The organism is Kitasatospora sp. NPDC002522, from assembly GCF_053595195.1.
The window spans coordinates 57,672-113,413 of record NZ_JBSFXE010000008.1 but is presented as its reverse complement, the minus strand read 5'-3'; the positions used below and the strand labels follow the sequence as shown (position 1 = coordinate 113,413).

General features: G+C 73.1%; 51 protein-coding genes and 1 pseudogene (1 of these 52 only partly in view). 27 read left to right on the top strand and 25 right to left on the bottom strand.

Going from position 1 to position 55,742, the window contains the following annotated elements:
- The 3 genes from ACWD4U_RS09090 to ACWD4U_RS09080 all read left to right on the top strand — a co-directional run.
- A protein-coding gene (locus ACWD4U_RS09090) for an NAD(P)H-dependent oxidoreductase (RefSeq protein WP_363460518.1) crosses the window boundary here: on the top strand, window positions 1-139 show its final stretch. 560 nt of this gene lie to the left of the window's left edge; only the last 139 of its 699 coding nucleotides appear in the window; its start codon lies off the left edge, out of view; it ends in the stop codon at window positions 137-139.
- 357 nt (window positions 140-496) lie between these two features.
- Entirely contained in the window at window positions 497-4,189 is a 3,693-nt protein-coding gene (locus ACWD4U_RS09085) for an ACP S-malonyltransferase (RefSeq protein ID WP_363458496.1), read from the top strand.
- Window positions 4,190-4,238: 49 nt separating this feature from the next.
- The gene (locus tag ACWD4U_RS09080; RefSeq protein WP_363458494.1) at window positions 4,239-5,708 is read left to right on the top strand and encodes a hypothetical protein; all 1,470 of its coding nucleotides are present in this window, start codon (window positions 4,239-4,241) and stop codon (window positions 5,706-5,708) included.
- Window positions 5,709-5,813: 105 nt separating this feature from the next.
- Here ACWD4U_RS09080 and ACWD4U_RS09075 read toward each other — a convergent pair whose 3' ends face one another.
- Window positions 5,814-7,256 carry an MFS transporter gene (locus tag ACWD4U_RS09075; protein WP_363458492.1) on the bottom strand — a complete coding sequence of 481 codons (1,443 nt, stop codon included), beginning with the start codon at window positions 7,254-7,256 and terminating at the stop codon, window positions 5,814-5,816.
- A gap of 239 nt (window positions 7,257-7,495) precedes the next feature.
- On the opposite strand from ACWD4U_RS09075, the gene ACWD4U_RS09070 reads away from it, so the two are divergent.
- Complete coding sequence (locus ACWD4U_RS09070) at window positions 7,496-8,404, top strand: helix-turn-helix domain-containing protein (protein WP_363458490.1); 909 nt, start codon at window positions 7,496-7,498, stop codon at window positions 8,402-8,404.
- A 61-nt stretch (window positions 8,405-8,465) separates the two neighbouring features.
- Here ACWD4U_RS09070 and ACWD4U_RS09065 read toward each other — a convergent pair whose 3' ends face one another.
- Window positions 8,466-9,245 carry an NAD(P)H-dependent oxidoreductase gene (locus ACWD4U_RS09065; RefSeq protein WP_363458488.1) on the bottom strand — a complete coding sequence of 260 codons (780 nt, stop codon included), beginning with the start codon at window positions 9,243-9,245 and terminating at the stop codon, window positions 8,466-8,468.
- A 140-nt stretch (window positions 9,246-9,385) separates the two neighbouring features.
- On the opposite strand from ACWD4U_RS09065, the pseudogene ACWD4U_RS09060 reads away from it, so the two are divergent.
- A pseudogene (locus tag ACWD4U_RS09060) lies at window positions 9,386-10,228 on the top strand (MmyB family transcriptional regulator); the annotation flags it as partial.
- A 62-nt stretch (window positions 10,229-10,290) separates the two neighbouring features.
- Here the strand turns inward: ACWD4U_RS09060 and ACWD4U_RS09055 are convergent.
- Entirely contained in the window at window positions 10,291-11,418 is a 1,128-nt protein-coding gene (locus tag ACWD4U_RS09055; RefSeq protein ID WP_363458486.1) for an NADH:flavin oxidoreductase, read from the bottom strand.
- Window positions 11,419-11,541: 123 nt separating this feature from the next.
- Here ACWD4U_RS09055 and ACWD4U_RS09050 point away from each other — a divergent pair, with 123 nt between their 5' ends.
- Entirely contained in the window at window positions 11,542-11,976 is a 435-nt protein-coding gene (locus ACWD4U_RS09050; protein ID WP_363458485.1) for a MarR family winged helix-turn-helix transcriptional regulator, read from the top strand.
- A gap of 57 nt (window positions 11,977-12,033) precedes the next feature.
- On the opposite strand, the gene ACWD4U_RS09045 is transcribed toward ACWD4U_RS09050, so the two are convergent.
- Entirely contained in the window at window positions 12,034-13,386 is a 1,353-nt protein-coding gene (locus ACWD4U_RS09045) for an acyltransferase (protein WP_363458483.1), read from the bottom strand.
- A gap of 339 nt (window positions 13,387-13,725) precedes the next feature.
- On the opposite strand from ACWD4U_RS09045, the gene ACWD4U_RS09040 reads away from it, so the two are divergent.
- Window positions 13,726-15,291, top strand: coding sequence for an APC family permease (locus ACWD4U_RS09040; RefSeq protein WP_363458482.1), 1,566 nt, complete (start codon window positions 13,726-13,728; stop codon window positions 15,289-15,291).
- 63 nt (window positions 15,292-15,354) lie between these two features.
- Here the strand turns inward: ACWD4U_RS09040 and ACWD4U_RS09035 are convergent, their stop codons facing one another.
- The gene (locus ACWD4U_RS09035; protein ID WP_363458481.1) at window positions 15,355-16,371 is read right to left on the bottom strand and encodes a terpene synthase family protein; all 1,017 of its coding nucleotides are present in this window, start codon (window positions 16,369-16,371) and stop codon (window positions 15,355-15,357) included.
- A 178-nt stretch (window positions 16,372-16,549) separates the two neighbouring features.
- Here ACWD4U_RS09035 and ACWD4U_RS09030 point away from each other — a divergent pair, with 178 nt between their 5' ends.
- Window positions 16,550-17,884 carry a cytochrome P450 gene (locus ACWD4U_RS09030; protein WP_363458479.1) on the top strand — a complete coding sequence of 445 codons (1,335 nt, stop codon included), beginning with the start codon at window positions 16,550-16,552 and terminating at the stop codon, window positions 17,882-17,884.
- A gap of 82 nt (window positions 17,885-17,966) precedes the next feature.
- Here the strand turns inward: ACWD4U_RS09030 and ACWD4U_RS09025 are convergent, their stop codons facing one another.
- A complete protein-coding gene (locus ACWD4U_RS09025; RefSeq protein ID WP_363458478.1) occupies window positions 17,967-18,617 on the bottom strand; it encodes an NAD(P)-dependent oxidoreductase in 651 nt (216 codons plus the stop codon).
- 288 nt (window positions 18,618-18,905) lie between these two features.
- Between ACWD4U_RS09025 and gcl the strand changes: the two genes are divergently transcribed.
- Window positions 18,906-20,687 carry a glyoxylate carboligase gene (gene gcl / locus ACWD4U_RS09020; RefSeq protein WP_363458476.1) on the top strand — a complete coding sequence of 594 codons (1,782 nt, stop codon included), beginning with the start codon at window positions 18,906-18,908 and terminating at the stop codon, window positions 20,685-20,687.
- 194 nt (window positions 20,688-20,881) lie between these two features.
- On the opposite strand, the gene ACWD4U_RS09015 is transcribed toward gcl, so the two are convergent.
- Entirely contained in the window at window positions 20,882-21,139 is a 258-nt protein-coding gene (locus ACWD4U_RS09015) for a DUF4190 domain-containing protein (RefSeq protein WP_363458474.1), read from the bottom strand.
- Window positions 21,140-21,154: 15 nt separating this feature from the next.
- Complete coding sequence (locus ACWD4U_RS09010; RefSeq protein WP_363458473.1) at window positions 21,155-21,307, bottom strand: hypothetical protein; 153 nt, start codon at window positions 21,305-21,307, stop codon at window positions 21,155-21,157.
- A gap of 103 nt (window positions 21,308-21,410) precedes the next feature.
- Here ACWD4U_RS09010 and ACWD4U_RS09005 point away from each other — a divergent pair, with 103 nt between their 5' ends.
- The 5 genes from ACWD4U_RS09005 (at window position 21,411) to ACWD4U_RS08985 (ending at window position 26,010) form a co-directional block, all read left to right on the top strand.
- Window positions 21,411-22,031 (top strand): TetR family transcriptional regulator, encoded by a 621-nt coding sequence (locus tag ACWD4U_RS09005; RefSeq protein WP_363458471.1) that lies wholly within the window; start codon window positions 21,411-21,413, stop codon window positions 22,029-22,031.
- A 119-nt stretch (window positions 22,032-22,150) separates the two neighbouring features.
- On the top strand, window positions 22,151-22,969 hold the full coding sequence (locus ACWD4U_RS09000) for a S1 family peptidase (RefSeq protein ID WP_363458470.1): 819 nt from the start codon (window positions 22,151-22,153) through the stop codon (window positions 22,967-22,969).
- Window positions 22,970-23,095: 126 nt separating this feature from the next.
- On the top strand, window positions 23,096-23,692 hold the full coding sequence (locus ACWD4U_RS08995; RefSeq protein WP_363458468.1) for a TetR/AcrR family transcriptional regulator: 597 nt from the start codon (window positions 23,096-23,098) through the stop codon (window positions 23,690-23,692).
- Window positions 23,692-25,311, top strand: a complete 1,620-nt coding sequence (locus ACWD4U_RS08990; protein ID WP_363458466.1) for an isovaleryl-CoA dehydrogenase — start codon at window positions 23,692-23,694, stop codon at window positions 25,309-25,311. The genes ACWD4U_RS08995 and ACWD4U_RS08990 overlap by 1 nt, the downstream gene beginning before the upstream one ends.
- Before the next feature lie 213 nt (window positions 25,312-25,524).
- On the top strand, window positions 25,525-26,010 hold the full coding sequence (locus tag ACWD4U_RS08985; protein ID WP_363458464.1) for a DUF2269 family protein: 486 nt from the start codon (window positions 25,525-25,527) through the stop codon (window positions 26,008-26,010).
- On the opposite strand, the gene ACWD4U_RS08980 is transcribed toward ACWD4U_RS08985, so the two are convergent.
- The gene (locus ACWD4U_RS08980; protein WP_363458462.1) at window positions 25,979-26,215 is read right to left on the bottom strand and encodes a DUF2277 domain-containing protein; all 237 of its coding nucleotides are present in this window, start codon (window positions 26,213-26,215) and stop codon (window positions 25,979-25,981) included. The two genes, ACWD4U_RS08985 and ACWD4U_RS08980, sit on opposite strands and share 32 nt — an antisense overlap.
- A 20-nt stretch (window positions 26,216-26,235) precedes the next feature.
- Entirely contained in the window at window positions 26,236-27,222 is a 987-nt protein-coding gene (locus ACWD4U_RS08975; RefSeq protein ID WP_363458461.1) for an Lrp/AsnC family transcriptional regulator, read from the bottom strand.
- A gap of 101 nt (window positions 27,223-27,323) precedes the next feature.
- Between ACWD4U_RS08975 and ACWD4U_RS08970 the strand changes: the two genes are divergently transcribed.
- Together ACWD4U_RS08970 and ACWD4U_RS08965 are read left to right on the top strand one after the other, a co-directional pair.
- Complete coding sequence (locus ACWD4U_RS08970; RefSeq protein WP_363458460.1) at window positions 27,324-28,109, top strand: inositol monophosphatase family protein; 786 nt, start codon at window positions 27,324-27,326, stop codon at window positions 28,107-28,109.
- A gap of 85 nt (window positions 28,110-28,194) precedes the next feature.
- A complete protein-coding gene (locus tag ACWD4U_RS08965) occupies window positions 28,195-29,112 on the top strand; it encodes an SDR family oxidoreductase (protein ID WP_363458458.1) in 918 nt (305 codons plus the stop codon).
- Between the two features lie 56 nt (window positions 29,113-29,168).
- Here the strand turns inward: ACWD4U_RS08965 and ACWD4U_RS08960 are convergent, their stop codons facing one another.
- Complete coding sequence (locus ACWD4U_RS08960; RefSeq protein WP_363458456.1) at window positions 29,169-29,825, bottom strand: 4'-phosphopantetheinyl transferase family protein; 657 nt, start codon at window positions 29,823-29,825, stop codon at window positions 29,169-29,171.
- 164 nt (window positions 29,826-29,989) lie between these two features.
- Here ACWD4U_RS08960 and ACWD4U_RS08955 point away from each other — a divergent pair, with 164 nt between their 5' ends.
- Complete coding sequence (locus ACWD4U_RS08955) at window positions 29,990-31,393, top strand: choice-of-anchor A family protein (protein WP_363458454.1); 1,404 nt, start codon at window positions 29,990-29,992, stop codon at window positions 31,391-31,393.
- Between the two features lie 67 nt (window positions 31,394-31,460).
- Here the strand turns inward: ACWD4U_RS08955 and kynU are convergent, their stop codons facing one another.
- Together kynU and ACWD4U_RS08945 are read right to left on the bottom strand one after the other, a co-directional pair.
- Window positions 31,461-32,690 carry a kynureninase gene (gene kynU / locus ACWD4U_RS08950; protein ID WP_363458452.1) on the bottom strand — a complete coding sequence of 410 codons (1,230 nt, stop codon included), beginning with the start codon at window positions 32,688-32,690 and terminating at the stop codon, window positions 31,461-31,463.
- Window positions 32,687-33,514: a tryptophan 2,3-dioxygenase gene (locus tag ACWD4U_RS08945; protein ID WP_363458450.1), complete on the bottom strand. Its 828-nt coding sequence runs from the start codon at window positions 33,512-33,514 to the stop codon at window positions 32,687-32,689. Before ACWD4U_RS08945 ends, kynU begins: the two co-directional genes overlap by 4 nt.
- Window positions 33,515-33,675: 161 nt before the next feature.
- Here ACWD4U_RS08945 and ACWD4U_RS08940 point away from each other — a divergent pair, with 161 nt between their 5' ends.
- A complete protein-coding gene (locus tag ACWD4U_RS08940) occupies window positions 33,676-34,110 on the top strand; it encodes an Lrp/AsnC family transcriptional regulator (protein WP_363458448.1) in 435 nt (144 codons plus the stop codon).
- Window positions 34,111-34,116: 6 nt separating this feature from the next.
- Here the strand turns inward: ACWD4U_RS08940 and ACWD4U_RS08935 are convergent, their stop codons facing one another.
- Both ACWD4U_RS08935 and ACWD4U_RS08930 read right to left on the bottom strand, forming a co-directional pair.
- On the bottom strand, window positions 34,117-34,743 hold the full coding sequence (locus ACWD4U_RS08935) for a MarC family protein (protein WP_363458446.1): 627 nt from the start codon (window positions 34,741-34,743) through the stop codon (window positions 34,117-34,119).
- A gap of 17 nt (window positions 34,744-34,760) precedes the next feature.
- A complete protein-coding gene (locus tag ACWD4U_RS08930) occupies window positions 34,761-35,078 on the bottom strand; it encodes a barstar family protein (protein WP_363458444.1) in 318 nt (105 codons plus the stop codon).
- 112 nt (window positions 35,079-35,190) lie between these two features.
- Between ACWD4U_RS08930 and ACWD4U_RS08925 the strand changes: the two genes are divergently transcribed.
- From ACWD4U_RS08925 to ACWD4U_RS08915, 3 genes are all read left to right on the top strand, one after another.
- A complete protein-coding gene (locus tag ACWD4U_RS08925) occupies window positions 35,191-35,754 on the top strand; it encodes a DoxX family protein (protein ID WP_363458442.1) in 564 nt (187 codons plus the stop codon).
- 34 nt (window positions 35,755-35,788) lie between these two features.
- Window positions 35,789-36,319: a hypothetical protein gene (locus ACWD4U_RS08920; protein ID WP_363458440.1), complete on the top strand. Its 531-nt coding sequence runs from the start codon at window positions 35,789-35,791 to the stop codon at window positions 36,317-36,319.
- Between the two features lie 268 nt (window positions 36,320-36,587).
- Window positions 36,588-38,402, top strand: a complete 1,815-nt coding sequence (locus ACWD4U_RS08915) for a glycosyl hydrolase family 18 protein (protein WP_363458438.1) — start codon at window positions 36,588-36,590, stop codon at window positions 38,400-38,402.
- 91 nt (window positions 38,403-38,493) lie between these two features.
- On the opposite strand, the gene ACWD4U_RS08910 is transcribed toward ACWD4U_RS08915, so the two are convergent.
- Window positions 38,494-39,054, bottom strand: a complete 561-nt coding sequence (locus ACWD4U_RS08910; RefSeq protein WP_363458436.1) for a MarR family winged helix-turn-helix transcriptional regulator — start codon at window positions 39,052-39,054, stop codon at window positions 38,494-38,496.
- A gap of 142 nt (window positions 39,055-39,196) precedes the next feature.
- Between ACWD4U_RS08910 and ACWD4U_RS08905 the strand changes: the two genes are divergently transcribed.
- The gene (locus ACWD4U_RS08905) at window positions 39,197-40,471 is read left to right on the top strand and encodes an MFS transporter (RefSeq protein WP_363458434.1); all 1,275 of its coding nucleotides are present in this window, start codon (window positions 39,197-39,199) and stop codon (window positions 40,469-40,471) included.
- A gap of 58 nt (window positions 40,472-40,529) precedes the next feature.
- Here ACWD4U_RS08905 and ACWD4U_RS08900 read toward each other — a convergent pair whose 3' ends face one another.
- On the bottom strand, window positions 40,530-41,585 hold the full coding sequence (locus ACWD4U_RS08900; protein WP_363458432.1) for a DNA polymerase III subunit beta family protein: 1,056 nt from the start codon (window positions 41,583-41,585) through the stop codon (window positions 40,530-40,532).
- A 132-nt stretch (window positions 41,586-41,717) separates the two neighbouring features.
- On the opposite strand from ACWD4U_RS08900, the gene ACWD4U_RS08895 reads away from it, so the two are divergent.
- The 3 genes from ACWD4U_RS08895 (at window position 41,718) to ACWD4U_RS08885 (ending at window position 44,937) form a co-directional block, all read left to right on the top strand.
- Window positions 41,718-43,322 (top strand): dolichyl-phosphate-mannose--protein mannosyltransferase, encoded by a 1,605-nt coding sequence (locus tag ACWD4U_RS08895; protein WP_449787146.1) that lies wholly within the window; start codon window positions 41,718-41,720, stop codon window positions 43,320-43,322.
- Between the two features lie 21 nt (window positions 43,323-43,343).
- Window positions 43,344-44,108, top strand: a complete 765-nt coding sequence (locus ACWD4U_RS08890; RefSeq protein WP_363458431.1) for an ABC transporter permease — start codon at window positions 43,344-43,346, stop codon at window positions 44,106-44,108.
- A gap of 241 nt (window positions 44,109-44,349) precedes the next feature.
- Window positions 44,350-44,937 carry a TMEM165/GDT1 family protein gene (locus ACWD4U_RS08885; protein WP_363458429.1) on the top strand — a complete coding sequence of 196 codons (588 nt, stop codon included), beginning with the start codon at window positions 44,350-44,352 and terminating at the stop codon, window positions 44,935-44,937.
- A 73-nt stretch (window positions 44,938-45,010) separates the two neighbouring features.
- Here the strand turns inward: ACWD4U_RS08885 and ACWD4U_RS08880 are convergent, their stop codons facing one another.
- Window positions 45,011-46,375: a peptidoglycan-binding domain-containing protein gene (locus ACWD4U_RS08880; protein ID WP_363458427.1), complete on the bottom strand. Its 1,365-nt coding sequence runs from the start codon at window positions 46,373-46,375 to the stop codon at window positions 45,011-45,013.
- A gap of 349 nt (window positions 46,376-46,724) precedes the next feature.
- Window positions 46,725-47,666, bottom strand: a complete 942-nt coding sequence (locus ACWD4U_RS08875; protein ID WP_363458425.1) for an AraC family transcriptional regulator — start codon at window positions 47,664-47,666, stop codon at window positions 46,725-46,727.
- Between the two features lie 138 nt (window positions 47,667-47,804).
- Here ACWD4U_RS08875 and ACWD4U_RS08870 point away from each other — a divergent pair, with 138 nt between their 5' ends.
- Both ACWD4U_RS08870 and ACWD4U_RS08865 read left to right on the top strand, forming a co-directional pair.
- Window positions 47,805-48,335 (top strand): anthrone oxygenase family protein, encoded by a 531-nt coding sequence (locus ACWD4U_RS08870; protein ID WP_363458423.1) that lies wholly within the window; start codon window positions 47,805-47,807, stop codon window positions 48,333-48,335.
- Between the two features lie 98 nt (window positions 48,336-48,433).
- Window positions 48,434-48,766, top strand: coding sequence for an antibiotic biosynthesis monooxygenase family protein (locus ACWD4U_RS08865; protein ID WP_363458422.1), 333 nt, complete (start codon window positions 48,434-48,436; stop codon window positions 48,764-48,766).
- 40 nt (window positions 48,767-48,806) lie between these two features.
- On the opposite strand, the gene ACWD4U_RS08860 is transcribed toward ACWD4U_RS08865, so the two are convergent.
- The 6 genes from ACWD4U_RS08860 to ACWD4U_RS08835 all read right to left on the bottom strand — a co-directional run bounded on the left by ACWD4U_RS08860 (window position 48,807) and on the right by ACWD4U_RS08835 (window position 55,703).
- Complete coding sequence (locus ACWD4U_RS08860; protein ID WP_363458420.1) at window positions 48,807-49,658, bottom strand: ECF transporter S component; 852 nt, start codon at window positions 49,656-49,658, stop codon at window positions 48,807-48,809.
- Window positions 49,655-51,451, bottom strand: coding sequence for an ABC transporter ATP-binding protein (locus tag ACWD4U_RS08855; RefSeq protein WP_363458418.1), 1,797 nt, complete (start codon window positions 51,449-51,451; stop codon window positions 49,655-49,657). Before ACWD4U_RS08855 ends, ACWD4U_RS08860 begins: the two co-directional genes overlap by 4 nt.
- A complete protein-coding gene (locus tag ACWD4U_RS08850) occupies window positions 51,448-52,533 on the bottom strand; it encodes a CbiQ family ECF transporter T component (protein ID WP_363458500.1) in 1,086 nt (361 codons plus the stop codon). Before ACWD4U_RS08850 ends, ACWD4U_RS08855 begins: the two co-directional genes overlap by 4 nt.
- A gap of 50 nt (window positions 52,534-52,583) precedes the next feature.
- Window positions 52,584-53,357, bottom strand: a complete 774-nt coding sequence (locus tag ACWD4U_RS08845; protein ID WP_363458416.1) for an SCO2322 family protein — start codon at window positions 53,355-53,357, stop codon at window positions 52,584-52,586.
- A gap of 31 nt (window positions 53,358-53,388) precedes the next feature.
- Window positions 53,389-54,810 carry a hypothetical protein gene (locus tag ACWD4U_RS08840; RefSeq protein WP_363458414.1) on the bottom strand — a complete coding sequence of 474 codons (1,422 nt, stop codon included), beginning with the start codon at window positions 54,808-54,810 and terminating at the stop codon, window positions 53,389-53,391.
- Window positions 54,811-55,046: 236 nt separating this feature from the next.
- Window positions 55,047-55,703 (bottom strand): TetR family transcriptional regulator, encoded by a 657-nt coding sequence (locus ACWD4U_RS08835; RefSeq protein ID WP_363458412.1) that lies wholly within the window; start codon window positions 55,701-55,703, stop codon window positions 55,047-55,049.
- Between the last annotated feature and the right edge of the window lie 39 nt (window positions 55,704-55,742).

The following is a 55,742-nucleotide window of genomic DNA, read 5'->3' as shown; positions in this document are numbered from 1 at the left end:
CGAACCGGTGATCACCTTCGGGCCGGCCCACCTGGGCGACGAGGAGCGGGCGGCCGCGCTGAAGGTCGTCGCGGAGACGGTCAGGTTCCGGGCGGAGAGCCTCCTCGGGCAGAACCAGCCCGCGTCGGCGGTGAGTTGAGGTCGAGACCGGGAATTCACACGGCGCGGGATTCGCGTAGCACGGAATTCACACGGCGCAGCATTCGCACGGCATTCGCGCGGGTGGCGTGGAGCACACGGCGGGCGGCCCAGTCCTCGGGACTGGGCCGCCCGCTCTGCGTTCACCCCTCTGACGTGGCACTTTGACGTTCCCCTTGACGTTCCCTGACGTTCCTCTGCAGAAGCTGACGGAGGCTTGAGGATTCCTGTACCGAAATGCATTGAAGCCGGTTCGTGATTGCGGCGAGAATTCATTTCGTACTCGCAATGGGGGATTCCCGCGCCCAAAGGTGAGCGTGCGATGTTTCCGCCGAGAAAACCCTGAGAGGCGACGTCCGTGTCCCGATCGCTGTCCCGAGTTTCCTCGCTCGTAGAAGACGCCCTCGATACCGGCAACCGCATACGCGCGGCCGGGTTCTTTCCCGGTCTCGGGAGCCGTGCCCACTACCGGGGGCTGGGCCACGAGCTCCTCGACTCCGGCCTCGTCGAAGTCACCGGAATCTACCGGGGCGCCGCCCGCGCCTTGGGCTTCCCCGGCCGGCCCGAACGGCTGCTGCCGGTGCCCGAGAACCTGCCGGCGGGCCGCATGGAGCGGCAGGGGTTCATCGGTGCGTCCCTGCTGGTGCACAGCCTGGCCCTGGACGCCTTCCTCCGCGCCCGGATCGCAGCGAGCGGGGCGCCCGTCGACTTCGTCGCCTACACCGGCGAGAGCTTCGGCATCCTGACGGCCGCGGTGGCGAGCGGCTCGCTGTCCGTCATCGACGGCGTCAAGATCGCCCAGGTGTTCACGCCGCTGATGCTCCAGGCCGCCGGCCCGCAGGACCAGGACGAGGAGTTCGCCCGGCGGGTGGCCGGGTACCTGGACGCGACCGCCCGGCGCACCCCGCTGGTCGGCGAGCCCTTCCACGTGGTCGCCGTGAAGGCGCCGAGCCCGGACGCGCTCGCGGAGGTCCTGGACGGGATGCGTGCGGCCTTCCCGCTCGCCGACGTCGAACTGCACAAGAGCTACGCGCCGACCCAGGCGAACCTCTACGTCCGCCCCGGTGCCAAGGCCGGGTTCGACGCCTTCGCGGCCTCCTTCCCGGGCGTGACCACCTGGGAGCTGAAGGAACCGACCGTCTTCCTGGCCCACTCCGCCCGGATGCGGCCCGCCCGGGAGGCGCTGGACCGGTTCATCGACGCGCAGCGGATCCAGTTCCGCACCCCCCGCGTCCCCGTGGTGTCGAACCACGACAACTCGCTGCTGACCACCGCCTCCGCCGTCCGCCAGGGGGTCCTGGCGATGACGGACCGGGTGATGGCCTCCCGCGAGACCTGCGAGGGCCTCGACCGCCTCGACGCGGACCTGGTGCTGGAGCTCGGCCTGGGGGAGAAGTCCGTCCGGCTGCTGAAGGACAACACGGTCGCCGCGCCCGTCGCCGCCTACACCGGCAGCCCCGCGGACACCGCGGCGTTCCTGCGGGGCGTCACGCTGGCCGGCTCCCTGACGGCCCGTCTGGAGGAGCTCGCCCGGTCGGTGGACGAGCTGACCGACGACGACCACCGCCTGCTGAGCGAGCTGTTCCGCCTCGCCGAGGAGAGCGAGTTCTGGGACGACCACCTCTCGCGCACCCTCGGCCGGGTCATCACCGACCGGATGCTGCGCCCCGACCAGGGCCGTTCCCCCGCGCTCCACCGCTTCCTGGAGGTCTTCCAGCACACGCACAGTCACCGCGAGCACGTCTCCCTCGACCGGGACGAACTCGTCGTCCGGGCCCGGCTGAAGAAGCGGGTCACCGCGGCGGAGCCCGAGCTGCTGGGCAAGGCGTACGCGGAACTGACGGTGCGGGACGCGGGCGGCGGCACCCGGGTGCGGACCTTCCACACCACCCGGCCGGAGGTCGTCGTCTTCCACTTCGGCGGCGGCTCCGAGCTCGAGGACGCGGTGCTGGAGCGCAGGACCCGGACGCTGCTGGACACCCAGCTCACCGCGTACGAGATGCACGACCGCACGCTCGGCGGCCTGCCGGTCGACGCCGAGCTCTCCCCGGTCGGGCGGCGCATCGTCCACCAGTACCTGATGTTCAACGCGCTGGCCCGGCACCGCCCCGCGCTCTTCGCGCAGAGCGACCACTACCTGGAGGGCGCCGACGTGCCCGGCTGGCTGGCCGCGCTGGCGGTCTCCGGGGCCCTCTCGCTGGCCGACGCGGTCACGCTCGGCACCGAACCGGCGGGCGGGGAGGCGGGCGAGCGGATCCTGCGCGGCCTCACCGTGGCCGGCCTTCCGCTGGTCTCCCCCGAGGGGGTGCCGATCCAGTCCAGGAAGGACCTGGAGGACGCCACGCGCGGGGTGCTCCGGGACGGCGCCCTGGACGGCCCGGTGCGGCTGATCCGGCTGGGCGGCAACTGCCAGGTCGTCGCCCTGGGTTCGGAGCCGGCCGCCGCCGACCTCGACGCCGGGCCGTTCGCCGTGCATGTCCTCGCCGTCACCGAGCCGGGCGAGGTGTGGAAGCGGCGGGTCCACCCCGCGCTCGACGCGTTCGAGCACGCCCGGGTCCTCGGCCTGACGGAGGAGAACGAACGGGTGCTGGCCAACGCCCGCAGCCGCCGCATCCTCTCCAGCACGGTCTGCGCCTACATCGAGGCCGACGAGACGATCGTCGGCTTCGGCCAGGGCGGCAGCGAGTCCATGACCATCTTCGTCCGCAAGGAGGGCGAGGAGCGCATCACCGTCCGGAAGGTGCTCAGCGAGGCCCTGACCACCGCGCGATGGAACCCCGACGGGCGCGGCGTGATGCTGCCGCCGTTCACCAAGGCCCGCAAGCAGGCCGAGTTCCTGGCGGCCCTGCCCGAGCAGGTGCGCGGCTACTTCCCCGAGGTGTACTCCGTCCTGGAGCGCGAGGCCCCCGTCCCCTTCCACCTGCGCACCGGCGATCGCACGGTCGACCGGGAGGTCATCTACGAGATGAGCTACGTCGCGGGCGAGGAGGTCAGCCGGTACGTCGAGAAGCACACCCCGCCGCCCGCCGTGGTCGCCCGGCTCTACGAGCAGATCATCCGGGTGCTCAACGACGAGGTGCACAGCATCGGCCGTGTGCCGGCGCCGGGCGAGACGCTCGACACCTCCTACTTCAGGAAGATCGAGGACCGCCTGGAGCTGTGCCGCCGCACCGCGCCGCGCACCTTCAGCCCGCACCTGCTGGACACCGAGCACATCGTCATCGACGGCGTCTCCTACCTGAACCACACGGCCCTGCTGCGGCGCTTCCGGGAGAGCCCGGAGTTCGCCGCGATCCTCGAACCGGCCTTCCACTCGCTGGTCATGGGCGACACGAACACCGAGAACATCAAGATCACCAACAGTGCCCCGCTGCGCCACGCCCAGCGGCTGATCGAGTCCGGGGCGCCGCAGGAGGACGTCGACGCGGCGCTGGCGGCCATCACCCACGAGACGCTGGGGATCAGGTTCCTCGATCCGCGGGCCATCGGCTTCAAGAGCGACGGCCGGCACACCCGCGACGACGCGATGTACGACAACAAGCCGTGGCACAACTCGATCGGCCACTACGACGAGATCCACTTCGAGCAGTTCACCATGGCCGTCGACGCGGGCGAGGGCCGCACCCCCAGCGTCGACATCACCTTCCAGAACGGCAACCCCTACCAGAAGGCGTACCGGGTACGGGACGTGACGGCGAGTGGGGGCCGCGTCGACCCCGCGGCGCCCCAGGGCATGGAGGACTACTTCGCTCCCGTCATGACGGCGGCGCTGGGGCTCGACGACCCCGAGTCGCCGTTCCTGCGCCAGGACCCGTTCTGGCTGATCCGGTTCGTCTTCATGATGGGCCAGCACTTCACCGCCATGCCGCCGTTCCACTTCCAGAAGGAGCTGGACGGCACCCTGGTCGACGGCTACCAGACCCAGCGCCGCCCGGTCGCCATCTACTGCGAGGGCGTCAAGTGGCTGAACTGGGCGCTCCAGATGCTCGAAGGCGGCAGGACCGAGTTCCTGGGCCTGCCGGTGACCCGACCGCCCTACCTGAACGGCTGAGCCCGACCCGCAAGCAGCACGTACGAAACACCCGACGGAGGTTTGACCCATGAACGCTGTTCCGCGCTCCCTGCCCATCTCCGGCCTGCACGACATGTCCAACGAGTCGCGGATGATCGCGACCCCGTGGAGCCGCATGCTGCGCGGCATCGGCCTCGGCCAGTACCCGATCGGCTACGACGCGGCCGTCGCCGGGCACATCCGCGACGCCTTCGACCGGCTGGCGGCCAAGGTCTCGCCGTCCGACGGCTACACGCTGTTCTCCCGCGCCATGGCGGAGTTCATCCTGAAGGTCAACGCCGGCGGCGAGGACCGCGACTGGCTGGCCCCGGCGGTGCCGCCGCTGCTGGACGCCGTGCGGGCGGTGCCCAACCCGTACTACCGGGCCACCGCCGGAAGCATCCTGATGGACGCCTTCGCCAAGCTCGGCCTCGACGTCTCGCTGCTGGTCAACGACGAGCTGGACTTCCCGGCCGAGGTGCTCGGCATGCTCGACCAGATCGCGCCGGACGCCATCCCGGACGAGAACCAGGGCCGGCACGGCGAGTACGAGCGGGTGTCCGCCTGCTGCACGGTCTTCCTCGCGATAGGCCAGCTCGGCCTGCGCGAGCGCCTGGTCACCGCGGAGCGCAACCACGTCGTCGAGGCGCTGGACCTGCTGGACCGCATCCCGATCCCGTACTTCTGCGGCCGCGTGGGCGGCATGCTGATGTCCGTGATCGCGCTGCTCGGCTACACCGAGCACATCTTCGACGGCGAGCGCGACTACATGCAGGAAGTCCTCGACTACCTGACCCGCGCCGACGAGGTGGGCAACTGGCCGGCCTTCCCGAACCCGATGCCGCTGCCGTGGAAGAAGGTCTACCCGCTGCTGACGATGCTCAACGCCGTCGCCATGTGCGGCCGCTCCGAGTACCTGACCCGGCCGATCGACGCCCTGGCCGAGGCCAGGAGCCTGATGGACCAGATCCCCTGGACCACCAAGGTCCACATGTCGCAGTACTACGTCATCGCGCTGCACAACCTGGGCCGGCTGGCGGACCAACTGCCGGACCTGGACGGCTTCCTGACCGACGTCGCGGCGGTCCTGGACGTGGTCGACCCCGGTGAGAACTTCTCCCCCCGGGGCAACGCCTACCCGTACATCATCGAGCTGTCGATGATGAACGGCCGGATGGACCTGATCCCGGACGCGGCGCTGGTGCGGATGGCCGACTCGTTCCCCGACCTGGACAGCACCGAGGACAACCGGGCCAACCGGTCGTTCCCGGTCAGCTACGTCCTCAACATCCTCGGCGAGATCGGCGCCTGGGAGCTGATGTTCGCCCCGCGGGCCCGCTACGGCGGCGAGTCGGCGATCAGCTGGGTCATCGACAACCTCTCCGAGGGCGCCAAGGAGGAGGGCGACCGGATCTCGATGCTCGACCACGCGCTGGTCAGCTGCGCGCTGCGGCTGCGCGGCGCCGACGCGCCGGAGACCGAGCTGTTCGGGTCCTTCACCTTCCCCTTCGCGGGGTAGCCGTGCGCAAGCCCGCCGTCAGGACGCGGGGGTCGTCCTGACGGCGGGCGGTCGTGGGGCGGCGGGCGGTACCGGGGAACGGCCGGTGCCGCCCGCCGCTTTCTGCTACTGGGCGGGAGCCCGGTCGCTGCGCAGGAAGATCGCGCTGGTGAGCAGGCCCAGGACGACGATCGCGGCGTTCACTCCGATCGCCACCCGCAGACCGCCGAGCATGGACGCGGCCCCGGCGCCGGCGGCGGCGGTGACCACCGCGCTCATGATCGGGGTGCCCATCGTGATGCCGACCTGCTGGGTCATGGTGGCGAGGCCGGTGGCCAGGCCCTGCTCGTGGTCGGCCAGACCCGAGGTGGCGGTGACCATGAAGCCGACGATGACGAGCATGTTGCCGACGCCGCCCACGAAGCTGGCGCCCAGCATCAGCCACAGCCACGCGCGGTCGTCGCCGATGGCCATCATCGCGAAGGTGAAGACGGCCTGCAGGACACCACCCACGATCAGCGTCTGCTTGGTGCCGAGCTTCCCGATCACCTTCGGCGCGGTGACGCCGCCGGTGACCGTGCCCAGGCCGAGCACGCCGAAGGACAGGCCGGCCGCCAGCGGGGAGAAGCCGAGCACGTCCTGCAAGTAGAGGGTCAGCGGGAAGACCAGCGAGCACTCGGTGAGGAAGGCGATCAGGCCGGCGACGTTGCCCCAGGCCACCGACCGCTTGCCGAGCACGCTGAGCGGCACCAGCGGCGCGGAGACCTTGCGCTCGATCGCCCAGAACAGCACCAGCAGCAGCACGCCCGCGGCCAGCGGCAGCAGGGTGCCCGCGGAACCCCAGCCCTTCTCACCGGCCTGGGTCAGCCCGAAGATGATGGCCAGCAGGCCGAGCGTGACGGCGAGGGCGCCGGGCAGGTCCAGCTTCGGGCGGTCGTCGACCCGGGACTCCTTGATCACCGTCGGGGCGATCACCAGCACCGCGAGGGCGACCGGCACGTTGATGAAGAACGCCCACCGCCAGGACAGCAGGTCGGTCAGCACACCGCCGAGGATGGCGCCGGTGGTGAAACCGCTCGACATCAGCGCACCGTTGAGGCCGAGCGCCTTCTGGCGCAGCGGGCCCTCCGGGAACGAGGTGGTCATCAGCGACAGCGCGGCCGGGGTCACCGCCGCGGTGGCCAGACCCTGCAGCACGCGGGCGGTGATCAGCATCTCCGGGTTCTGCGCCAGGCCGCCCAGCAGCGAGGCGCCGCCCAGGACCACCAGGCCGCCGAGGAACAGCCGGCGACGGCCGAACAGGTCCGCGACCCGGCCGAACAGCAGGGTGAAGCCCGCCGCGCACAGCGCGAACGCGGTACCGATCCACTGCAGGTGGGCCAGTGAGAAGCCGAGGCCCTTGCCGATCACCGGCAGCGCCACGTTCAGAATCGCGAAGTCCACGGCCAGCATGAACTGCGTGGCGAGTAGCAGGACGAGCACCAGCCGGAGCCGCCCGGTCAGCGCCGCCGGCGCCTCGGCGACCGCTGCACCGGACGCACCGGTCGCCTCCGTTTCAGTGACAGACATGACGTCGAGTACCTCTTCCCTCAAGGCTCTTGACGCGCGGCGCGGTCGCGTCGCACGGTCGGGAACAGCCTCTTCGACGCCAACGGGCCCAGCCAGCACCCTGCTTTGCCCAGCCGGCGGGAGGGTAGTCACCGCAGGACCACCCTCAGCGCTTCCGGTCGCCGGAAGCGGCGGGGCATCATGGGTAGTCGGTGATCGCCGTAGCCAGACTGACGCACTCCATCGACCTGGAGGCCTGAATGGACGCCCCGTCCGAGCTTGGAGACTTCCTCAAGTCGCGCCGCGCCGCGCTGCGCCCGGAGGACTTCGGCATCACTCCGCACCCGACTCGACGGCGCGTCAGCGGGCTGCGCCGCGAGGAGCTGGCCACGCTCGCCAACGTCAGCATCACGCACTACACCAGACTCGAGCAGGGCCGTGCCACCAACGCCTCCGACGGCCTGCTGGAGGCGATCGCCCGCACGCTGCGCCTGAACGAGGACGAGACGGTCTACCTGAAGGACCTCGCCCGTCCGGCCGTCGCGCCCACCCGACCCGCCCCGGCCCGGGTGGTGCACGCCAGCGCCTCGGCCCGGCAACTGCTCGGCGCGATGACCGATGTCCCGGCCCTGGTCCTGGACCGGCGCAACGACGTGCTCGCCTGGAACCCGCTGGGCCACGCGCTGCTCGCCGGACACCTGGCGGCGGACAGCCCCGACACGCCCGCCGCGCGGCCCAACATGACCCGGATGCTGTTCCTGGACGAGCAGTACCGCTGGCTCTACACCGACTGGCACGACCAGGCGCAGCTCGCCGTGGCCTCGCTGCGGCTGGTCGCCGGCCGGCACCCCGACGACCGCTCGCTGGCCGAGCTGGTCGGCCAACTCACCATGAACTGCGACGAGTTCGCCGCACTGTGGGCCCGGCACCCGGTGCGCACCTGTACCTCGGGGGTGAAGCAGTTGCGGCACCCGCTGGTCGGCGCGATGGAGCTCAGCTTCGAGAACCTGATGATCCCCGGCGCCGCGGGCCAGCACCTGATCGCCTACACCGCCGAGCCCGGCTCGCCGTCGGAGGCCGCGCTGCGGCTGCTCGGCAGCGCGGCGGCCTCCGGCGCGCGGGACGCGGTGGCGGTGCCGCAGCGCCACGCCGCCCAGGCCGGACGCTGAGCGCGGGCGCGGACCGGCGTGCGGCCAGGGCACGCCGGTCCGCGCCGGTCGGCGGCGGACGTCAGCCGCGCACGTGCAGCCCGAAGCCGGTGCGGCCGGTGGGCTCCAGACCCTCCTTCAGGTGCAGCGAGGGGATCGCGTAGTCACCGAAGTTCTGCGGCCGGAAGGCGATCGGCTCGGTCGACTCCAGGGTGAGCAGCCGGTGCTCCCACGCCTTGGCGACGTCCGGGTAGTCCTCGACGGTCATCCGGTCGGTGCCGTACAGCACGAACGGCGGCAGCACCTCGATGCCCGGGTAGTACAGGATGCCGTGCTGGATCGGGAACAGCAGGTCCTCGATCGGACCGTTGATCCCGCGGGCCGCGTAGTGCGACTCCGGGCCGCCCGCGGTCACCGACAGCAGGGCGCGGCGGCCCGCGAGGGTGCCCTCGCCGAAGCGCTCGCCGTACCTGGTGTCGCTGTGCTCGCCGACGCCGTACGCGAAGTGGAAGGTGAACACCCGGTCCACCCAGCCCTTGAGGATCGCGGGCATGGTGTACCACCACAGCGGGAACTGGAAGACGATCGTGTCGGCCCACAGCAGCTTCTCCTGCTCGGCGCGCACGTCCGGGGTGAGCGTCCCGGTGTCGAAGGCCCGGCCGGAGTCCCTGGCGACCTGCAGCGGACCGGAGGCGGCGGGGCCGTAGTCCGCGGCGTCCACGACCGCCTTCCACTTCATCGCGTACAGATCGCTGACCCGCACCTCGTGGCCGGCGTCCCGCAGCGTGGCGACCGCGAGGTCCTTCAGCGAGCCGTTCAGCGACCTCGGCTCGGGGTGGGCGTAGACGATCAGCGTCTTCATGGGGAACTCCTTCGGATCGGACGCCATCGATCATCGGCGCCGCCGAGCCCGCTGTTCAGGCCCTCCGCTTCCGACGGACGGGAGTTCCTGGTCACCGCAGGACCACCTTCGCGGGTTTTCGCCGCGGCCATACTGAGGGCATGGACGATCTCGCGGGTTTCCTGCGCAGCCGGCGTTCCCGGGTCGACCCGGCCGCCGTCGGCATCCCCACCGACCGCCGCCGCCGGGTCGCCGGGCTGCGCCGCGAAGAGGTCGCGCACCTGTCCGGGGTCAGCGTCGACTACTACGTGCGCCTGGAGCAGGGGCGCGCCACCCAGCCCTCCGAGCAGGTGCTCGACGCGCTCGCCCGGGTGTTCGGCCTGGACGGGACCGGGCGCGGGCACCTGGACCGCCTGGCCCGGCAGCGCCACCGCCCCGCGAAGGCGCCGCTCGACCTTCCGGCGGAGGGCCGCCGGAAGCTGCGGCCGGAGCTGCTGCGCGTCCTCGACCTGGTCGGCGGCGCGCCCGCGCTGATCGTCGACCACCGCCAGGACGTGCTCGGCGGGAACCGCCTGGCCGGACTGCTCCTCGGGCAGCCGGTGCCGGGCCTGAACACCGCCCGCCACCTGTTCCTCGACGAAGCCGGGCGCGGCCTCCACGCGGACTGGGAGGGCTGCGCCCGCGACGTGGTCGGGCACCTGCGGCTGGCCGCCGGCCGGTTCCCCGAGGACCGTCGGCTGGCCGCGCTGATCGGCGAGTTGGCGACCGGGAGCGAGCGCTTCGGCCGCCTGTGGGCCCGGGCGGACGTGCGGGCCCGCACGCCCGGGCCGAAGGCGTTCCGGCACCCGCTGGTCGGGCACCTGGAGCTGCACCAGGAGAACTTCGCGCTGCCCGACGAACCGGGCGCCGAACTGCTGGTGCTCTCCGCGGCCCCCGGCAGCCCCGCCGAGGACGGACTGCGCCGGCTCGCCGGCAGCGCGGACGGCGCCGACGCGCACCCTCCGATACCCGGGCCCCGGGCGGGCCGCCGCTCCGCCCGGTTGACGACCCGTCGGCCGAGGGGGCGTCAGCTCAGCGTCTGCACCGCCGCCGCCTCGAACGGCTTCAGCTCGTCGAGCCGGTTGCCGAGGACCTTGGCCGCCCACGCCGGGTCCTGGAGCAGGGCGCGGCCGACCGCGACCAGGTCGAACTCGTCGCGCTCGAGGCGGTCGAGGAGGTTGTCGATGCTGCCGACCGGGGCGCCCTGGCCGGTCAGGACGTGCACGAAGTCGCCGTCGAGGCCGACCGAGCCGACGGTGATGGCGGGGCGGCCGGTGAGCTTCCTGGTCCAACCGGCCAGGTTCAGGTCGGAGCCCTCGAACTCGGGGATCCAGTAGCGGCGGGTGGAGGCGTGGAAGGCGTCCACGCCGGCCTCGGCGAGCGGGGTGAGGATCGCCTCCAGCTCCTGCGGGGTCTCGGCGAGCCGGGCGTCGTACGCCTCCTGCTTCCACTGCGAGTAGCGGAAGATCACCGGGAAGGCGGGCGAGACGGCCGCGCGGACGGCGGCCACGATCTCGGCGGCGAACTTCGTCCGGGCCGCCGGGTCGCCGCCGTACTCGTCGGTGCGGCGGTTCGTCCGCTCCCAGAGGAACTGGTCGATCAGGTAGCCGTGGGCGCCGTGCAGTTCGACGCCGTCGAAGCCGATCCGCTCGGCGGCGGCGGCCGCTTCGGCGAAGGCGCCGATGACGTCGTCCAGGTCGGCGCGGGTCATCGCCTTGCCGGCGCCCTCGGTGCCGTCCACGCGGATGCCGGAGGGGCCGATGGCGGGGGCGTCGGCGTAGGGCGGCTCGCCCTGGTTGCGGACCATGCCGATGTGCCAGAGCTGGGGAACGATCGTGCCGCCCGCGGCGTGCACGTCCTCGGCCACCTTCGCCCACCCGGCCAGGTTCTCCTCGCCGTGGAACCGCGGCACCCGGTCGCTCTGCCCGGCGGACTCGTGGCCGACGTACGTGCCTTCGGTGACGATCAGGCCGACCCCGGCGGCGGCGCGGCGGGCGTAGTACGACCGCACGTCCTCGCCGGGCACGCCGCCCGGCGAGAACATCCGCGTCATCGGTGCCATCACGATGCGGTTCGGGACGGTCAGGCCGTTCAGGGCGACCGGACGGGACAGGATCTCGGCCGCGCGGGAGGCGGGGGACGCGGTGGCGGTCACAGGGACGCTCCTCGGTGCTGCTTGACAACCGTGATACTTGAGAACCTCAAGCAATGCGCTCGACGATAGGCGTAGATGCTTGAGATGGTCAAGTTTTATCGGCCGGTGGGTACAGTGGTCGTCATGACAGCAGCCCCTCGCGTCGACACCGCCCAGCTCATGGAGCTGTTCTCGGTGTCGCTCGGCGTGTTCTACGGCGACTTCGCGCTCGCCGCGGCGAGCGAGAACCTCACCGCGAGCCAGGCCAAGGCGCTGGCCGTGCTGCGGCGCGGGCCCGCCGCGATGCGCGGCCTCGCCGAGGTGCTGGCCTGCGACGCGTCCAACGTGACCGGCATCATCGACCGGCTGGAGAAGCGCGACCTGGTGCGCCGCGAGGCCGCCGCGTCCGACCGGCGGGTCAAGACCGTCGTGCTCACGCCGGAGGGCGAGCGGGTCGCCGACGCCGTCCGCGCCGGCATGCGGACCACCCTGGACGGGCTGGAGCGGCTCGACGACGGGGACCGGGACCGCCTGTACGAGCTGCTGGAACGGGTCTTCGTGACCCGGCCCGCCTCCTGAGGGCCCGTCGGGCCGGCCTCCTGACGGCTCGTCGGGCGGGTGCGCCGGCCGGGCGGCTCAGAGCAGCTTGCGGGAGGCGGTGGCGGGCAGCGGCTCGTCGTCCTCGCGGTGGCGGTGCAGCAGGGCGCGGGCGGCGCGCAGGCGGCCGGCCACCCGGGTCGGGAGGACCACGGTGTACAGGTGGCCGGTGCCGCCGGGGCCCTCCACCAGCCAGGAGGTCCAGGGGAGTTGGAGGGTGGCGACGGGGCTGAAGGCGACCGGGAGGGCGCCGGCCAGCGGGTGGTCGTAGAGGCCCAGGCGGCACCAGTTGGAGAGGGTGAGGGTGCGGCGGGCCGGGTCGAAGCCGGTCGGGATGCAGTCGGTGACGCGGTCCCGTCCGAGCGCTTCGAGGAACAGCCGGGTGCTCCGCACGCTCAGGTGGCGCTCGGTGAACTCCTCGACGGCACCGCGCAGTTCGGCGGCGAAGCCGGCGGGGGTGGTGCCCGCCCGCCAGGGCAGGCGGATCTCGCCGAGCAGGTTGCCGAGCGCGCCGTCCGGGAGGCCGAGGACGCGGCGCAGGTTGACCGGCATGGTCAGCGAGGGCTCGGACGCGCCGCCGTCCACCTCGCGCAGCACGGCCAGCAGGTGCGCGCAGAGCGCGTCGTTGGCGGACAGCCGGCGGCCGGCCTCGGCGCTGAACTCGTCGCGCAGCCGGGCGACTTCACCGGGCGTGAAGTAGACCTGCAGGGTGCGGTTGGCCAGTGCGGCGGAGGCGATCTCGCGGCGCAGCGCCTCGTTCTCGGCGGCCGAGGGCAGCCGCAGCGTGGGGGCGCCGCCGTCGACGGGCGGCAGGTGGGCGTCCAGGTAGGCGTCGCGGTCGGCGGCGAGGTCGACGGGGGGCAGCGGCAGGTCCTCGGTGCAGGCGGACCAGGTGCGCAGCAGCAGCGCGAAGGTCTGCATGTCGCCGATCGCGTGGTGCCAGGAGATGCCGAGCGCGCTGGTGCCGTCGGCGAGGCGGTTCAGCCGGACGGTGAGCAGCGGCAGGTCCTCCTGCCGGGCGCGGGTGGCCTGGACGTGGTCGACCAGTCCGGAGGTCGGCAGCAGCACCCGGTCCAGCGCCTCTTCGAGCGTGTAGGGGGCGTCGGCGACGGTGAACGGGACGCCGGCGCCGGTGCAGTCCAGGTACAGCTCGCCGCCGGGGGCGGTGCGCAACCGGCCGGCGAAGGCGGGCAGGTGGGCGAGGGCGCGGGCGAGTCCGGCGGCGAGGGCGTCGGCGTCCAGCAACCGGTCGTAGCAGAGCACCACCGAGACCGGCAGGTCGGCGAGCGACAGGTCGCCGACCGAGCAGCGGACGCTCACGGTGTCCGCTCCGGGTGTGCCCTCGGCGCGGACGGTGCGGATCTCGGGGTCGGACGTCAGCGTGCCGGTCATACCGCTCCCCTCCCAGGACTGACGGGGGAACGATAGGGGCCCGCGGGCCGGGGAACCAGAGGTGTCCGAACGGCCGGGGGCGCGGCGCCGCTTGGCCCGGTCGCGTTACCGAGTCGGTATGTGGTGTTTCTCATACTGATGCCGGAAAGGCCGGGAATCGTCCGAGCTGCGGTTTTCGTCCCGTCCCAAGCAAGGGTCAAGAGGAGTGAAACTAAGGTCGATCACGGGAAAAGATCATGCAATCAACGGAAACATAGCCTAGCAGCTCGATGAAACGCAGGGGAATCCCAGCCTGTCGCCTCGACCTGCTGCGGAAACAGTGCCCGTTACGGTTCCCGCATGGTTCAGCTCGACAATCGTCCGCGGGCCGGCGCCGAGGGCGCCGCCGGCCGGGACGCCCACGGCGGCGTCCGCGACAAGGGCCTCAACGGCAACTCGGTGGGTCTGCTCGGCAACGCCGTCATCGGCGTCTCCACCGTCGCCCCGGTGTACTGCCTGACCACCACGCTGGGCACCACGGTGGCCGCCGTCGGCCTGCAGATGCCCGCGCTCTTCCTGGCCGGGTTCCTGCCGATGATGCTGGTGGCGTTCGCCTACCGGGAGCTGAACAAGGCGATCCCGGACAGCGGCACCTCGTTCACCTGGACGGTCAAGGCGTTCGGCCCGAAGGTCGGCTGGATGTGCGGCTGGGGCCTGGTGATCGCCACCATCATCGTGCTGTCCAACCTCGCGGGCGTCGCCACCGAGTACCTCTACCTGCTGCTCGGCGAGATCACCCGCAGCGACTCGGTCGCCGCACTCAACGACGACCGGCTGGTGCACGTCGCCACCTGCCTGGCGCTGATCGCGATCGCCACGATGATCAGCTACCGCGGCATGACGGCCACCAAGGGCGTCCAGTACGCCCTGGTCGGGCTGCAGTTGGCGGTGCTCGGCCTGTTCGGGGTGCTCGCGATCGGCAAGGCGCTGGACGGCGACGCGGCCGGCTCGCTCGACTTCTCCTGGAGCTGGATGAACCCGTTCCAGGCCGACTCCTTCAGCTCCTTCGTCGCCGGGCTCTCGCTCTCCCTCTTCATGTACTGGGGCTGGGACGCCTGCCTGAGCGCCAACGAGGAGACCGGCGGCAGCGAGAAGACCCCGGGCCGGGCCGCGATGCTGGCGATGGCGGTGCTGGTCGGCTCCTACCTGTTCACGGCCGTCGCGGTGCAGATGTACGCGGGCGTCGGCACCACCGGCACCGGCCTCGGCAACCCCGACACCTCCTCCAACGTGCTGGCGGTGCTGGCCGGGCCGGTGATGGGCCCGGTGCTCGGCGTGCTGCTCTTCGTCGCGGTGCTCGCCTCCGCCTCCGCCAGCCTGCAGACCACCTTCATCCCGGTCAGCCGCACCGTGCTGGCGATGAGCGTGTACGAGGCGCTGCCCGCCTCCTTCACCAAGGTCAACGCGCGCTACCGGACCCCCGGCCGGGCGATCGTCACCGCCGGCGTCGGAACCGGCGCGTTCTACACCGTGATGACGCTGGTCAGCTCGCACGTGCTCGCCGACACCATCGCCGCACTGACGCTGATGATCTGCTTCTACTACTCGCTGACCGCGTTCGCCTGCGCCTGGTACTTCCGCCGCGACCTGCGCCGCTCGGTCCGCGACGCGGTGCTCAAGTGCGTCTTCCCGCTGCTCGGCGGGCTCACCCTGGCCGCGATCTTCGCCAAGTCGCTGGTGGACATGGTCGATCCGGCCTACGGCAGCGGCAGTTCGGTCTTCGGCGTCGGCAGCGTCTTCGTGGTCGGCGCCGGCCTGCTCGCCCTCGGCCTGGTCGGCATGGCCGTGATGACCCGCCGCAGCCCGGCCTTCTTCCGCGGCGAGGTGCTCACCCGCGACACCCCCGCGCTGGTCATCCCCGACTGACCGCGCGCGAGCGCCGCAAGGGCCCCGGACCGCTCACGGTCCGGGGCCTTCGGCTCCATGGGTTCAGGTCCGGTACCGCTCGGCGGCGGCGCACCAGACCAGGTTGCCGACGATCAGGCGGCCGAGGTCGTCGATGTGCCGGTAGACCGGCAGCCGGTCCTCGGGCGCGAGGCCGAGCCCGTCCAGGACGCGCGGCACGGTGGCCTGGTGCGCGAGGAAGTCGTCCGTGTAGACGCGGATCATGCGGTGCACCTCGCACAGGGCGTCGACCCGGCCCAGGGAGCGTTCCCGCTCCAGGACCAGAACCATGTTGAGGTTGTCGCCGATCGCCTCCTCCTTGGCGAGCGACTGGACGTCCTGGGAGATGTTGACGGCCCGGATGGTGCTCAGCCGCATGGACGCCAGGGCCGGGGTGTCCAGGACGGCCTGCGGGACCTCGTAGTGCCCGACCCGTTCCGTCGCGTCCAGTTCGAGCGCCATCTCGCCCGACCGGTCCCTGATGGCCAGGTACTGGTCCATGCTCGGAACCGCTCCGTCGCGTCGCCCGGCGCATTCGTCGATGAGCGCCTCGAAGAGCTTCGCCCAGTTCTCCGCCGTGCGGGCCTGCCAGCCCGGCGACATGCCCTGGCGCCAACGCCGCCAGATGTCAGCGAAGGCCTCGACCATGGGGTCCGCACCGAGGTCCGGGTGCCCGCTCTGGCGGTCGGGAGCGACCACGGCGATGAGTCGCCGGTAGAACTCCTCCACCCGGCGCGGGTCCTGGATGAACTCGCCGTCGTCGCGGTCGTCCATGACGACCCACCAGCACACCCAGTTGCACAGCAGGTCGAGGTCCGCACCGGTGGCGTTCGGGAAGTTCAGCCCGGGCCAGGACGCGAGTGCCATGCGATCGTGACGGCGCAGCTCCTCGTCGGTCGTGACGATCCCCATGCGTTGGACCCAGGTGCGGGCGTCCGTCACCGCGCGGTCGTGTTCAGGGTGCGGAACCGGGCGAGGGAACGGCAGGTCGAAGGCCCAGGTGGCGAGATGGGGCGGGTTCAGCTCGCGGGGCAGGACGATCGGCGGAGTCGGGCCGGGCATGTGCACACTCCATCGCATGCTCGCTAGGCCGGCCGTTCACCGGCCGACGGGTTCGTCAGACCACACGGGAGCGCTGGTCACGACGGTTCAACGCCGCGGCCCTGAACCGGGAGGCGCGGTGGTCCGTGGAACGGATCGAAGTGGACGACTGGAGTCCGCTTCGACGGGAGATGCACCGATGCAGGCTGTCGCAGAGATTGCCCGGATGCCGAAGTCGCTGCCGCTGCTGGGCCATGCCCTCAAGCTGCTGCGCGACCCGCTTCGCTTCCTCGAGGAGCAGCGTCCACTGGGAGACGCCGTGCAGATCCGGCTGGGTCTGCGGAAGGCCTACATCCTCAACAGCCCCGAGCTGGTGCGCAAGATGCTGGGTGCACCGGGCGACCAGTTCGACCGGGGGGTCATCTTCGAAGTGGCTCGCCCGCTGTTCGGCAACGGCGTCGTGGTGGCCAACCGCGAACACCACCGCGAGCGCCGCCGGGCGGCCCGGCCGGCCTTCCAGCCGGCCCAGGTGTCGTCCTACGCGAACGCCATGGTCGAGCTGGCCGAAGCCGGCGCATCGAGTTGGCACGCCGGGCAGGTGATCGACCTGCACGACGCGATGGCCGACCTGACGACGCAGGTGGTCGCCGCATGTCTGTTCGGCGTCGATCTGGCGGAGCGGGACCGGCGTGACGTGTACGAGAGCCTGCCGGTGTTCGTGGTCGGCCTGGCCCGGCGGGCCTACGGTCCGCTCGAGCTGATCTGCCGGCTCCCGACCGCGGAACGGCGCCGCTACACCGAGGCGGTGCGGCGGATCCACGACGCCGTGGACACCCTGATCGAAGCCGCCGAGGAACGGGTGAGGGCGACGGGAGACCCGATGGCGGGCGGCATGCTCGCCATGCTCCAGGCCCCGCCCGGGACGAGCGCGCAGCAGGTGCACGACGACGTCCTGGGGGTGCTGATCGGCGGCTCGCACACCACGGCCGCGGCCGCCGCGTGGATCTTCCACTTCCTGGCGGCCCATCCGGACGTGGAGAGCCGCCTGACGGAAGAGGTCGACCGGGTGCTCCAGGACCGGCGGCCGGATCGGTCGACCCTGACCGACATGCCCTACCTGCAGGCCGTGATCTACGAAACGCTGCGGATCGTCCCGCCGGTGTGGCTGTTCCCGCGGCGGGCGCGGCAGGAGGTCCGGCTGGGTGACCACCTCATCCCGGCCGGGGCGGACGTGTTCTACAGCCCGTACGCGCTGCACCACGACCCGAGGTACTTCCCGGCCCCCGACACCTTCGATCCGCAGCGTTGGCTGTCGGGGCGCGACGCAGCCCTGCCGCGCGGTGCGTTCTTCCCCTTCGCCAGCGGAACCCACCACTGTCTGGGTGCCGACTTCGCGATGACGGAGCTGGCCGTCATCACCGCCGCCGTGGTCTCCCGTTGGCGGCTGCGTCCGGTCGCGGGTGAGCCGGTCCGGCCGAAGGTGGGCGCGACGCTCGGACCGTCCGAGATGCGCATGCGGGTCGAGCCGCGCTGACCCGGCAGCTCGGTCGTCCTGCCGGCCGAGCTGCTCCACGCGATCCGGGAACCGGCTGCGGATGGACGGGGCTGACGGTGGATCAGTACGCGGCGGTGAAGCGTCGGCCGACGTGCTGCGGCTGCTCGACCTCGTCCAGCAGCGCCACCGCGTAGTCCTCGGCGGAGATCCGGCTCTCGCCGTCCGCGCCGATCAGCAGCTCCTCCAGGCCGACCCGGTAGGCGCCGGTGCGCTCGCCGGGCTCGATGGTGCCCGCGGGGGAGAGGTTGGTCCACCGCACGTCGGTGACGGTGCGCAGGTAGTCCAGCGCCTCGCCGTGCGCGTGCATGATCGGCAGCACGAACTCCGGGATCCCCTCGGCGTCCCAGACCTGCCTGCCGTCCGGGGTGCGCAGCGAGCCCGCGCCGCCGACCGCCAGGAGTCGCGGGGCGTCCGCGCCGACCGTGCGCAGGCCCGTCACCAGCGACTCGAAGGCCGGCTGGATCAGCGCCCGGTGACCCGGCCCGTCGCCGCCGCCGACCGCGCTGACCACCACGTCCGCGCCCTTGGCGTGCTCGGCCACCGACGCCGGGTCCAGCACGTCGCCGGCCACCACGGTCAGCTGCGGGTGGGCGGCCGTCAGCTTCGCCGGGTCGCGGACCACCGCGGTGACCCGGTGGCCGCGGTCGAGCGCCTCGGCCAGGACGCGGGAGCCGATGGTGCCGGTGGCGCCGTACAGGGTGATGGTGCTCATCGTGGGTCTCTCCTCGGGTGTTTCCGTCGCTTGGCGTTTTCTGCCGACACCCACGACGGTACGGCGACGACTGCGGGGTGGACGAGGTCCCGGGGCGACCGAGCATGGTGAAAAACGGACATCGTGATCGAAGGGCCCTGGAGGTTCCGTGGTCGGGGCGGCCGCAGGCCTGCAACGTTCTGTTGAAACGCACCTTGACGACCCCTTTGGGCCCGGCTTAGCTTACTTTCGCATTCCAAAACTATTCTTCCGCATCATGGAAGTCGCGTCGACCGCAGGAGTAAGCCGATGCCTCGTATGACAGCCGCCCGCGCCGCAGTGGAGATCCTCAAGCTCGAAGGCGTCGACGTGGCGTTCGGTGTGCCGGGCGCCGCGATCAACCCCTTCTACGCCGCACTCAAGGCCTCCGGCGGGATCAAGCACACGCTGGCCCGCCACGTCGAGGGCGCCTCGCACATGGCCGAGGGCTACACCCGCGCCACGGCCGGCAACATCGGCGTGTGCATCGGCACGTCGGGCCCGGCCGGCACCGACATGATCACCGGCCTGTACTCGGCGATCGCCGACTCCATCCCGATCCTGTGCATCACCGGCCAGGCCCCGGTCGCCCGCCTCCACAAGGAGGACTTCCAGGCCGTCGACATCGCCTCGATCGCCAAGCCGGTCACCAAGGCCGCCACCACCGTCCTGGAGGCGGCGCAGGTCCCGGGCGTCTTCCAGCAGGCCTTCCACCTGATGCGCTCCGGCCGTCCCGGCCCGGTCCTGATCGACCTGCCGATCGACGTCCAGCTGACCGAGATCGAGTTCGACCCGGAGGCCTACCAGCCGCTCCCGGTCTACAAGCCGGCCGCCAACCGCACCCAGATCGAGAAGGCCATCGCGCTCCTCCAGGAGTCCGAGCGCCCGCTGATCGTCGCCGGCGGCGGCGTCATCAACGCGGACGCCGCCGACCTGCTGCTGGAGTTCGCCGAGCTCACCGGCGTCCCGGTGGTCCCGACCCTGATGGGCTGGGGCATCGTCCCCGACGACCACGAGCTGAACGCCGGCATGGTCGGCCTGCAGACCTCGCACCGCTACGGCAACGAGAACTTCCTCGCCTCCGACTTCGTCCTCGGCATCGGCAACCGCTGGGCCAACCGCCACACCGGCGGCCTGGACGTCTACACCGCGGGCCGCAAGTTCGTCCACGTCGACGTCGAGCCCACCCAGATCGGCAAGATCTTCGCCCCCGACCTCGGCATCGCCTCCGACGCCAAGGCCGCGCTGCTGCTCTTCCTGGAGGTCGCCCGCGAGCTCAAGGCCGCCGGGCGGCTCAAGGACCGCGGCGAGTGGGTCGCCGCCACGCAGGAGCGCCGTGCCGCCCTGCAGCGCAAGACCCACTTCGACAACGTGCCGCTCAAGCCGCAGCGCGTCTACGAGGAGATGAACAAGGCCTTCGGCCCGGAGACCCGCTACGTCACCACCATCGGCCTCTCGCAGATCGCCGGCGCGCAGATGCTGCACGTCTACAAGCCCCGCCACTGGATCAACTGCGGCCAGGCCGGGCCGCTCGGCTGGACCATCCCCGCCGCGCTCGGCGTCGCCACCGCCGACCCGGACGGGCAGGTCGTCGCGCTCTCCGGCGACTACGACTTCCAGTTCATGATCGAGGAGCTCGCGGTCGGTGCGCAGCACCGGATCCCGTACGTCCACGTCCTCGTCAACAACTCGTACCTGGGCCTGATCCGCCAGGCGCAGCGCAACTTCGACATCGACTTCCAGGTCAAGCTCGAGTTCGAGAACATCAACGCCCCCGAGCTCGGCGTCTACGGCGTCGACCACGTCCGGGTCGCCGAGGGGCTGGGCTGCAAGGCGATCCGGGTCACCCGGCCCGAGGACCTGCTGCCCGCGTTCGAGGAGGCCAAGAAGCTCGCGGCGGAGTTCCGCGTCCCCGTCGTGGTCGAGGCCATCCTGGAGCGGGTCACCAACATCTCGATGGCCGCGGCCGACATCGACAAGGTCATGGAGTGGGAGGAGCTCGCCACCCAGCCGGGCGACGCTCCGACGGCGATCAAGACCCTGAAGGTCTGACCGCTTAGGGAGTCGGGCCAGTTGCACTATCCAGGGGCTCGGGGAACCGCGAGGCGAGTGGCTGGTGGTCTGAACTGGGCTGGTGGTCTTGGAGACGTCCATGCGTCTTGACCGGCAGCGCCCTGTGAGACCGACCGCCACGCACCCCCGCCGTTCCCCGGGCCCCTGACTGTTCCCGAGCCACCTGCCGAAAGTCAGCCGAGCTGCCAGATGGTGCCGCCCGTGGCGGCGAGGGTGGCGGCGAGGACCGCGAGGTCGGCCGCGCCGAGGGCGAGGCCGAGGAGGGCTCGGGTGCGGCGGGTGGTGCCGCGCCAGAGGGCGAGGGCGGCGAGGGCGAGGGCGAGGGGGCCGAGGACGAGGTTGAAGATCAGCAGGCCGAGGAGGCCGAGGATGAAGGAGGCCACGGCCAACTGGTCGGCGTCGGCTGTGGTGTGACGCTCGGTGGGGTTCAACGTGGGCTCCGGATATCAGTGGCGGCGGGTACGGGCCAGACCCTCGCGGGCGCCGAAGGCCAGCAGCCAGGCGGCGACGGCCGTGGCGGCGGCGAGGAACAGCGGCATCGGCAGATGAGCGGCGGCCCCCGCGAGCAGGCCGAGGGCGATCAGGACGACGAGCAGCACGGCGACACCTTTCGGAGGACAGCTGCGTTCGGGTAACAACTGTTCGCTGAAAGTACTGTAGCGACGCTGGCGAAAATCAGCAAACAGTTGTTTACTGATCGCCGTGACCCAGAACCCCGGTATCCGTCAGGCCCAGAAGCAGGCCAGCCGTCGCGCCCTGCTGGATGCCGCGTTGGAGCTGTTGGAGCATCAGAACCTCAGCGGCCTCGGCGTGCGCGAGGTCACCCGGGAGGCGGGCCTCTCGCCGGCCGGGTTCTACCGGCACTTCCCGGACCTGGCCGAGCTGGGCGTGGTGCTGGTGCAGGAGTCGCTGGCCAACCTGCACGAGATGGTCCAGGCGGTGTTCGCGGGCAGCGGTGAGCCCGAGCAGCTGATCGACCGCTCGGTGGAGGTGATCACCGCGCACGTCGCCGAGCATCCCGCGTACATCCGCTTCCTGGCGCGTGAGCGGTTCGGCGGGGTGAAGCCGGTGCGGGATGCGGTCGCCGCCGAACTGGCGCGCTTCGCCGAGGAGTTGGCCGAGCTGCTGGCCGGGCAGCCGGACGTCGCGGACTGGTCGTACGTGGACCGCCGGATGCTGGCCGAGCTGTACGTGGACCGGATGGTGACCACCGCGCTCGCGCTGGTCGAGGCGCACCCGGCGGAGCGGCTCGGGATCGCCCGGACGGTGCGCACCCAGTTGCGGCTCATCAACATCGGAAGCCGTCACTGGAAGGAAAGTTGACGGCAAATCAGTGAAAGCACCGGGTGTGGGCACGGTCTTGACATGGTGTCATGGGCGCGCCAACTTAGGGCTACCCCAGTGGTACCCCAGTGGGACCCCCACACCACGAGAGGCACCCCATGAAGAAGCCGCTCATCGGCGCAGCTTCCGCGCTGTTCCTCGCCGGGGCCACCGCCCTGGCCACCGCCGCCCCCGCGTCCGCCGCCACCGTGACCTTCGCCGGGACGGTCGCCCTCAGCAACTGCTCGGGCTCGCTGGTCCGGATGCCGAACTCGGTCGACACCGACCCCGGGCTGATCCTGACCAACGGCCACTGTCTGGAGACCGGGATGCCCAACCCCGGCCAGGTGATCACGAACAAGTCCTCCAACCGCAGCTTCACCCTGCTCAGCTCCTCCGGCTCCAGCCTCGGCACGGTGCGCGCCAACCGGGTCCTGTACTCGACGATGACCGACACCGACGTCACCCTCTACCGGCTGAGTACCAGCTACTCCACGATCAAGAGCCGCTACGGGATATCGCCGCTGACCATGTCCACCAGCCACCCCGTGGCCGGCAGCGCGATCAAGGTGGTCTCCGGCTACTGGAAGACCACCTACTCCTGCAACGTCGACGGCTTCGTGTACCGGCTCAAGGAGGGCGGCTGGACCTTCAAGGACTCGGTCCGCTACACCTCCGCCTGCAACACCATCGGCGGCACCTCCGGCTCCCCGGTGATCGACGTCAACAGCGGCCAGGTGGTCGCCGTCAACAACACCGGCAACGAGAACGGTGAGACCTGCACCGTCGACAACCCCTGCGAGGTCGACCAGAACGGCGTGGTGACGGTCCGCCAGGGCATCAACTACGCGCAGGAGACCTACACCATCCCGAACTGCTTCGCCCCGGGCAACGTGCTCGACCTGACCCGGGCAGGCTGCGTGCTGCCCCGCCCGTAGCCGAGCCCACCGCGCGCAGCCACCCGCGTATCCCCTCGCGCGGGTGGCTGCGCGCGTTCCGGGACGGTTCACGGCCGCCCGGCGCGGCTCTTCCTGAAGCAGTGAATCGGTGCTTCAATCCTTTGCGTGGCCTACCGACGCACCGCCGCCGTCCAGGCCCGCCTGGACGGCCAGCGCGAAGCCGTCCTGCGGGCCGCCGTCGCCCTGCTCGCCGAACGCGGCTACGCGGGCTGCTCGATGGCCGCCGTCGCGCAGCGGGCCGGCATCGCCACCGGCAGCATGTACCAGCACTTCGACGGCAAGGCCGACCTCGCCGTCACCCTGTTCCGCACCGTCTGCGGACGCGAGATCACCGCCGTCACCGAGGCCGCCGAACGCGCCGCCGACCCGCTGGACGGCATCGCCGCGCTGGTCGCCACCTTCGCCGCCCGCGCGCTCAAGGCCCCGCGGCTCGCCTACGCGCTGCTCGCCGAACCCGCCGACACCGTGGTCGAGGCCGAACGCCTGGTCTTCCGCCGCGCCTTCCGCGACCTGATCGCCACCCGCATCGACCAGGCCGCCGCCCGCGGCCAACTCCCCGCCCAGCACGCCGAACTGACCGCCGCCGCGATCGTCGGCGCGGTCGGCGAGGCGCTGGTCGGACCGCTCACCGACGGCCGCCCGCCGGAGACCGTCCTGCCCGACCTGGTCACCTTCACCCTGCGCGCCCTGGGAGGGCACTGATGGCAAGCACCCACGAGGTCACCAACCAGGTGCCCGACCCGTACGGCCACGACGTCGCCGCCGACCCCACCCTGCTCGCCGCCCTGCACCGGGCGGGCGCCGGCTGGGCCGAGGACGAACTCCACACCCTCGGCCGCCTCGCCGGCAGCGCGGAGGCCGCTGACTGGGCCCGCCTCGCCAACGAGAACCCGCCCGTGCTGCGCACCCACGACCGCTACGGCCACCGCATCGACGAGGTCGAATTCCACCCGCACTGGCACCAGTTGATGCGCACCGCGGTCGAGCACGGCCTGCACGCCGCCCCCTGGCGCGACGACCGGCCCGGCGCGCACACCGCCCGCGCCGCCAAGTTCTACGTCTGGGGCCAGGTCGAGGCCGGCCACACCTGCCCGATCTCGATGACCTACGCCGCCGTCCCCGCCCTGCGCACGACCCCCGAACTCGCCGCTGCCTACGAGCCGTTGCTCGCCGCCCGGGAGTACGACTTCGGCCTGCGCGAACCGCACGGCAAGCGCGGCCTGATCGCCGGCATGTCGATGACCGAGAAGCAGGGCGGCTCCGACGTCCGCGCCAACACCACCCGGGCCGTCCCCGCCGGCGACGGCACCTACCGCCTGACCGGCCACAAGTGGTTCACCTCCGCCCCGATGTCCGACGTCTTCCTGACCCTGGCCCAGGCCCCCGGCGGACTCTCCTGCTTCCTGCTGCCCCGCGTCCTGCCCGACGGCACCCGCAACGCGCTGCGCCTGCAACGCCTCAAGGACAAGCTCGGCAACAAGTCCAACGCCTCCGCGGAGATCGAGTACGAGGAGGCCACCGGCTGGCTGGTCGGCGAGGAGGGCCGCGGCGTGCGCACCATCATCGAGATGGTCAACATGACCCGCCTCGACTGCACCGTCGGCGCCGCCTCCGGCATGCGCTACGGCGCGATGCGCGCCCTGCACCACGCCACCCACCGGCACGCCTTCGGCAAGGCGCTGGTCGAGCAGCCGCTGATGCGCAACGTGCTCGCCGACCTGGTCGTGGAGTCCGAGGCCGCCACCGCGATCGCCATGCGACTGGCCGAGGCCACCGACCGGGCCCTGGCCGGCGACCCCGCCGAGACGCACTTCCGCCGCCTCGGCCTCGCCGTCGCCAAGTACTGGGTCTGCAAGCGCGGCCCCGGGCACGCGGCCGAGGCCCTGGAATGCCTGGGCGGCAACGGCTACGTCGAGGAGTCCGGGATGCCCCGGCTCTACCGGGAGGCCCCGCTGGTCTCCATCTGGGAGGGCTCGGGGAACGTCGCCGCGCTCGACGCGCTGCGCGCGATGGCCCGTCAACCCGAGAGCGTGGCGGCCGTGTTCGAGGAGCTGGACGCCGCGAGCGGGCTCGACCGGCACTACGACGCTGCGCTCGGCGCCCTCCGCAAGGACCTCGCCGACCCCGCGGAACTCGAGTACCGCACCCGCCACCTCGTCGAACGCCTCGCCCTCACCCTCCAGGCCTCCCTCCTCCTCCGCCACGGCCACCCCGCCGTCGCCGAAGCCTTCACCACCACCCGCCTCGCCGGCCACTCCGGCCTCGCCTACGGCACCCTCCCGACGGGCATCGATACGGAAGCGATCCTCTCCAGGATGTAGTGGCACCACCTAGGGGCCCTGGGGGTACCTCCCGGCCCCCCTTGGGGCTGGGGGCGGAACGGCGGGGGTGCGTGGCAGCGAGGGTTCCGGGGCGCTGCAAGGTCTGGGCGCATAGACGTCTCCAAGACGCACTGCCACTGGAGCCCCTGAAATAAGGCGCTGCTAGCGTGACCGGCGATCCCGTTCCCCGCCTTGTCGAAGGGTTGCGCCCCGATGGCCAAGTTCCTGCTGAGTCTGCACGTCCTGGTCTCGGTGCTGTTCATCGGTCCGGTCGCGGTGGCGGTGAGCATGTTCCCGCGGAAGGCGAAGGCCGCGCTCGTGGAGGGGCCGGAGCAGGTGGGGGCGGCGGCTTCGGTGCGGCTGTTGCACCGGATCAGTCAGCTGTACGCGCTGCTGGGGATCGCGGTGCCGGTGCTGGGCATCGGGACCGCGCAGGTGATGGGTGTGATGGGCGACGCCTGGATCACGGTGTCGATCGTGCTGACGGCCCTCGCGGCGGGCGTGCTGCTGCTGTTCGTGCTGCCGGGTCAGCAGGCGACGATCGACGCGCTGGACGCCACCGAGGAGCGGGAGGCGGAGACCGTCCGGGCCACCGGCAAGCTGGGGAGGCTGCCGATGACCGCGGGTGTGTTCAACCTGCTGTGGGCGGTGGTCGTGGTGCTGATGGTCATCCGACCGGGGTCGACGACCGGGGCGTGACGCCGCGGACCTCTATTCCGGCGAGCAGGTCGGCGGTGGCGGCCGCGACGGCGGCCACCGCGGCTTCGAAGACCTCGCGGTTGTGCGCGGCGGGCGCCCGGAACCCGGAGATCTTCCGGACGTACTGGAGGGCCGCCGCGTGGATGTCCTCGGGTGTGGCGTCGGGCGTCATCGGCGGGCGGAGCGTCTTGATGCTTCGGCACATGCCTCCAGTCTGCCGCGCCGCTACGACAGCCGGGGAAGCGGACGGAGGCGGAAGCCCGCCCGCTTGACCGCGCGGGCGACGATCGCGGTCTCGGCCCGTTGCACCCCGAGCGGCCCGAGCACCTCGGTCTGGAAGCGGTACAGCGCGGCGTGGTCCGGGCAGAACACGGCGGCCATCAGGTTGGCGGGCCCGCTGGTGGCGAGGACGCCGTGCACCTGGGGGTGGTCGGCGAGGGCCCGGCCGGTGGCGGCGAGCCGGTTCGGGGGGACGTCGAGCCACAGGTTGGCGTCGACGGTGATGCCGAGCAGCCGGGGGTCGACGCTCGTGTGGGTGCGCAGCAGGCCGCCGTCGGCGAGGCGGTGCAGGCGGCGGCGGACGGTCGACTCGGGGGCGCCGAGGGCGGTCGCGAGCGCGGCGTGCGACTGGCGGGCGTCGACGGCGAGCAGGTCGAGCAGGCGGTGGTCGAGGGCGTCCGGGGTGGGCGGTTCGGCGGTGGGCGGCGGTGGGGCGAGCGCGGCCTCCTGTTCGGCGGTGAGGTAGCCCGCCCGCCACTGCGAGGCGTCCGCGAACAGGTGCAGGACGGCGTGCGCGGTGGACTCCACCACCGCGTCGGTGGCCGGGAGTTGGCCGTACAGCAGGCGGTCCCTGGCGGCCGGGTCGGAGAGCACCACGGCGGAGACCTCCTGCCCGCCGAGCATGACGTCGACGAACGGGACGTCGTCCCGGGCGGCGAGGGCCAGCGCCAGGGCGTCGACCCGGCCGCGCAGCACCCGGACCCGCAGCAGGAGTGCGCCGAGCGCCGCCTGCCGGGTGTCGGGCATCCGCACCACCCGGACCACTTCGGCGTCCAGCATCCGGCCCAGCCGGCGGGTGACGGTCCGCGTGGAGACGCCCAGCACCTCGGCGATCCGCCCGGTCTCGGCCCTCCCGTCGACCTGCAGGGCGTGCACCAGTTGCCGGTCCAGGGTGTCGAGCAGGGTGGCGGAATCCGCCGTATCGGTGTCCATGTCGTCCGATCTCCGCCGGATCGTGGGCAGTCAGCGTCCTGATGAGTCGGTCTCACGGTACTCCTGGCCGCACACCGAGGACATCCACCGGGGAGGAAGCGATGCGGGAACTGCTGGACGGCGTTGAGGCGGCGGTGCGGGAGGCCGGCACCTGGCTGAGGGAGCGTCAGGAGCCGGAACCGGTCGTGGCCGCGAACCGGGCGGAGGCGTTCGCGGCCTTCGAGCGGTTCGACCGTCCGGCCGCCGGGATGCTGCGGGAGCGGCTGACCGCACTGCGGCCCGGGGCGGGCTGGCTGGACGAGGAGTGGGAGCGGTCGGTGCCGGACGAGGGCGAGTGGTGGGTGTGCGACGCCACCGACGGGGCGGTGCAGTACCTGTCGGCGCTGCCGCACTGGGCGGTGACCGCCACCCTGCTGCGGGACGGCGCGCCGGTGCTGGCGGTGGTGCACGCGCCGCGCCAGGACGCCACGTACACCGCCACCCTCGGTGGCGGCACCCGCCTGAACGGGCGGCCGTGCGCTCCGCGCCACCGCGAACTGGCGGCCGCGGTGGCGGCCACCTCGCAGCCGCCGCGCCCGGACCGCGACCCGCGGGCGCTGCATGCCGCCGGGGCCTCGCTGAGCGCGGTGCTGCCCCGGGTCCTGGCGGTGCGCAACCTCGGTCCGACGGCGCTGCAGATCGCCCAGGTCGGCTCCGGCCACCTCGGGCTGTTCTGGCAGTACGGCGCGGACCCGGCCAACCTGCTGCCGGGCGCGCTGCTGGCCGCCGAGGCCGGGGCGCGGGTCGCCGACGCCGAGGGGAAGCCGTGGACAGCGGGCTCGACCTCCTTCGTCGCGGCGGCGCCCAGCCTGTACGACGAGCTGCTGGACGTGCTGCGAAACGGGTGACCGAGCGGAAGCCACGACAGTAGGTGTCGGGACTCGGGGCCATGATCGGTCCTGACACCGACTGTCGAGCACCCCGGAGGTCTCCATGTCCACCCAGCCACTGACCGGCAAGGTCGCCCTGGTCGCCGGCGGCACCCGGGGCGCGGGCCGGGCGATCGCCGTCCAGCTCGGCGCGGCGGGGGCCACCGTCTACGTCACCGGCCGCTCCGCCGAGGGCCACCGCTCCGAGTACGACCGCCCGGAGACCCTGGAGCAGACCGCCGACCTGGTCACCGAGGCCGGCGGCCTGGGCATCCCGGTCCGGACCGACCACAGCGTCCCCGCACAGGTCGGCGCCCTGGCCGCCCGGATCGACGCCGAACAGGGCCGCCTCGACGTGCTGGTCAACGACATCTGGGGCGGCGAGGGCAACTTCGCCTGGGACAAGGCGCTCTGGGAGGACGACCTCGACCGCGGCCTGAAGCTCCTGCACCGGGCCGTGGATACCCATGCGATCACCAGCCACCACCTGCTCCCGCTGCTGCTGCGCCGACCCGGCGGGCTGGTGGTGGAGATGACCGACGGCACCGCCGCCTACAACGCCACCCGCTACCGGGTCTCCTTCTTCTACGACCTGGCCAAGGCGTCCGTGCTGCGGATGGCCTTCGCCCTCGGTCACGAACTGGGCCCGCGCGGCGCGACCGCCGTCGCCCTCACCCCGGGCTGGATGCGCTCCGAACTGATGCTGGAGCACTACGGCGTCACCGAGCCCACCTGGCGCGAAGCACTCGCCCGGGAACCGCAGTTCGGGATCTCCGAGTCGCCCGGCTACGTCGGCCGCGCGGTCGCCCACCTGGCCGCCGCCCCCGACCGGGCCCGCTGGAACGGCCGCTCCACCTCCAGCGCCGAACTCGCCCGCGCGTACGGCTTCACCGACCTGGACGGCTCCCGCCCCGACTGCTGGGCGTTCATGCTCGCCGCGGAGGAGCCGGACGCCGCCCCCGATCCCGCCGACTACCGCTGACACCCGCCGCCACGCACTCCCGCCGTTCCGCCCCCGGCCCCCAGGGGCCGGGGCCCCTATCGGCCAAGGGTGATCGGGAGTGTTGCCGCGGCGGTGAAGAGGGCTTTGGGGGTGGTGAGTTCGAGGAGGTGGAGGTCGCCGTGGCGGTGGTGGAGGGGCGGGTCCAGGGGGAGGTCGGAGAAGTCGATGGTGTCGAGGGTGTCGAGGGTGGCGCGGCCGAGCTTGATCAGGGCTTCCTTGCGGACCCAGAGCCGGAGGAAGGCGCGGCCGGGGTCGGGGTGGTTGCGGACCAGTTCGGCTTCGGCGGGGGTGAGGACGCGGTCGAGGTGGGAGGGGTCGGAGGCGCGCGGGCCGAGGTGTTCGACGTCGACGCCGATCGGGACGGGGCCGGCCGCGGCGGCGATGGTGCCGCCGGTGTGGGAGAGGCTGAGGTGGGTGCCGGGGCGGTCGGTGAGCAGCGGGCGGCCGTGGCCGGTCTGGCCGCAACCGGGGCACTGCTGGCCGAAGTCGACGTCCGCGGGGTCGATGCCGAGGTGCGCGGCGGCGCAGAACCGGATGAGCAGGTGCGCGGCGACGTAGTCCTCGCGGTCGCCCGGGCGGTGGAAGCGGTCGGCGCGCTCGCGTTCGACCGGGGTGAGCAGGCGTTCGTCGGCTTCGGGCCTGGCCAGTACCTCGCCGCTGGTGGCGAGCATGGCGAGCGGATGGTCGGACACCGGATCTCCTTTGCCTGCAGGGGCCTTGCTGACGGGACATCACGCTAGTCCGTTCGAATGGCTTTCGGCGCGTCGCGGGAGTGACATCCGGCCTACCGCTGCGGGAGCACCTTTTGCTGACGATGTCCGCTGCCTGTGACCCATCGTCAACGAGAGGGGTGTCCGTGCGACACGGCGTCCGTACCAAGAGTTCGCTGGTCAGGCTGGCGGTGGTGGGAGCGCTGACGGCCGCGCCGCTGGTGACGCCGGCGGCGATCGGCCAGGCCGACCAGCTGGCGCCGCCGCTCGGGCCGTGTTCCGGTACCTGCCCGTCGCCGTACCCGCCGCCGCACAACGGGAACTTCACCGGCGAGGACGGCACGATCAACATCTACGTCGGCGGGAACTACACGGCGCGGGGCCGGGCCGCCGAGGCCGAGGGGAAGATCGTCACGGTGGGTAGCCTGACGATCGACAAGGACGGCGGCGGCAGCTTCAACATGGGCGTGGTGGGCGTCGGTTCGCGGGTCACCCCGCCGAGCGGCACCGACCACGTGACGGTCGGTCAGGCCGTGGACGTTCGCACCGGCAACACGCTCCTGCTCGGCGGCAGCGACCTGACCCCGAAGACGGTCTGGGGCAACCTGGTCTACGGCACCACGCTGACCGGCGCCACCAACCTCGCCCCGGACGGCCGGACCCGGCACGACCCGGCGGCGATCGGCCAGTTCACCGGCCTGACCGCGATCATCGAGGGCCACTCGGCCTGCATGGCCCGGCAGACCGCCACCGGAACGGTGACCCAGCAGGGCAACCTGTACACCTTCACCGGCGACGGCACCAGCGCCCGGCAGGTGTTCGACGTGCCGAACGACATCGGCTCCGCGAACGCGGCGGCGGACCTGGTGTTCGCCGGGATTCCGGCCGGGGCGACGGTGATCGTCAACATGACCGGAACGGGCCCGGTGCTGATCAGGACCAACACCGGCACCGGCCTGGACGGCGACCCGGTGACGGGGCTGCGCTCCCGCCTGATGTGGAACTTCCCGACCTCGGCCGACGCCACGATCACCGGCGGCGCGCAGTTCCAGGGCTCGGTGATGACCGGCAACCCGGCGGGCACCATGACCCTCTCCGGCCCGGGCAACAACGGCCGGGTCTACCTGGCGGGCAACCTGGTGCAGGAAGGTTCCGCCGGCACCGAGATCCACAACTACCCGTTCGACGGCGACCTGCCGGTCTGCACCAGCCCCTCGCCGTCCCCGTCCCCGAGCGACTCGTGGAGCCCGAGCCCGTCGCCCAGCGACAGCCCGAGCCCCTCCCCGAGCGACAGCACCAGCCCGGGCCCGTCGCCCAGCGACTCCCCGAGCCCGAGCCCCAGCCCGTCGCCGAGCCGGAGCACCGGGCCCTCGCCCTCGGAGTCGGCCCCGGCATCGCCGAGCGCCTCGCGCTCCTCGTCGACGCCGGTCGGTCCGCCGCTGCCGAGCACCGGTGACAGCCTGGTCGCGCCGGCGGCCGGGGCCGCCGCGGTGCTGCTGGGCCTCGGGCTCGGCGTGGTCGCGCTGGCCCGCCGGGGCCGCCACAGCTGACGGCTCGTCAGGACTGACAGCCCCGGAGGGTGCGGCCGCGGTCCGGTGGACCGCGGCCGTCGCGTCGTCAGGTGACCGCGCCGCGGCGGGCGAAGCGCCCCTCGCGCCACTCCTCGCTCGTGAGCACCTCGCGCAACGCCTCGGCGGCGTCGAAGACGTCGACCCGGCTGAGGTAGAGCGGGGTGAAGCCGAAGCGCATCAGGTCGGGGGCGCGGAAGTCGCCGATCACGCCGCGGGCGATCAGCGCCTGGACCACGGCGAAGCCGTCGGGGTGGCGCAGGGCCACCTGGCTGCCGCGGAGTTCCGGCTGACGGGGCGTCACGACGTCCAGGCCGAGCGGTTCGACCAGGTCCGTGAAGAGCGCGGTGAGTTCCAGGCTCTTCGTCCGGACCGCGGTGATCTCGGCCTTCTCCCACACGTCGAGGGAGGACTCCAGGGCGGCCAGGCCGAGGATCGGCGGGGTGCCGGTGAGGAAGCGGGTGATGCCCTCGGCGGGGCGGTAGCCGGGCTCGAAGTCGAACTGCCGGGCGTGGCCGAACCAGCCGGTGAGCGGCTGGCGGGCCTCGGCGTGGTGGCGGTGCGCGGCGTACAGGAAGGCGGGCGCGCCGGGGCCGCCGTTGAGGTACTTGTAGCCGCAGCCGACCGCGAAGTCGACGCCCGACGCGTCGAGTTCGATCGGCAGCGCGCCGGCGGTGTGGCACAGGTCCCAGACCATCAGGGCGCCCGCGCGGTGGACGCGTTCGGTGATCGCCGCCATGTCGAGGAGTTCGCCGGTGCGGTAGTCGACGTGCGAGAGCAGCACCACGGCGGTGTCCGGGCCGAGCGCGGCGTCCAGGTCGGCGGCGGAGTCCAGCAGCACCGGGCGGGTGCCGGGGTACAGCTCGGCGACGCCGTCGGTGATGTACAGGTCGGTGGGGAAGGCGTGCCGTTCGGCCAGGACGGCGGGGCGGCCGGGGCGCAGCCGCAGCGCCGCGCCGAGCACCTTGAACAGGTTGACCGAGGTGGAGTCGCAGACCACGGTCTGCCCGGCGGCGGCGCCGAGCAGGTGGGCGCCGATCCGGTCGCCGAGCCGGCCGGGCTGCTCGAACCAGCCGGCCTCGTTCCAGCTGCGGATCAGGCCGCGGCCCCACTCCTCGGCGACCACCTCGGCGAGGTGGCCGGGGGTGCGGCGGGGCAGCGCGCCGAGCGAGTTGCCGTCCAGGTAGAGCACGCCCTCGGGCAGCGTGAACTCGGCGCGCAGCGGGTGCAGCGGGTCGGCGGCGTCGAGCGCCGCGCACTCCTCGCGGGTGGGGGTCACAGTTCGTTCCTGACGGTCCACAGTTCCGGGAAGACGTCCTGGTCGGCGGCCTGCTTCAGCCAGTTGAGGCCGGAGGAGCCGCCGGTGCCGGGCTTGGCGCCCATGGTGCGCTTCACCGCGGCGTAGTGCCGCTGGCGCCAGCGGGTGACCCGCTCGGCGGTGTCCAGCAGGGCCTCGCCGAGCCGCGCCAGGTCGGCGAGTTCGGGGTCGGCGTAGACGGCCAGCCAGGCGGACTCGACCGCCGGGTCGTGCCGGTGGCGGCCCTGCTCCGGCTGCCCGGATATCGGCAGCCCGCGGCGGCCGAGGAAGGCCAGCGCGTCGTCGTACAGGCTGGGGGCGCGCAGCGCGGCGGACAGCTCGTCGTACTCGGCGGGGGAGTCCTGGTACATCCGCAGCAGGCCCTCGCTCTTGTTGCCGAGCAGGAACTCCAGCCGCAGGAACGCCGAGGACTGGAACCCGGACGCCTCGCCGAGCACCGGGCGGAAGGAGTTGAACTCGGCCGGCGTCATGGTGGCCAGCAGGTCCCAGGACTCGGTCAGCACGTCCTGGACGTACGCGCCGCGGCGCAGCGCGGCCAGCGTGCCGGTCAGGTCGTCCTCGCGCAGCGCCTGCTGGGCGCCCGTCCACTCGCGGTGCAGCAGGTCGAAGAGCAGCTCCATCACCTGGGTGGCGACGATGAAGGTGTACTCGGCGGGTTCCTTGCTGCGCGGCTGCTGCAGGGCGTGCAGCTCGGCGAGCCGGACGTACCGGGCGTACGGGGTGGCCCCGCCGGGTTCGTGCGCGGGCCGGAACGAGAGATTCGGCCGGTGGGCTTCCCCGTTCATGCGGGCTCCTCCTGATCGGTGCGGCCAGGGTGCGGCCGGCGCCACCATTGTGCGGCGCTACCGGCTGGTCTTGAATGGGCGACGGACCCCCGATGGGCCAACCGGGTTGCCGATCGCAAGCTCCCCAGGCCCATTCGCCTCATGAACGCAAAGGACGCCCGATGGACGCGGTGGACCGCCTGCTGCTCGCCGAACTCCAGGCGGACGCCCGCCTGTCCTACAACGAGCTCTCCCGCCGGGTAAACCTGTCCGCCCCGGCGGTGGCCGAGCGGGTGCGCCGGCTGGAGGCGGACGGGGTGATCACCGGGTACCACGCCCACCTGGACCCGGCGAAGGCCGGCGCCGCGGTGATGGCGCTGGTGACGGTGCAGTGCTACGGGGTGCGCTGCGTGCTGCGCGACCCCGCGGTGGCGTCCTGGCCGGAGGTGTTCCAGCTGCACCGGGTCACCGGCGGCGCCTGCTGCGTGCTGCTGGTCGGGGTGCCCGACATGGCGGCCTTCGAGCGCCTCACCGACCGGCTCGGCGGCTACGGGCAGCCGACCAGTTCGATGATCCTCTCCAGCCCGGTGCCGTGGCGGCCGATCGCGGCCTCCTGACCGGCGTCAGTGCTCGGCGAAGGGCACGCCCAGGCCCTCCAGCCCGTACAGCACCAGCTCGACGCCGACCGCCGCGAGCAGCAGGCCGAGCAGCCGGGAGATCACCTCCAGGGAGGTGCGGCGGCTCCACTTGAGCAGCGGGGCGAGCAGCAGCACGGCGGCGCAGTCCAGGGCGATCACCGAGACGTACATCGCGGCGACCGCGGAGTGCCACTCGAAGGTGTCGTGGTTGAGCGACTCGACGAGCAGTGCGGTGATCGCCAGCGGGCTGGCCACGAAGGGCAGCAGCAGTTCCCGGATGCCGTCCGCCAGCGGGTTGGCCAGGTGCCCCTCGTCGGCGCCGCCGCCGAGGTGGATGCCGAGCACCAGCGCCACCGCGTAGATGAAGAAGATCACTCCGCCGGCGATCTGCAGCGACTGGTCGGAGACGTGGAACAGCGCGGTGACGAAGTCCGCGGTGTAGGTCATCACGATGCCGACCAGGGCCGCGATGAACGAGCTGACCAGGGTGAGCTTGCGCAGTTCGGCGATGGTCCGGGTCTGGCTGACGTGGGCGAAGGCCAGCAGCACCTTGGGCGGGCCGACCACGGCGAAGAAGGTGATGAAGACGGTGCTCAGGTTGATCGCCGGCATGCGCCCATGATGGGTCGTCAGCGCAGCCGGACGGTGACGCCACCCTGGCGCAGCACGTCGAGAATCGCGTCGAAGTACGAAGTCTCGCCGCCCTCTGGGTCGGCCACCCGGCGGGCGAGCGCCCGGGCGGAGGCCTCGGCCCGCTGCCAGACCAGGGTGAACGGCGGCTCGGGGCCGAAGCCGCCGCGCAGGCAGTCGGCGAGGGCGTCCAGGTTGCGGCCGTAGTAGCCGTCGGGGGCGCCGACGGCGCGGCCGAGCTCGGTCCAGAAGGCGGGTTCGTCGGCGACGCGCTCGCCGTGCAGGCGGTACTCGGGCGGCTCGGCTGCGGTGGGCATCGCTCTCCCTGCGAGTGCGCGGGTCGCCCGGATGGCTTCGCCGGGTCGAGCGGCGGCGGCGGGCGCGTTGGGATGGACCCTACTTGTCTTCTCTCCCTACGGGGGCCACACCATGACCTGTCTGCACCGCAAGGATCTCGGGCTGCTGGCGTTGCGCGGCGCCGTCGGCGGCGTCCTGTTCGCGCACGGCACGCAGAAGCTGTTCGGCTGGTTCGGCGGCGGTGGCCTGGAGGGCACCGCCCAGGCGATGGAGCACATGGGCTTCCAGCCGGGCCGGCAGAGCGCCCTGGCCGCGGGCCTCGGCGAGGCCGGCGGCGGGGCGATGCTCGCGCTGGGCCTGGCCACCCCGGCGGCGGGCTCGATCGTCGCCGGGACGATGGCGGGCGCCATCTCGGTGCACGCCCCGGCCGGCTTCTTCGCCCACGGCGGCGGCTACGAGTACCCGGCGCTGATCGGCGCCTGCGGCCTGGCCCTGGGCATCGCCGGGGCCGGCCGCTACTCGCTGGACCACGCGCTCGGCCACGCCTTCGACCGCCCGTGGCTGGGCGTGCTGGCGTTCGCGGCGAGCGCGCTGGGCGCCGCCTCGGTGGTGACCCGCCGGCAGGACGAGGTGCGCCGCCGGGAGGCGCGGGCCGCGGACGACGCGGCGCGCGAGATGGGCTCCGGGCTCTCCTGAGCGCCGGACACACCGAAACGAACGGAAGACAGCGATGAAGCGATCGATGCGGGCCGCCGCCACCGGGGCGGCGGCCGTGCTGTTGGGCGGCGCGGCGGTGACCGGGTGCTCCTCGGACGGCTCGCCGTCCCCCGCGGTCTCCTCGGTGCTGCAGAGCGCCCAGTCGGCGATCGGCTCGGCGGCGAACTCGGCCGCCAGCGGGCTGGCCTCCGCCGCCTCCTCGGCGCTGACCGGGGCGGCGTCCTCCGCGCTGGCCGGTGCCTCCTCGGCCCTGGCGGGCGTGAAGGGCGGACTGGACGCCAAGACCGACGTCACCCTGGGCAGCCCGGCCACCGACTCCGACGGCAAGGTGACCGTGCCGGTGACGGTGGTGAACCACGGGACCCAGCCCGGCAAGTACACGATTCAGGTCAACTTCGACGACGCGTCCGGAAACCTGCTCGACGCCGCCGTGGTGACCGTGCCGGAGACCGCCGTCGGGGCGACTGCGCAGGCCACGGCGCGGAGCAACCGCACCCTGACCGGCACGGTGACGCCAGTGGTGGCGAACGCCGTGCGGTACTGAGCGGACACCGAACCTTAAGCGTGGCGTAAGCGTCAGATCCCGCTCTTGACGGTCGAGTTGGTCTAGTCCATTTTACTTGGCAGGTGCAGGGAGCCCCTGGGCCGGCGCCGGTGGTCCATACCACCGGCGCCGGTTCGGCATATCTGTACCTGGCATTTGTGCAGGCCAACGCTCGATTCCCCTGTCATGCCCCTGGCTGTGCGACCCCACCTCGCACGGAGCGCAACCCGGGCCCGGCAGGACCCCCACAACCAGGAGTCACGCAGCCATGCTTCGTTCCGTTCCCACCCAGCAGCCGCGCTCGCGGCGCCGGCCGAAGAGTGTGGCGGCCCTCGCGGCCGGCACCGCGGCCTCGCTGCTGCTCGGCGGTGCCCTCGCGCTGACCGGCGGTGCCACCGCCCAGGCCGCCGCGACCAACTCCACCGGCGCCCCGGCGACCAGCGGCGGCATCAAGGTCGCCTACTTCGACCAGTGGTCGATCTACAGCAACGCCTACTACCTGAAGACGCTGAACGACACCGGCGCGGCGTCCAAGCTCGACTACCTGATCTACGACTTCGCGAACATCGACCCCACCAACCTGACCTGTTTCGAGGCCAACAAGGCCGCGTCGCAGAACGAGGACGACCCGAACGCGGGCGACGGTGCGGGCGACTCCTTCGCCGACTACCAGAAGACCTTCGACACCAACACCTCGGTGGACGGCGTCGCGGACACCTGGAACCAGCCGATCGTCGGCAACTTCAACCAGCTCAAGAAGCTGAAGGCGAAGAACCCGAACCTGAAGGTCCTGCTCTCCATCGGCGGCTGGACCTACTCGAAGTACTTCTCCGACGTCGCGGCCAACGACGCCTCCCGCAAGAAGTTCGTGTCGTCCTGCGTCGACATGTTCCTCAAGGGCAACCTGCCCTCCCAGGGCGGCTACGGCGGCGCGGGCACCGCGGCCGGCATCTTCGACGGCTTCGACCTGGACTGGGAGTACCCGGGCGGCGGCGGCCACACCGGCAACCACGCGGCCGCGGCCGACAAGCAGAACTTCACCGCGCTGCTCGCCGAGTTCCGCAGCCAGCTCAACACCCAGGGCACCGCGGACAGCAAGACCTACGGCCTGACGGCCGCGGTCGGCGCCGGCCAGGACAAGATCAAGAACGTCGAGACCGACAAGATCGGCCAGTACCTGACGTTCCTGGACATCATGACCTACGACATGCACGGCGGTTGGGAGGCCCAGGGCCCGACCAACCACCAGGCGCCGATCTACAACAACCCGAACGACCCGATGACCCCGGTTCCGGGCGGCAACGGCAAGTACTCGGTGGACAGCGCCATCAAGGCCTACACCGTGGGTGACCCGCAGTACGGCATCCCCGGCGGCTTCCCGGCGAAGAAGATCAACGTCGGCATCCCGTTCTACTACCGCGGCTGGACCGGCGTCACCGCCGGCGCCAACCACGGCCTGTTCCAGACCGCGACCGGCCCGGCCACCGGCGCCGCCATGTCCGGCAACGTCAACGGCATCCGGATGTTCAAGGAGCTCAACGGCTTCGTCGACAACCCGGCCTACACCTACTGGGACGACGCCGCGAAGGCCGCGTACTTCTACGACGGCACCACCTTCTGGAGCGGCGAGAACGCCCAGTCGATCCAGGCCAAGCTGGACTACGCGCACTGCAACGGCCTCGGCGGCTCCTTCGCCTTCTCGATGTACGACCTGGGCACCCAGACCGGCCTGTTCGACAAGATGGTGACCGCGACCAACGGCTCCGCCGCGTCCTGCCCGGCCCCGACCCAGTCGGCCAGCCCGTCGGCCTCGGCCTCGCAGTCGACCAGCCCGTCGCCCTCCGCCTCGGCTTCGCAGTCGGCCAGCCCGTCCGCGTCCGCCTCGCAGTCGGCCAGCCCGTCCGCCTCGGCCTCGACCGGCACCTGCTCCGGTGCGCCGAGCTGGAGCGCCACCACCACCTACGCCACGGCGACCAAGGTCTCCTGGAAGGGCCACTACTACACCAACAAGTGGTGGACCCTGAACGAGGACCCGACCCTGAGCGGCCAGTGGGGCGTCTGGGCGGACAACGGCGCCTGCTGACCCTGAGTCGGAGCGCCTGATCCGCTGAACGCAGCGAGGGGCGCGGGGAGAGTGATCTCCCCGCGCCCCTCGTCGGCGTTCCGACGCGCCGTCAGTCCAGGTCGGCGGTGCGGCCGAGGGCGTCCGGCTGGGTCTCCTCGATGCGGCGCAGCATCCGGGTGAGCATCGCGGACAGCTCCGGGCGGAGCTCCGGGGCGATGTCCTGCAGCAGCTCGGCCTCGAAGACGGCCGCCATCCGCATCAGTTCGAGCCACTTGTCGCGGCCCTCGGGCGTCAGCTCGATGATCACCCGCACCCGGTTGGCCTCGTCGCGCTCCCGGGTGACCAGGCCCTCGGTCACCATCCGGTCGATCCGGTGGGTCATCGCCGCCGGGGTCAGGCCGAGCCGCTTGGCCAGCTCGCCCGGGCCCAGCTGGTACGGCTGGCCGGAGATCACCAGGGCCTTGAGCACCTCCCACTCGGCGGAGGTGATGCCGAGGGTGGCCAGCTGCCGGCTGTACGCCACGTTCATCCGCCGGGCGAGCCGGGAGAGGGTGGAGACGATGGTCTCCACCTGGGGGTCCACGGTGGGGAATTCCCGCTGGTAGACGGCCACCTGCTCGGCGATGCCGAGTTCCGGCGCGGGGGCGGGCTCCGCTCTGCGTGCGCTCATACCGTCATTCTTCCACGCATCGTGCAGTTGTTAAGCCTTTGACGCGTTAAGGTTCCAACCCTTAGACTTTAGGTCTGAAATCTTACGGGGTAAAGCCAGGGCCCACCGGTCCGGCTTCGGAGTCTTCCCAGAGGGGTGCCAAGTGAAGGAGTGGGGCGGCCGACTGCGTCGCGTCCAGATCGGCAACGCGCTCAGCGCGTTCGGCAGCGGCTTCACCATGCCGTACATGTTCGTGTACGTGGACCAGGTGCGGGGCCTCGGCACCGCCGCGGCCGGCGCGGTGTTCACCGTGTTCGCGCTGGCCGCGCTCGCCGTGCTGCCGTTCACCGGCCGCGGCATCGACCGGTACGGGCCGAGGCCGGTGCTGCTGGCCGGTGCGGCGATGGCCGCCACCGGGGCGTTCGCGTTCGGGCAGGCGCAGTCCACACCGGCCCTGCTGGTCTCCTCCTTCCTGTTCGGCGCGGGCGTCACCACCTGCCAGCCCGCGCTCGCCACGATGATCGTCCGCTGCACCGGCCGGACCGAGCGCTCGCGCGCCTTCGCCCTGCAGTTCACCCTGGTCAACCTGGGCATGGGCATCGGCGCGCTGGTCGGCGGGCAGATCGTCGACGTCGCGGACCCGGCCAGCCTGACCCGGCTGTTCACCATCGAGGCGCTCACCTTCCTCGGCCTGGCCGCCGTCACCGGCACCGCACGGATACCCGCCGCGGTGGTCGAGGCCGGCGGGCCCGGGGCGTCCGGCAAGGGCGGCGGCCTGCGCGCGCTGGTCGCCGACAAGGCGATGCTGCGGCTGTGCCTGCTCGCCGGGCTGATCTTCTTCACCTGCTACGGGCAGTTCGAGTCCGGCGTCGCGGCCTTCGCCACCGACACCGTCGGCACCGCGCCGTCCACCCTCGGCATCGCGATCGGCGCCAACGCGCTGACCATCGTGCTGCTGCAGATGTTCGTCGTCCGGATCACCGAGCGCCGCCGCCGCACCACCGCGATGGCCGCCGCCGGCGTGGTCTGGCTGGCCGCCTGGGCGATGGCCCTGCTGGCCGGGCTGATCCGCTCCGAGGCCGCCGCCGCGACCGTGGCCGTCGTCGCGATCTACGCCCTGTTCGGCGTCGGCGAGTCGCTGCTCGCCCCGACCATGGGCCCGATCGTCGCCGACCTGGCCCCCGCGCGCCTGCTCGGCACCTACAACTCCGGCTACGCGCTGGTGAAGCAGATCGCCGTCGCGGTCGGCCCCGCGGTCGGCGTCCTGCTGGTCGGCTCCGGCACCTGGCCGCTGTACCTCGCCGCGATGGCGCTGTGCACGCTGCTGATCGTCGCCCTGGCGATGCGCCTGCGTGGCCACCTGACGCCCGCTCAGGACAACGTGCGGGTGCTGTCCGTTCCGCAGCGCGAGATGGCCGAGCTGCGCACGGCGGCCTGAGGCACACCGCCGTGCGAAGGGCCCGCCCGATCGGGCGGGCCCTTCGGCGTTCGCGGGGTCAGCGGGCGATGGGCATCAGCAGGGAGAAGGTGTCCTCCCGGGTGGGGAAGCGGATGGCGAGCGGGGCGATCGGGCCGCCGAGTTCGAGGACGAGCTGGTCGGCCCGGCCGACGGCCTCCAGGAGGAAGTCCCGGTTGACGTGGACCAGCAGGTCGGCGGGGGAGGCGACGCCGGGGAGGGCGTCGGCGCCGGTCGCGGTGAGCGTGGTGACCGGGTGGTCGGCGTCGTCGGCCGAGCGGGTGCCGGTGGAGCCTCCGGCAGCGGCTTCGGCGGCGGCGAGCTGGGCGTGCAGCTGGTCGGCGGTCAGGGTGAGGCGGTGGGTGGGCTCCAGGCGCAGCAGGCGGCGGTAGTCCGGGAAGTCGTGGTCGAGGCGCTCGCCGGTCAGTTCGCGGCCGGCCGCTCGGATGGTGAACTGCCGCTCGGTGACCAGGAGTTCGGCGTCCTCGGCGTCGTTCAGCAGGGCGCGGGCGGCGTCCGTCAGGGCGGTCGGCAGCAGCGCGCCGACGGCCGGGCCGTCGAGGGTGGCCGGGCACTCGGCGACCGCGAGCCGGTAGCGGTCGGTGGCGACCAGGCGGACGGTGTCGCCCTCGGCGTCGAGGTAGATGCCGGCGACGGCGGGCAGCGCGGTGTCCGCGGGAGCGGCGAAGCGTACGGCGTCCAGGGCGGCGGCGAGCTTGGCCGCCGGGACGGTCAGCAGGGTCTGGGGCATGGGGGACTCCCTCGAGTCGAGCAGGTCGCGGACCGCGGAGAGCTCCCGGCGGGCATCGGCGAGGCCGTCCTCCAGCCGCCGCAGGTGCGCGTCCAGCTCGGCCCGGGCCTCCTCCCGACTCCCGTGCAGGACCCGGGCGAGGCCGGCCAGCGGCAGGCCGACCCGGCGCAGCCGGCCCAGCAGGCGGGCCTGCGGCAGCTGCTCCGGCGCGTACCAGCGGTAGCCGGTCACCGGATCGGTGCGGGCCGGGACGAACACGCCCGCGCCGTCGTAGAACCGCAGCGCGCTCACGCCCAGCCCACTGGCCCGGGCCGTCTCGCCGATGCTGTGCATGGTGCTCTCCACGTCCCTGACCCTGGCCCCTCGACCTGGTCGAGGGTCAAACGGTAGCGGCGGGCAGGGACACGGGCAGTTCCCCGGACCCCCGGCGGTGCGCCGATAGGATGCGGATATATCGGACATTCCGTCAATTCGTGGGTGGCGAGGGTATTGGCGCAGGCGGTCGTCGATCGGGTGGTGGCGGGGCGGGCCGCGCAGGTGGTCGGGGCGCGGGACCGCTGGCGGTGGTGGGGGCCCGTCGGGGTGGCGGTGTTCGCGGCGGTGCTGCGGCTGTGGGACCTGCCGTACCCGAACGCGTTCGTGTTCGACGAGACGTACTACCCGAAGGACGCCTGGTCGCTGTGGGAGCAGGGGTACGAGTCGGTCTGGCCGGACAACGCCAACCAGCTGATCCTGGGCGTGCCGCAGATCATCCCGCTCAGCCAGGCGCCGGCGTTCGTGGCGCACCCGCCGCTGGGCAAGTGGGTGATCGGGATCGGCGAGCAGCTCTGGGGACTGCACCCGTTCGGCTGGCGGATCGTGGTCGCGGTGCTGGGCGGCCTGAGCGTGCTGATGCTGGCGCGGATCGGACGGCGGCTGCTGCGCTCGACGCTGCTGGGGTGCGTGGCTGCGCTGCTGCTGAGCGTCGACGGCCTGCAGTTCGTGATGAGCCGGGTCGGGCTGCTGGACGGGGTGTCGGCGTTCTTCGTGCTGGCCGCGTTCGGATGCCTGCTGATCGACCGGGACCACGCCCGCGCGGTGCTGCGGGCCGCCCGCGCGGAGGGTGGAGCGGCGGCCGACCAGGTACGGCTGGGCCTGCGGCCGTGGCGGCTGTCGGCGGGCGTGCTGCTGGGGGCGGCCTGCGCGGTGAAGTGGAACGGGTTGCAGATCCTCGCGGTGTTCACGGTGCTGACCCTGCTGTGGGACCGGGCGGGGCGGCGCGCCGCCGGGGCGTACCGCTCGTGGCGGTCGACGCTGCGCCGTGACCTGTGGCCCGCCGCGCTGTCCATGGTGGGCAGCGCCCTGGTGGTCTACGCCGCCTCGTGGAGCGGCTGGCTCGCGACCGGCGGCGGCTACGACCGGCACTGGGCGGACGGCCGGGCCGGGCTGTCCCCGCCGCGCACCCCCGTGGTGGACGTCCCGCTGCCGCAGGTGTCGATGAGCTGGGTGCCCGCGCCGCTGCGCAGCCTGTGGCACTTCCACGCGCAGATGTACGACTTCAACACCGGCCTGTCGTCCCCGCACACCTACCAGTCCAACCCGTGGAGCTGGCTCGTCCAGGGCCGGCCGGTCTCGATGTACTGGGAGCAGGTGCCGGACGGGCAGCGCGGCTGCACCTCCAGGGAGGGGTGCGCGAGCCAGATCCTGGCGCTGGGCACGCCGCTGCTGTGGTGGGCGTCCTGCTTCGCGCTGGCGTACGTGCTGTACCGGTGGTTCTTCCGCCGCGACTGGCGGTCGGGTGCGGTGCTCGCCGCGGTGGCCGGGATCTACCTGCCCTGGTTCCAGTACCAGCAGCGGACCATCTTCTCCTTCTACATGGTGCTGTTGGTGCCGTTCCTGTGTCTGGCGGTCACCCAGATGCTGGGGGCGATGCTCGGACCGGACGGCTGCCCGCCGCGCCGCCGGGCCTGGGGGGCCGCGGGGGCGGGACTGATCGTGCTGGCCATCGTCGGCTGTTTCGCGTTCTTCTATCCCCTGTACACGGCGGAGGTGATCCCGATGTCCGAGTGGCGTGCCCGGATGTGGTTCACCAGCTGGATCTGACGGACCGTGAGGGGGTACGCGGTGAGTGGTGGCGGACAACTGCTGCCGGTGACGCCGGCGCTCGGGGTGGCCTGTGCGGTGCTGCTGGCGGCGGCCGCGCTGGTGGCCGGACGCGGCGGGCTGGGCCACGGGCGGGCGGTGCTGCGGGCCGGGGTGCGGGCGGCGGTGCAGCTCGCGGTGGTCGCGCTGGTGATCGCCTGCGTGGTGCGCTCGCTGTGGACGTCGGTGCTGTTCGTGCTGCTGATGTTCGCGGTGGCGGTGCGCACCGCCGGACGGCGGGTGCTGGAGGGCAGCCCCGGCGCGGGCCGCTGGGAGTGGGCGTGGGCGGCGGCGCCGATCGCCGCCGGGGTGGCGCCGGTGCTGCTCCTGCTGGCGGCCACCGGGCTGCTGCCGCCGCACGGGCTGAGCGTGATCCCGGTCGCGGGCATCCTGATCGGCGGGGCGCTCACCGCGACCTCGCTGGCCGGGCGCCGGGCCCTGGACGAACTGCGGGTCCGGCGCGGCGAGGTGGAGGCCGCGCTGGCGCTGGGCTTCGAGGACCGCGACGCCCGGCTGGAGATCTGCCGCACCGCCGCCGCCACCTCACTGGTCCCGGCCCTCGACCAGACCCGCACCGTGGGCCTGGTCACGCTGCCCGGGGCGTTCGTCGGCATGCTGCTCGGCGGGGCCACGCCGGTGCAGGCCGGGGCGGTGCAACTGTTCGTGCTGGTCGCGCTGCTGGCGGTGGAGGCGGTGGCGGTCACCGTGGTGCTGGAACTGGTCGGACGGGGACGGCTGGGCGGGTGACCGGGGCGGACGGGCCGTCCGGTAGGCTGGGCGTCGTTGAAGGGGAGTAGCCCTCCACCGGACCGTCGACATACTGGCCCGTCCCCCGCGGACGTGCCCGGCGCCCGGGGCACCTCACGGGGTGTCGGCGAGACCTTCGGCCGCAGTGCTGTGACCATGAACCAGTGCTGTCGGGCCGAGGCGTCCCCTGCAGAGGTGGCTCACGGCCAGGCGGCCCGAGACCGAGAGACCTTCGCCCCCGATGAACAGCCTGACCATCGCCGCGCTGACGTTCGGCATCATCTTCCTCGCCGAACTACCCGACAAGACCGCCCTGGCCAGCCTCGTCCTCGGCACCAAGTACCGGGCCTCCTACGTGTTCGTCGGCATCGCCGCGGCCTTCGCCCTGCAGGTCGCCCTCGCCCTGGTGGCCGGCAGCCTGCTCGCGCAGCTGCCGCAGCGCTGGGTGGAGGGCGTCACCGGCGTGCTCTTCCTGGTCGGCGCGGCGATGCTGCTCTGGCACAAGGACGAGGAGGACGACGGCCACGAGGGCAAGGAGCCCGCCGACAACACCTTCCGCAAGGTGGCGGGCACCAGCTTCGTCATCGTCGCGGTCGCCGAGTTCGGCGACCTCACCCAGATCATGACCGCCAACCTGGCCGCCAAGTACGCCGATCCGCTGGCGGTCGGCCTCGGCGCGTGGCTGGCGCTGTGCGCGGTCGGCGGCGTCGCCATCGTCGGCGGGCAGAAGCTGCTGCAGCACGTGCCGATGAAGGTGATCGTGCGGGTCGCCGCGCTGGCGATGGCCTGCCTGGCCGCGTTCAGCCTGTTCAAGGCGATCACCGGCTGACGGGTGCCGTACGGCGAAGGCCGGTCGGGAACTCCCGGCCGGCCTTCCGCATGCGTGCGCGGGTGACGGACCGTCAGCAGTCCGGGTTGGCGGCCGCGGCCTCCAGGGCGATGCGGGTGTTCGGGCCGTACACGTTGTCCTCGCCCTTGATCTTGTGCGAGCGCTGGAACCTGGCCAGCGTGCTCTCGGTCCAGTAGCCGAAGTTCGGCTCGGAGTCGAGCGGGCCGATGTTGTTGCAGTACGCCGCCATCAGCAGGCGCTGCATCTTGACCACCTCGGGGCCGCTGTCGCCGCGCTTCAGGACGGCCGGCGGGGCCGAGCTGCTCGGTGCGGCCGAGGACGGTGCGGCCGAGGACGGCGGCGCGGCGCTGGTCTGCGCCGGCGGGGCGGCCGCCTTGGTGGTCGCCTGGGTGGGGCGGGCCGAGGTGCGCGACGGGGAGGCCGACGACGCCGACGGGGAGGCGGCGCTCTCGCTGGACGGCGCCTGGGAGGGCGAGGGGTCCGCGGGCGAGGTCGGCGCGGGCCCGGTCGGGGCGGGCAGCGCGTTGTCGACCGGCGCGGGGGAGGACGACAGCAGCATCGCCAGGCTGGCGCCGAGCGCGGCCAGGCCGACCGCGCCGCCGGCGATCACCAGGCGTCTGCGGTCGGCGCTCTGCTGGCGCAACTCGCGGCGCTCGGAACGGCTGAGCGCCGCGGTGGCGCTCTCGTCCCGGAAGGTGAACATGCCGAGGTCCTCGCCGCGTTGCGCGGACCACTCCTCGGCCCCGTCGAGCGTGATCAGCTGGGTCGCCTCGGCGGCGCCCGGCGGCTGCACCTCGAGCGGCGGCGGGCCGGCCTGCGGCGACACCTGGGCCGGGAACTGCGGCGGGACCTGGGGCGAGAACTGCGGAGGGAGCTGAGTCGGCGTCACCCGGCCGAGAGCCAGCTGGGTCGGCGCCTCGGGCGGCGGGGTCGGCACGAACCGGCCCGAGACCGGCGGCAGCAGCTGGGTCTCCGCGGCGGCCGGCGCCGACTGCGCGGGCGGCGGGCCGAATGGCGAGGCGGCCTGCGGCACGGCCGGCGGCTGCGCCGGCGGGGGCGGCGGAGCCATCGGCCGGGGCGGGACCTGCTGGACGGGCGGGGCCGGTGCCTGTGGCGCGGGCGAGTTGACGAGCGGTTGCACCGGCGGGCGCGAGGGCGCCTGCGGCGCGGCGACGATCGGCTGGACCGGCGGGGCGGTGATCGGGTGCACCGCAGGGGCGATCCGGGTCGCGAACGGGTCGACGGACGAGTCCGCGGCCTCCACCACCGGCGTGACGGCCACGTACGGGCGGACCAGCGGCGGGCCGCCGTCCAGCGGGGGCAGGAGCGCGGTCTGCTCGGTGGCGGAGGGCGCGCCGCACGCGCAGCGGCCGGCCGTCCGTGCCGTGCCGCAGCGGGGGCAGCGCTCTGCCGGCATGGGCCGGTCCTCCTCGGGTCGGAATCGAACGGGGTGATTATGCAGGAGCAATCCTTGGGGCAACAGGGATGCCCGGGTCGGCGCGGGGCTGTTGTCCGATTTGATGGGCAATTGGACGGTATGAACGGTGGGTGAATGCTCAGTTGACGGTGCGGGGGACGGCCCACGCACCGGGCGGGGCGTGCGCTAGGGCCTGTCTTCACACTGCCGTCGCAGCCCCGCGTCGTCTGGTGCGTGCTCTCGGCGTGCCGCGCGGAAGCCCTCGTACTGGGTGTACTTGGGCTTTCGCCCGGTGCGGCGAGAGTGCGTGCCAGGCGGCGTGGGGCAGACGGGAGTGTGAAGACAGGCCCTAGAGCGGCGCGGTCCCGGTGCGGTGATGGTGGGGGCTGATGCCGCGGACGCGTTTGAAGGCGGCGCTGAGGGCGAAGCCGCTGCCGTAGCCGACCCGGCGGGCGACGGCGTCGAGGGTGGCGTCGGGTTCGGTGAGGAGGTCGGCGGCGTGGGCGAGGCGCCAGTCGGTGAGGTAGGACATCGGGGGTTCGCCGACCAGGTCGGTGAAGCGGCGGGCCAGTGCGGCCCGGGAGACGCCGACCTCGGCGGCGAGTCCGTGGACCGTCCAGGCGCGGGCGGGGTCGGCGTGCAGCAGGGAGAGCGCGGGGCCGACCACCGGGTCGCCGTGGGCCCGGTACCAGACGGGTGCGTGGGCGGCGTCGCGGGCGAAGTGGCCGCGCAGGGCGGAGATCAGCAGCAGGTCGAGCAGCCGGTCCAGGACCACCTCCTGCCCGGGCCGGTCGTGGCCGATCTCGGCCTCCAGCAGCGGGACCAGCGGCGAGTCCCACTCCGCGGCGGGCAGCCGCAGCACCTGCGGGAGGGCGCGCAGCAGCCGTCCGCTGACCTCGCCGTGCAGCTGGTAGGTGCCGCTGATCAGCACCGTCGAGGCGTCCGGCGCGCTGCCCCAGGTGCGCACGCCCTGGTCGAGCGTCTCGCACATGCCCTCGCCGTCCGGCGTGGTGGAGACCTGCCCGGGGTGCACCACCACCAGCGGCGCGGTGTCCGGACGGTCGGCGACGGTGTACGGCTCGGGGCCGCGGACGATCGCCAGGTCGCCGGTGCGCAGCGGGACGGGCGGCGTGTCGTCCGGGACGATCCAGCCGTCGCCGCGGACCATGGTGAGCAGGGTGAGCGGCGCGCGGTCCGCGATCCGCACCGACCACGGCGGATCGAACACCGACCGCAGCAGGAACGCCCCCTGGGCGCGCGGGCCGGTGAGCAGTGCGGCGAGGGCGTCCATGGCGGTCAGCGTACGGCCGTCGACTTCCGGTCCGCAGCCCGGTTCCGGGCTGACGGTCCGTCCGATCTGGACGCTCGCGCATGGCAACGAGCGCCTCGGCCATGGCTCGTGACGGCCGGCGCGAGTTGACTGGGTGTCATGGAGATGCGAACGGGGGCACGGGGCATAGCGGTTCTTCGAACGGTGGCGCTGGTCGGGGCGGTGCTCACGACCGGACTGAGCGCGGGACTCTTCTACTCCTACGCCTGCTCGGTGATGCCGGGTCTGGCGAAGGTCGAGGACCGGGCGTTCGTCGACACCATGCAGCGGATCAACGTGGCCATCCTGAACGGGTGGTTCATGCTGACCTTCCTCGGCGCGCTGGTGCTGATCGTGCTCGCCGGGATCCTGCAGTGGCGCGGCGGCGACCGGACGGCGCTGCCGTGGATCGGCGCGGCGGCGGTGCTGTACCTGGTGATGCTGGTGATCACCGGGACGGTGAACGTCCCGCTCAACGACAAGTTGGCAGCGGCCGGCGCACCCGACCGGCTGGCCGACCCGGCGGCGGTGCGGGCGGCGTTCGAGGACGTGTGGGTGCGTTGGAACGTGGTCCGGGCGGTCGCCTCGACGGCCGCGTTCGGGTGCCTGACGTGGGCGCTGGTGGTGGCCGGGCGCAGCTCGGCCGTCTGACCGGCACCGCAGGACGGGAGCAGTGCGGCGGGCGTGAGGTGTAGCAGACTGCTACCGGAGCAGTGACCGAGTGTCCGACGACGAGAGGCGGCCCCCCGATGGCCAGCGTGGTGAAGATCAACGTGCTGACGGTTCCGGCGGAGATGCGCGAGACGCTGGAGCAGCGTTTCGCCTCTCGCGCCGGGGCGGTGGAGAACTCCGACGGCTTCGAGTGGTTCGAGCTGCTGCGACCGGTCGAGGGCACCGACCAGTACCTGGTGTACACCCGCTGGGCCAGCGAGGACGCGTTCCAGGCCTGGATGTCCGGCCCGATGCAGTCCGCGCACCGGCCCGCGCCCGAGGGCGGCGAGGCGCCGAAGCGTCCGGCGGCCAGCGACTCCACGCTGTGGTCCTTCGAGGTGGTCCAGTCGACCGGCCCGAAGCAGGGCTGACGGTCCGTCCGCGGACGAGGCCGCCGGCTCCGCGGCGGCCTCAGCGCGGGGTGAAGGCGGCGCGGCGGGTGGCCCGGCGCAGGGTGCGCAGCAGCGGCCCGCCGACGGTCAGGCAGAGCACGGCGGTCAGCGCGGCCCGCGGCAGGTCCCAACCCAGCGAGGTGGTCAGGCAGTACACCGCGAACCGGGCCAGGTTGGCGCCCAGCGGATCGCCCGGCACGAAGGAGATCGCGGTGCTCAACCCGCCGATGTACGGCCAGCCCTGCAGGTTCATCACGGTGCCGTAGCCGACCGCGGACAGCGCCCCGTAGCCCGCCAGCAGCAACTGCTCGCGGCGGCCGCGCAGCCGGGCCGCGCCGGGGAGCAGGCCCGCGCCCAGGCACACCCACCCCATCGCCAGCATCTGGAACGGCAGCCACGGGCCCACCCCGCCGGTCAGCAGACCCGAGGCGAACATCGACAGCGCGCCCAGCACGAACCCGAAGCCCGGGCCGAGGGCCCGCCCCGCGAGCACCATCAGGAAGAACATCGGCTCCAGCCCGGCGGTGCCCGCACCGAGCGGACGCAGCGCCGCACCCGCCGCCGCGAGCACCCCGAGCATCGCCACCGCCTTGGCGTCCAGCCCCGGCGCGCCGGTCGCCGCCCGGCCCTCGGACAGCTGCGCCACGGCGACCGCCAGCAGCAGCGGCAGCAGCAGGGCGAACAGCCACGGCGCGTCCGCGGAGTGCCCGACCAGGTCGGACCCGCGGGCCGCGAGCAGCGGCCAGCCGAACGCGGCCACGCCCACCGCGGAGACCAGCGCCAGCGTGAGCAGCGAGCTGCGGCCGAGCGGGACCGGGCGGGCGAGGGCGGACGGCGGGAGCGCGGGCGTCCCGGGGAGCCGGCGGTTCATCGGGGCGGCTCCAGGGCGGCGGCGACCTCGGCGACGGTCAGGTACGGCGGGAGGATCTTGGCGGTCTGCGGGGCGAAGGTCGGCGAGGCCAGCACCACCTCGGCGGTCGGGCCGTCCGCGACGATCTCGCCCTCGGCCAACACGGCCGTACGGTCGGCGAGTTCGGCGGCCAGTTCGACGTCGTGGGTGGCCAGCAGGACGGCGTGGCCCTCGGTGGCGAGCGCGCGCAGCGTGGTCACCAGCCGGGCCTTGGCCGCGTAGTCCAGACCGCGGGTCGGCTCGTCCAGCAGCAGCACCGGCGGACGGGCCGTCAGCACCACGGCCAGCGCGAGGGTGAGCCGCTGGCCCTCGGACAGGTCGCGCGGGTGGGTGCCGTCCGCGATGCCCGGCAGCAGGCCGGCGAGCAGCGCCCGGCAGGTGCCCGGCTCGGCGCCGGCGTCCGCGTCGGCGGCGGCGCACTCCTCGGCGACGCTCTCCGCGTACAACAGGTCGCGCGGGTCCTGCGGCACCAGGCCGACGGTGCGGATCAGCTCGCGGGGGCGGGACTTGTGCGGCGTCAGCCCGGCGATCCGGACGGTGCCGGAGGTGGGGGCGTGCAGCCCGACCAGGGCGCCCAGCAGGGTGGACTTGCCCGCCCCGTTGCGGCCCATCAACGCGGTGATCTCGCCGGGGAACAGGGCGAGTTCGACCCCGCGAAGCGCTGCCACGGGGCCCCGGGAGACCACCAGCCGGGCGGCCAGGGCGACGGGTTCGCCTGCGGCGGGCGGGGGTGGGGTCTTTGGGAGGGGCCTGCGGCGGCGTAGGAGTGACGGCTTGTCGGGTGCGGCGGCGACGGGTTCGCCTGCGGCGGGCGGGGGTGGGGTCTTTGGGAGGGGCTTGCGGCGGCGTAGGAGTGACGGCTTGTCGGGTGCGGCGGGCGGGAGTTGGCCGGTGGGTGTGCCTGCGGCGGCGGGGCGGGAGGGCGTCGAGGGTGTGTCGGGGCGGAGGCGGTGGTGGAGGGTGGGGGCTTGGCGGCGGGCGTCGCGGATGGTGAGGGGGAGCGGGGACCAGCCGGCCAGGCGGCCGAGGTCGACGACCGGGGGGCGGACGGGGGAGCGGGCCATGAGGGTGGCGGGGTCGCCGAGGACCGGGGGCTCGCCGGGGCCGGGGATCAGCAGCACCTGGTCGGCGTACTGGATGACGCGTTCCAGGCGGTGCTCGGAGAGCAGCACCGTGGTGCCGAGGTCGTGCACCAGCCGCTGCAGCACGGCCAGCACCTCCTCCGCCGCGCCCGGGTCGAGCGCCGAGGTCGGCTCGTCCAGCACCAGCACCTTGGGGTGGACGGTCAGCACCGAGCCGATCGCCACCCGCTGGCGCTGCCCGCCGGAGAGGGTGGAGAGCGCCCGGCCGCGCAGGTCGGCCAGGCCCAGCAGGTCGAGGGTCTCCTCCACCCGGCGCCGCATCACCGCCGGGGCCAGGCCCAACGACTCCATGCCGTAGGCGAGTTCCTCCTCCACCGTGTCGGTGACGAAGTGTCCGGCCGGGTCCTGCCCGACCGTGCCGACCAGGTCGGCGAGGTCGCGCGGCCGGTGGTCGCGGGTGTCCCGGCCGCCGACGGTGACCCGTCCGGTGAGGGTGCCGCCGGTGAAGTGCGGGACCAGCCCGCAGACCGTGCCCAGCAGCGTCGACTTGCCGGCGCCGGACGGGCCGACCAGTAGGCAGAGTTCGCCCTCCGGCACGGTCAGGTCGACGCCGCGCAGGGCGGGTTCGGCCGCGTCGGCGTAGTGGACACTGACCTGTTCGAAGGTGATCACCGGGTGCTCCGGGGCGGCTCGGGGGTGACGAAGGCGGGCAGCAGGCCGAGCAGCACCGCCGCGGCGGGCAGCAGCGGCAGGCGGGGCGCGGTCGGCGGGACGACGGACGGGGTGAGCGCCTCCGGGTAGCGGCTCGCGTAGCCGATCAGCGCCGCCGCGACCAGGACCCCCGAGGCGGCGGTCAGCCATTCCGGCAGTGCCCACGGGTCCGGCCGGTAGCGGGTCCTGACGGACCGCCGGCCGCCGAGCGCCAGTCCGGCCGCGCTCGCGCCCGCTCCGGCCAGCAGCACCGGCAGCGCCCACGGATGGCTGCCCTGGGAGAGCAGCCCGAACGTCCCGCAGCCCACCCCGAGCAGCCCCAGCAGGGTCAGCGCCCCGCCGGTGCGCAGCACCGCGCGCGGGACGTCCGCGGTGCGGCCGAAGCCGCGGGTGTCCATCGCCGCGGCCAGGGCCACCGAACGCTCCAACGCCCCCTCCAGCACCGGCAGTCCGACCGACAGCACCGCCCGCACCCCGCGGTCGGAGCGGCCGCGCAGCCGGCGCGCCGCGCGCAGCCGCCGCACGTCGGCGACCAGGTTCGGCGCGAAGGTCATCGCCACCACCGCGGCCACCCCCGCCTCGTACAGCGCGCCCGGCAGCGAGCGCAGCAGCCGGGACGGCGAGGCCAGCGCGTTCGCCGCCCCGACGCAGGCCAGCAGCACCGCCAGCCGCAGGCCCTCGTACAGCGCGAACAGCACCCCCTCGAGGGTCACCGCACCGCCCAGCCGCACCCCCTGTGCCCAGTCGGGGAGCGGGAGTTGAGGAAGCGTCAGGAGGACGTGGGTGCCGCCGACCGGGGAGCCCAGCACGATCGCGAACACCACCCGGGCGGCCAGCACCGCCAGCCCCAGCCGCAGGAACGCGCCGTACGAACGGGACCACGGCGCGTCGCTGCGGCGCGCCGCCACCACGAAGCCCGCGACCGCCAGGATCAGCAGCAGGAGCAGCGGCTCGGTGGTCCGGGACGCCGCCGCGGCCAGGCCCAGCGACCACAGCCACCAGGCACCGGGGTGCAGCGAGCGCACCAGCGAACGGCTGTGCACCGCGCGGGAGTTGTCGCGCGCGGCGGCTGGCGTGGGGCGGCCGGCCACGGTCAGCCGGTACGCCGGCGGCGGGCCTGCCAGACCGCGCCCGCGCCGAGCAGCAGGACGGCGGCGCCACCGGCGATCAGGCCGAGCGACGGGCCGCCGTCGCCGTCCTTGCCGCTCGCGGCGGAGCTCCCGGACACCTGCTCGCCGCACCCCGCGTGCGGGAAGCCCGCGATGGCGCACAGCAGGCCGTTGGAGTCGTAGCGCAGCGGCGGGGCGACGGCCGCCAGCACCTCCGCGGAGCTCGCCGCCGACGGCACCGAGGCGCAGGCGCTGCGCGGCGCGGCCGGCTGCTCCCCGTTCGGGGCGTCGGCGGCGGTGCCGAAGTCCAGCACCACGGCGACCCGCTTGTGCCCGCCGCTCGGCGCGGTGGCCGCGCAGATCGCGGCGAAGTCCGCGGCCGGGCCGGGCTTCGGCGTGTCCTGCCCGCCGTCCGGGCTCAGCACGAACCGCCAGCCGTCCACGCTCCCGTCCGCCGGCACGTTCGCGGTCGGCCCGAGCTGCTGGTACGCCCAGCCGTCCGGGCTCCCCTTCCAGAACGACCAGTACCGGTACCCGGCGGCGTGCGCGGGGGCGGCGGCGAGGCCGAGGACGAGGGAGAGAAGGAGGAGAACGAGAGCGAGGGGGAGGGGCCGGCCGGTCACGGCGCGAGCCCGCCCGCGGTGGCCGGCGACGGCGGGTGCCTGGCCGGGCCGGGGCCGGGAGCCGCCGCGCTGCACCGGCGGCTGCGCGGTGGAGCCGGTGGCAGGGCCGAGGGGGCGGAGCTGACGGGTGGTCATCGCTTCGGCCCGGCTTCCCCGGCGGAGCCGGTCATCGGTTCTGCTCCGGCTCGCCCTCGGCCGGGGCGTCCTCGGCGGGGGTGGCGCTCTCGGTCTCCGCGGCCGGCGTCGCCTCGGCGTTCGCGGCGGCGGCGTTGCGGCGGCGGTTGAGGCTGAGCAGGAGCCCGGCACCGATGCCGACCAGGAGGCCGACGCCGATCAGCCAGCCGGCCGAGAAGCCGGAGTTCTCGTCGGGCTCGGTGATCGCGGAGCCGGGGGCGCGGGTGGCCTGCGGGTCGCCCGCGGCGGGTGCCGACTTCGGCTTGGGGCCGGAGTCGACGAGCAGCTGGACCAGGTTGGCGCCGCCGAAGTTGTACGGGTCGAGCTTGGCGGCGCGGGCGGTGAGCACCAGGGTCGCGGCGGCGGCCGGGTCGGTGCCGTTCTTGCCCTGCGCGGCCCAGGCGTAGCCGTTGCCGGCCAGCCAGTCGGCGGCGCTGGCGGCCTCCGTGGCGTGGCCGGCCTGGACCAGGCCGAGCACCGCCCAGGCGGTGGAGTTGAAGTCCGGTCCGGCGGCCGCGCCGGGGGTGTCCAGCAGCAGGCGCTGGCCGCCGGCGGCGAGCTTGGCGGTCAGGTACGCGGAGTCGGCCTCGGCGGAGTCGGCGGGCGCCACGGTCGCGGCGCCCTGCCCGGCGTCACAGGCGAGCGGCTTGGGCGCGGCGGCCTTGCGGTCGGTGGTGGCGACCGGCAGGTGCCCGCCGGCGGCGGCCAGCAGGGCCTGCGCGGAGGCCAGCGTGTTGGCGGTGAGCGGGCTGCCCGGCACCGGCTGGTAGGCGAACGCGCCGCGCTGGTCGCCGGGGGCGGTGCAGCCGAGCTGGAAGCCGGCCAGGCCGTCCAGTGCGGAGTGGCCGGAGGCGGTCACCGAGGCCGGGTCGGTGCCCGCGGCGAGCAGCGAAGTGACGGCCAGCGCCGTGGAGTTGGCGTCACCGGGGGTGCCCGGGTTGTACGCCCAGGTGCCGTCCGGGTTCTGGTTGGCCTTGAACCAGGCGACGCCGCGGGCGACCTGGTCCTGGTGGCCGCCGAGCGCGGCGAGCGCCTGCACGGCCAGCGCGGTCGCGTTGGAGTCCTCGGTGGCGGGCGTGCAGGCGGCCGCGGCGTCGGCGCGGTAGGACGGCCAGCCGCCGTCCGCGCACTGCTGGCCGAGCAGCCAGTCGACGGCGGCGTCCGCGGGCACCACCTGCTCCTGGTGCAGGGCGAGCAGCGCCAGCGACTGCCGCCACACCCCGTCGTAGGTGGCGTCGCCCTTGCCGTACAGCCCGGCCGGCACGCCCGCGGGCGCAGCGGTGGTGGCGGTGGTGGTAGCAGCGGGGGCGGAAGGCGACGGCGAGGCGGTGTCGGCGAGCGCCGGGACGGCGGCGGCACCGGTGAGCAGGGCGCCGGTCAGTGCGGCGGCGCCCAGGCGGGCTGCGGTCAGCATGGTGAGGTGGGGTGCCTTTCGATGAGCGGTCGCAGCCGCCCGTGCACGCACACACGGGCCGCCCGTAGACCACGACGGAGGGGCCGCTCGCCTCCGGCCGGGCGGTCCGACTCGCCGCCCGCGCGGGGCGGCTCACGGTTGCGGGTCAGTGCCGGAGTCACACCGGTCTTTCCCCGGGCCGGGAGGCGGATGAAGTTGTCGGCGCGGCCGCGGGGACGCGGCCACGGCCCAAGACTCTATCCGGCGGTCCGCGCGCCGGTGGCCGCGGGAGGTGGAACCGGTTCCAGTTCCTCCGCTTCGCCGGACGGGTCGAGCAGGCGCGCCGCGGTGTGCAGGTCGGCCCGGACCTCGGCCAGCGAGGCCCGGCCGGACAGCCAGGCCAGCAGGGTCGCGTGCCAGGTGTGGCCGATCACCCGCAGCGCCGCCTGCTGCGCCGCGCCGGGCGGGCCGGGCAGCCGGGCCGCCTCCAGCACGATCGCCGAGGTGACCTGCGCGACCTCGTCCACCTCGCTGCCCACCGACCGGTCCGCGAAGGACAGCGCCCGCACCATCGCCTCGGCCAGCCGCGGTTCGCGCTGCAGCGCGTGGAAGGCGGTGGTGAGCGCCTCGGCGACCCGGCCGGCCGGGTCCGCGCCGCCCGGCGGACGCCGCCTCACCTGCTCGTGCAGCTGCTCCAGCTGCTCGCGCATCACCGCCACCAGCAGGTGCACCTTGGACGGGAAGTAGCGGTACAGCGTGCCCAGTGCGACCTGTGCGCTCTCCGCCACCTCGCGCATCTGCACGGCCTCGTAGCCGCCCCGGGCGGCCAGCGCGGTGGCGGCCCGCAGGATGCCCCGGCGGCGCTCTGCCTGGCGCGGCGTCAGCACCCCGTCGGCGGCGGCGGTCGAGGTCACGGCTACTCCCGGAGCGAGGTTCGGTACGGGCCACAGCGT

Coding starts and splice junctions, on each gene's coding strand:
- ACWD4U_RS09035 (WP_363458481.1), bottom strand. CDS start 16,371: ATGCCCGGCCCGACTCCGCCGATCGTCCTGCCCCGCGAGCTGAACCCG.
- ACWD4U_RS09000 (WP_363458470.1), top strand. CDS start 22,151: ATGAAGAAGCCGCTCATCGGCGCAGCTTCCGCGCTGTTCCTCGCCGGG.
- ACWD4U_RS09075 (WP_363458492.1), bottom strand. CDS start 7,256: ATGTCTGTCACTGAAACGGAGGCGACCGGTGCGTCCGGTGCAGCGGTC.
- ACWD4U_RS08970 (WP_363458460.1), top strand. CDS start 27,324: ATGCGGGAACTGCTGGACGGCGTTGAGGCGGCGGTGCGGGAGGCCGGC.
- ACWD4U_RS08860 (WP_363458420.1), bottom strand. CDS start 49,658: ATGAACCGCCGGCTCCCCGGGACGCCCGCGCTCCCGCCGTCCGCCCTC.
- ACWD4U_RS08870 (WP_363458423.1), top strand. CDS start 47,805: ATGGAGATGCGAACGGGGGCACGGGGCATAGCGGTTCTTCGAACGGTG.
- gcl (WP_363458476.1), top strand. CDS start 18,906: ATGCCTCGTATGACAGCCGCCCGCGCCGCAGTGGAGATCCTCAAGCTC.
- ACWD4U_RS08965 (WP_363458458.1), top strand. CDS start 28,195: ATGTCCACCCAGCCACTGACCGGCAAGGTCGCCCTGGTCGCCGGCGGC.
- ACWD4U_RS09030 (WP_363458479.1), top strand. CDS start 16,550: ATGCAGGCTGTCGCAGAGATTGCCCGGATGCCGAAGTCGCTGCCGCTG.
- ACWD4U_RS08880 (WP_363458427.1), bottom strand. CDS start 46,375: ATGCCGGCAGAGCGCTGCCCCCGCTGCGGCACGGCACGGACGGCCGGC.
- ACWD4U_RS08985 (WP_363458464.1), top strand. CDS start 25,525: ATGGCCAAGTTCCTGCTGAGTCTGCACGTCCTGGTCTCGGTGCTGTTC.
- ACWD4U_RS08940 (WP_363458448.1), top strand. CDS start 33,676: ATGGACGCGGTGGACCGCCTGCTGCTCGCCGAACTCCAGGCGGACGCC.
- ACWD4U_RS09045 (WP_363458483.1), bottom strand. CDS start 13,386: ATGACCGGCACGCTGACGTCCGACCCCGAGATCCGCACCGTCCGCGCC.
- ACWD4U_RS08975 (WP_363458461.1), bottom strand. CDS start 27,222: ATGGACACCGATACGGCGGATTCCGCCACCCTGCTCGACACCCTGGAC.
- ACWD4U_RS09050 (WP_363458485.1), top strand. CDS start 11,542: ATGACAGCAGCCCCTCGCGTCGACACCGCCCAGCTCATGGAGCTGTTC.
- ACWD4U_RS08910 (WP_363458436.1), bottom strand. CDS start 39,054: ATGAGCGCACGCAGAGCGGAGCCCGCCCCCGCGCCGGAACTCGGCATC.
- ACWD4U_RS08845 (WP_363458416.1), bottom strand. CDS start 53,357: ATGACCACCCGTCAGCTCCGCCCCCTCGGCCCTGCCACCGGCTCCACC.
- ACWD4U_RS08885 (WP_363458429.1), top strand. CDS start 44,350: ATGAACAGCCTGACCATCGCCGCGCTGACGTTCGGCATCATCTTCCTC.
- ACWD4U_RS08990 (WP_363458466.1), top strand. CDS start 23,692: ATGGCAAGCACCCACGAGGTCACCAACCAGGTGCCCGACCCGTACGGC.
- ACWD4U_RS09080 (WP_363458494.1), top strand. CDS start 4,239: ATGAACGCTGTTCCGCGCTCCCTGCCCATCTCCGGCCTGCACGACATG.
- ACWD4U_RS08945 (WP_363458450.1), bottom strand. CDS start 33,514: ATGAACGGGGAAGCCCACCGGCCGAATCTCTCGTTCCGGCCCGCGCAC.
- ACWD4U_RS08930 (WP_363458444.1), bottom strand. CDS start 35,078: ATGCCCACCGCAGCCGAGCCGCCCGAGTACCGCCTGCACGGCGAGCGC.
- ACWD4U_RS09070 (WP_363458490.1), top strand. CDS start 7,496: ATGGACGCCCCGTCCGAGCTTGGAGACTTCCTCAAGTCGCGCCGCGCC.
- ACWD4U_RS09040 (WP_363458482.1), top strand. CDS start 13,726: ATGGTTCAGCTCGACAATCGTCCGCGGGCCGGCGCCGAGGGCGCCGCC.
- ACWD4U_RS08935 (WP_363458446.1), bottom strand. CDS start 34,743: ATGCCGGCGATCAACCTGAGCACCGTCTTCATCACCTTCTTCGCCGTG.
- ACWD4U_RS09065 (WP_363458488.1), bottom strand. CDS start 9,245: ATGAAGACGCTGATCGTCTACGCCCACCCCGAGCCGAGGTCGCTGAAC.
- ACWD4U_RS08925 (WP_363458442.1), top strand. CDS start 35,191: ATGACCTGTCTGCACCGCAAGGATCTCGGGCTGCTGGCGTTGCGCGGC.
- ACWD4U_RS08980 (WP_363458462.1), bottom strand. CDS start 26,215: ATGTGCCGAAGCATCAAGACGCTCCGCCCGCCGATGACGCCCGACGCC.
- ACWD4U_RS08875 (WP_363458425.1), bottom strand. CDS start 47,666: ATGGACGCCCTCGCCGCACTGCTCACCGGCCCGCGCGCCCAGGGGGCG.
- ACWD4U_RS08840 (WP_363458414.1), bottom strand. CDS start 54,810: ATGCTGACCGCAGCCCGCCTGGGCGCCGCCGCACTGACCGGCGCCCTG.
- ACWD4U_RS09025 (WP_363458478.1), bottom strand. CDS start 18,617: ATGAGCACCATCACCCTGTACGGCGCCACCGGCACCATCGGCTCCCGC.
- ACWD4U_RS08865 (WP_363458422.1), top strand. CDS start 48,434: ATGGCCAGCGTGGTGAAGATCAACGTGCTGACGGTTCCGGCGGAGATG.
- ACWD4U_RS08920 (WP_363458440.1), top strand. CDS start 35,789: ATGAAGCGATCGATGCGGGCCGCCGCCACCGGGGCGGCGGCCGTGCTG.
- ACWD4U_RS08915 (WP_363458438.1), top strand. CDS start 36,588: ATGCTTCGTTCCGTTCCCACCCAGCAGCCGCGCTCGCGGCGCCGGCCG.